Raw genomic sequence first — 53717 nt, 5'->3', positions numbered from 1 at the left:
GGACGAGTTCAAAGCCCGTGCTCGCGAGGGAGACGAGGACCCCGCTGACGTCCTCGACGACCTCGGAGTCACGCGTGCCTGCTGCCGGCGGATGATGGTGTCGCACAAGGACCTCGTGGACGTCGTATCTCCCTACCAATGATTCAACGGTACAACCGATACGAGAAGGCACGAATCCTCGGCGCACGAGCGCTGCAGGTCTCCTACGGTGCACCCGTTCTCGTCGATTCGGAACAGACCGAACCGATATTAATCGCCGCTGAGGAGTACGACGCAGGTGTACTTCCGTTCACCGTCAAACGAGAGGGTAAGTGACAACATGACTCGAATCACATCCGTAGCTCTGCGCCGCGTGCTCGACTCCCGTGGGAACCCGACGGTCGAAGCCGACGTGCTCACCGAATCCGGTGGGTTCGGTCGCGCTGCGGCCCCGAGCGGGGCCTCCACCGGCGAGTACGAGGCAATCGAACTGCCGCCGACCGAAGCAATCGCCGCCGCGCGGCGACACGCCGTTCCCCGACTCGTGGACGAGGTCCACGCGGGCAACCAGCGTGAGGTCGACGCGACGCTCCGCGCCGCAGACGGCTCCGAGAACTTCTCGGAAATCGGCGCGAACAGTGCGGTCGCCATCTCGATGGCGGCCGCCAAGGCCGGTGCCGACGTGCTCGGTGCACCCCTGTACCAGCACCTCGGCGGCGCGTTCCGCGGCGACAACTTCCCGACGCCGCTCGGGAACGTCATCGGTGGCGGTGAACACGCCAAAGAAGCGACGAACATTCAGGAGTTCCTCGCCGCGCCGGTCGGCGCGCCGAGCGTCTCCGAAGCCGTCTTCGCCAACGCGAAGGTCCACGCCCGCGCGTCCGAGATTCTCGACGAGCGCGGCGTGCCCGCCGCGAAGGGCGACGAGGGTGCGTGGGCACCGCCGGTATCCGACGCCGACGCGTTCGAAATCATGGGCGAAGCGGTATCCGACGTCGAGGACGAACTCGGCTTCGAGATTCGCTTCGGTCTCGACATCGCGGCCTCGGAGATGTTCGAAGATGGCGTCTACCACTACGGTGACGAGACGAAGACGACCGACGAGCAGATCGACTACGTCGCCGAGATGGTCGACGAGTACGACCTCGTCTACGTCGAAGACCCCCTCGACGAGAACGACTACGAGGGCTTCGCGGAACTCACAGAGCGCGTGGGCGACCGCACGCTCATCTGCGGTGACGACCTGTTCGTCACCAACGTCGACCGTCTGCAGGACGGCATCGACGTGGGCGCCGCGAACTCCATCCTCATCAAGCCGAACCAGATCGGGACGCTGACCGACGCGTTCGACGCTGTCGAACTGGCCTCCCGAAACGGAATGGACGCCGTCATCTCTCACCGCTCCGGTGAGACGGAAGACGCGACCATCGCACACCTCGCCGTCGCAACCGACGCGCCGTTCATCAAGACTGGCACGGTGCAGGGCGAGCGAACCGCCAAACTGAACGAACTCATCCGCATCGCGGACGACGCAGTATGAGCGACAACGAAAACGACGCGGTGGAGGTCGCCGACGAGGAACCCGAGACGGAGACCGAAGCGGTCGCCGAGACGGAACCCGCCGAGGCCGCCACCGAAGACGAGACAGCAGAGACCGCCGAGGCGGCCGACGAAGCCGCCGAAGCCGAAGAAGCAGAGCCGGAACCGGCCTTCGACGAGGACGTTATGCCCGACGAAGACGCCGACCTGCTCATCCCGGTCGAGGACTACCTGGCCGCCGGTGTCCACATCGGTACCCAGCAGAAGACCAAGGACATGGTCCGGTTCATCCACCGTGTCCGCGACGACGGGCTCTACGTGCTCGACGTCAGCCAGACGGACTCGCGAATCCGCACCGCCGCGGACTTCCTCGCGAACTACAGTCCGGAGCAGATTCTGGTCACGTCCTCCCGCCAGTACGGTCGCTTCCCGGCCGAGAAGTTCGCCGACGCCGTCGGCGCTCGCGCCCGCACGGGCCGCTTCATCCCGGGAACCCTGACGAACCCCGACTACGCCGGCTACATCGAACCCGACGTGGTCGTCGTCACCGACCCGATTGGTGACGCGCAGGCCGTCAAGGAGGCCATCACGGTCGGCATCCCGGTCATCGCGATGTGCGACTCCAACAACCAGACGTCGAACGTCGACCTCGTCGTCCCGACGAACAACAAGGGTCGACGCGCGCTGTCGGTCGTCTACTGGCTCCTCGCCAACGAGACGCTCGACCGCCGCGGCTCCGACACGGTCTACGCCCTCGAAGACTTCGAGGCCGAACTGTAGTTCGGGACGACATTTCGACTCGACTTTTCTGACGCCCGCCCGGTGAGCGGCGGCGCGTTCTCTCGGTTCGATAGCGGTACAGCGACGCCGACCCGAGAGCCGTGCGCATCGCGCCCGCCGCAAACGGTTTTGTGCGTCGTTCCCATAGCTAACCACATGAGTAAACTCCTCCACCAGCTCACCGTGAGCGAACTCGCTGACCGGGTAGACGCGGGCGACTCGTTCACCGTGGTCGACACGCGACCGCCCGAGAGCTTCGAGTCGTGGCATATCGAGGGCTCGGTTAACGTTCCCTTCCACCCCGCCGACGGACTCGGCGGCGACTGGGATTGGGATCGCGTCGACGACCTCGCCGAGGAAGGACCGGTCGTCGCCATCTGCGGGAAGGGGCTGTCCTCTACGTCGTTCGGGTTCGAACTCGCGGCGCGGGGCTACGACGAGGTTGAGGTCGTCAAAGGCGGCATGGAGGACTGGAGCAAGCTGTACGAGGTGGTCGAACTCGACACCGGCGACGACGACCTGTTCGTCGCGCAGGTCCAGCGGCGCGCGAAGGGCTGTCTCGGCTACGTCGTCGGCTCGCGGTCGGCCCGCGAGGCGGTCGTCGTGGACGCGACCCGGCAGGTCCACGAGTTCGAACTCGTCGCCGCCGACGCCGGCATGACGGTCTCGGGTGTGCTCGACACGCACGTCCACGCCGACCACGTCTCGGGCGGTCGGACCCTCGCCGACCGACTCGGCGTACCGTACTACCTCGGTTCGGAGGCGGCGGACCGCGACGTTGCATACGAGTTCACCGCGCTCGACGACGGCGAGACGCTGAGCGTCGGTGACTACGACATCGAGGCGATTCACGCGCCGGGCCACACCTCGGACATGACGAACTACCTCGTCGACGGTCGGCTCCTCCTCACCGGCGACACGCTGTTCGTCGAGTCGGTCGGCCGGACGGAGCTCCAGTTCGGCGACGCCGACGCGGCGACGGGCGCGGAACTCCTCTACGAGACGCTCCACGACACGCTGTTGTCGCTTCCCGACGAGACGCGCGTCCTCCCCGGGCACGTCTCAGTCGGGGCGGACGGGCGCTACGGCGTCGCCGCGCCGGGCAAACTCGTGAGCGCGACGCTCGGCGACCTGCGCGGGGAACTCGACTTGCTGTCGATGGACGAGTCGGCGTTCGTCGACCGGGTGGCCGGAGATACGCCCGAAAAGCCCGCGAACTACGAGCGCGTCATCGCCATCAACACCGGGCGGGCCTCGGTCGGCGACGAGGAGGAGGCGACTGAACTCGAACTCGGACCGAACAACTGCGCCGCCTGAGCCGACCGTCAGACCTCGACTCGCGATTCAGGGCGATTCGGGCCGATTCAGGGGAGTTCCACCACGCCCAGTCGCCCCTCGAACAGGTCGTGGTCGAACCACGCCATGTGGCGGTCGCTGTAGCGAATCTCGGGGCCGAGCGACAGCGAGTTCCGCGCCCGGTCGAGGTCGGTGACGCCGACGAGAAACGCGCACGGTCCCTCGCCGACCTCGTCGATGCGCGCTTCGAGCGCGCCGCCGCCGGGTTCGCACAGGGCGAGCGGCGTGCCGGGAAGGACGGCGAACTCGGAGAACGGCCCGTTGATGTCGACCGGCGAAGGGTAGCGGTGCCGCCGGGCGAACAGCGCCGCGGTCGCCTCGCGGTCGCGGGTGGCGACGACGACGGTGTGGAGTCCGCGGACGGCGGCGTTTCGTGCGGCTTTCGGGACGCGGTAGCTCCGCGGGGTGCGGTCGCGGATGAAGAAGGGGAGTCGCTGGTCTGCACCCTCGAAGCTCATGTCCCACTCGACGAGGCGGCCGTCCGGCCGAGCGCGAGAGGCCTCGTGCGGGCCATCGACGGGGAGGCCGGCGTCGATGGCGCTTTTGGCGGTGGCGGCGGCGTCGTCGGTCTCCAGACACCACGATGCGGGGCCGGCGTCGGCCGCGAGGTGGGCTGGCCAGAATCCGGCGTCCGCCGCGTCGGTTCCGAGCGTCGGCGCGATGAGTTCGAGGTACGACCCGTCGGGGAACGGGACGACGGCCATGTGAGTCGTTCCGGTCCCGTGTTCGCCGCCGTAGGTTGGGGTGAGGCCGACTTCGTTCGCGGCCGCTCGGAGTTCGTACAGCTCGGTACCACCGAACGCGACGTGGTCGATGGTTCGGTCCATACGCTCCCCACGTCAGACTCGGTATAGTGTTTAGGGGCGTTCTGTCTGGGAGTCTGAGGGTTCGTTTCCCCGACCGAAGCGTTTTGCGTCCGGCCCGCCACGATACCGTATGAACCTCTTTCGGAGCGTCAAAGCGGTCGCGGACGCTTCGGCGACCGGCTCCGGCACCATCGACTGGGACGCCGTCGCCGAGGCCGCGAAAGCCGCGACCGACCCCGGCTCGCTCGACCTCTCGGAGGCGGAGCGAGCGGGGTACGCCGCGGACGTTCGCGACGCGCGCGACCGCCTTTCGACCGTCGCCGAGGTGGAGTTCGACGTGCCCGAAGTCGTCGAAGTCCAGAACCGACACCACTGGATAGACGCGAACGTGGCGACGTTCCGACGGGTGATGGTCCCGTTCGAGGAACACGGCCCGGCGCTCCTTCCCGGTGTCACCCGCGCCGTCAACACCGGCTCGTTCGCCTTCGTCCTCTCGTTCCTCGGGAACAACGTCCTCGGGCAGTACGACCCGCTGCTCCTCGCCGAGGGCGACGACGACCACGGCCTGTACTTCGTCCACCCGAACATCCGCCGGGTCGCCGACAGCCTCGACGTGGACTACCCGCGGTTCCGCCGCTGGATCGCCTTCCACGAGGTGTCCCACGCCGCGGAGTTCGGCGCGGCCCCGTGGCTCTCGACGCACCTCGAATCGCGGATGCAACGCGGCGTCGACGCGCTCGTCGAAGGCGACATCGACCGCAACGCGTTCCGCGAACTCGACACGGCGATGACCGCCGTCGAGGGCTACGCGGAACTGCTGATGGACCGGGCGTTCGACGACGACTACGAGGACCTCCGCCGGAAGCTCGACGAGCGACGACAGGGCGGCGGTCCCGTCGCGAAGCTCGCGCGTCGGCTCCTCGGACTCGGCCTCAAGCGCCGGCAGTACGAACGCGGCGCTCGGTTCTTCGAGCACGTCGCCGACGAACGCGGCGTCGCGGCCGCTTCGCGAGTGTGGGACCATCCGGAGAACTTACCGACCGACGCCGAATTGGACGCGCCCGAGCGATGGATCGCGCGGGTGTCGCCCTGAAGAGACTGCAACTCCATCGGCACGCGTACCCGATGCCCGAGCCGTGCTCGGGTCGCGCACGTACCTTGGGTAGGTCGCCGTGTTGCATCAGAGGCCCAATTCCGGTGCCCCACAGCGCTATCCGGTGAATAACCAGGTCATTGCCCCTGCCCTGGTTACCGGCAAGAATCTGTCCTCAGAGGACAGCTATATACTCTGCGATTCGATGCCACACGTTTAATCTGAAATATGTGTTTGTGTTCGAATTTCACAACAGACGATACGTCTAGCGTCGGTTCACCGCGGTGAACTCCTTGGCCCAGCGGCCCAGATACCACGTGAGGACCCCGCCGACGGCCAGGCCGGCGAGGAGCGCGATTGCGCTCTGAACGAGTGTCGCTCCGGCTTGGACGGCGACGAGGCCGGCCGACACGCCGACCAACAGAACGAATCCGATTTTGATTCGGTTGTTGGCGAGCCGCGTCTCCTCGTCGCTCATGCTGGAACCGACCATCGTTCCTCCGAAATCGCGCCGTGGGGCGGTTTTCGCGGCCGCGCGCGGAATCTATCGTCCATAGCAGTCCATTGGGTTGGGAGGGTTTGAAACCGGTGTCTCACTGGAACCCGCGGTCGACGCCGTCGGACTCGATGAGGTCGTCGAGGTCCGTGGACAGCAGTTCGTCAGCGTCGGCGAACTCGTCTGCGAGGTCGTCGAGGCGGTCGGGCCGGGCGTCGAACTCGTAGTCCATCGGGCCGAACGCCGGGCTTTCGAGCGCCTCCATCACGTCGGTGAAGAAGTCGTCGGCGGTGGTCGGCGTGTCGGCGTGGACTTTCACGGTCTCTTCGAGTCGCCGCGCCATCGATTCAGCCTGCGACTCGTCTTCGGGCGGTTGCTGGACGGCGAACCGGCCGGCGTCGTTCTCGCCGTCGTCGCCGCGCCGGCGCGGGAACAGCGGGTCGAGGTCGTCGTCGATGCGACGGGCGACGCGAGCGCCGACGCCGCGGACCTCGTAGGGGTTCTTCGCGTACGTCTTCAGTTGGTAGACACCGGCGTTCGGGTGGGCGAGAAAGAGGTCCTCACCGAGGCTCCGTCGCCGGGTGCCCGCGACGGCCCGCCACGCGTCGGGGTCGCGGCCACGGCCGTCTTCGACGACCTCCGAGAGGATGTCCTGCCAATCTCTGACGCGCATGGGTGGGCGTACCATGCGAGAGAGAAAGAACGTGACGGTCGGGGAGAGTCACGCACGCGAACCGCCGCGGGGCTCACACCCCACCGACGGCTATTTGGCCGCGCCTCACCGACGGTTCGGACGTGAACCTTCGCGGTCCGCTCGTCGAGGTCGGCGAGCCGCGTGACGTCGAAACGAAGTACGGCGAGCGCTCGCTGGCGGAGGTGACGCTCCGCCCCGAGCGCGGGACCGGAGACCCCGTGACCGTCACCCTCTGGGGGAAGTGGACCCACGCCGCCGAACACGCCGAACCGGGGATGGACCTGCTCGTCACCGACGCCGAGGAGTCCGAGTACCGCGGCGAGACGACCTATTCGACCGGCTCGGAGTCGTTCGTCGTCGTCGAACCCGACTTCCTCGTCGACGTGACCGACATCCGCTCGTGGGTGCAGTGCTCGCGGATGTACTACCTGAACAAGCTCTCGGGTATCCCGCTGAACTACCCGGTGGTGAAAGGGACCATCGTCCACGACGTGTTCGGCGACCTGCTCCGCGGCCGCGACCTCGACTCGTCCATCGACGAGCGCATCGACGAGCGCGGCCTCGAACTCGGCTTGCTCGGCCGCGAGGTCGACGAGGTCGCGGACGAGGTCCGCCGCAACGCCGCCGCCATCGAGGGCTGGCTCTCGCAGGGCGTCCTCACCGACGAAGACGAGTGGCGCTCCGAGTACACGCTCATCTCGCCGACGTTCGGCATCAAGGGCCGCGCCGACGCCCTCCGCCGGGGGTCGCCCGTCGAACTCAAGACCGGCAAGAACCTCAACCGCGACCCGCGGTTTCAGGACAAGATTCAGGCCGCCTCCTACGCGCTCATCCTCGAAGAGCGGGGCGTCCCGGTCGACACGGGGACGCTCCTCTACACCAAGAACACGACGCTCGACCGCACCGAGGAGTCTGGCGACCTCTCGCCGGCGAAGGACTTCTCCATCGGCCGCGGCCTCCTCGAGTTCGTCGTCCGCACCCGCAACGAAATCGCGGCGATGGAACACGACGCGTCGGTGCCGACCGGCTACGAGGTGAACTCGAAGTGCGAGTACTGCTTCGAGAAGGACACCTGCATGGTCGTCTCCGGCAGACTCGACCAGGAGTCGAAAGCCGGCGCAATCGGGAACCCGGTCCCCGAGGACGAACGCGACTACTTCGACCGCTTCTACCGCGCCGTCGAAGAAGAGCGCCGGGCGGTCCACAACGAATACCGAAAGCTCTGGGACCAGAGCGCCGAGGAGCGCGCCGACGACGACCGGGCGCTCATCGGCCTCGAACCCATCGGCCAGACCGAGCGCCCCGACGGCACGTGGGAACTCCGGGCGAAGCAGACCGACGACGCGGTGTCGAAGCTCCGCGCCGGCGACGTGGCGCTCGCCAGCGACGGCCACCCCGTCGAGGGGCACGCCGAACTCGCGCGCATCGTCGAACTCGGCGACGAGGTGGTCGTCACGACCGACGAACCCGTCCCGCTCCGCCGCCTCGACGTGTACCCCTCCGAACTCACCGTCGACCGCCTGCTCACCGCGCTCCACGACGCGGTGCTCAAGGGGTCGCCCGCCCGGAAAGACGTGCTGTTCGGCCGCCGCGACCCCGGGTTCTCGGACCGGTCTGTCGGCCGCACGTTCATCGACAACAACGACGCGCAGGACGACGCGGTGCGCCTCGCGGTCGACGCCGACGACCTCGCGCTCATCCACGGGCCGCCGGGGACGGGCAAGACCTACACCATCGCCCGGACCATCCGCGCGCTCGTCGAGGACGGCAACCGCGTCTTGCTTTCGGCCTTTACGAACCGCGCGGTTGACAACGCCCTCGAAGCTCTGCGCGACCAGGGGTTCGAGGATATTGTTCGTGTCGGAACCGAATCGGGCGTCCGCGAGGACATGCAGGACATTCGGCTCTCGCGGAGCGGCGACCCGAACGCGCTCGCCGCCGCTCTCCACGACGCGCCGGTCGTCGCCGCGACCACCGCCTCCTGCGGGTCGCGCGTGATGCGCGAGCAGTCGTTCGACGCGGCGCTCGTCGACGAGGCGTCACAGATAACCGAACCGGGGACGCTCGCCGCCGTCAACCTCGCCGACCGGTTCGTCCTCGTCGGCGACCACAAACAGCTTCCGCCGGTCGTCCGCGCCGAAAACGACCTCCAGAAATCGCTGTTCCAGCGACTCATCGAGACGTATCCCGACGCCTCGGTCATGCTCGACCGGCAGTACCGCATGTCCCAACGGATTCAGGCCTTTGCCTCCAAGGAGTTCTACGACGGCGCGCTCCGCCCGGCCACGGGCGCTGTCGCGTCTCAGCACCTCCGCGACCTCGGCGTCGACACCGCGGACCTCCCCGCCGAACTCGCGGACCAAGTCGCCTTCGTCGACCCCGACGGCCGGCGCGTCGGCAACACGAATCCCATCGAAGCCGACCGCGTGGCCGAGGTCGTCGCCGCCTACGAGGCCGCCGGCGTCGATACCGACGACATTGGCGTCATCGCGCCGTTCCGGGCGCAGGTCGCAGAAATCTCCCGGAGAACCGACGCGACCGTCGACACGGTCGACCGGTTCCAGGGCTCCTCGAAGGAGGTCATCGTCGTCTCCTTCGTCGCCACCGGCGACTTGGACGGCCCGCTGTTCGAGGACCACCGCCGCATCAACGTCGCGCTGACGCGGGCGAAAAAGGCGCTGTGTCTCGTCGGCGACGCCGACGCGCTCGAATCCGACCCGTTCTACGACCGGATGCTCGCGTGGGCGCGGCGGTAGGACGCTCGCCCGCGACCCCGGTCTCTGCCCCGGCCCCGGCCTCGTACCCGGACCCCGTCAGTCCACGTCGATGCCGAGGTCCGCCTCGTCGTCGCCGATTTCGGCCTTGACGCGCTCGTGGAACTCCCGGAGCGCCGCGCTCTCGTCTTCGGCGAGGACCACGTCGCTCGCGGTCAGCGTGGCGAGGCCGAACGCCCGGGGCGTCGGCGACGAGACCTGGTGGCCGACCACGTCTACGTCGCCCGCCCGAATCGCCGCAACCGCGTCCTCGATGGCGGCGAGGTTCAGTTTGTCTTCGAGAAGCTCGCGGTAGGTCTCTTCCATCACGGCGAACTCGTCGAGGTCCTGCGCGAACGACAGCAGCATCTCCGAGGAGACCTGCTGTTGGGCGGCGGACTTCTCGTAGCCCTTGTAGCGCTTGAGAATCATGAGCGAGCGCGTCGCGTTGATTCGGAAGTAGCGTTTCAGGAGGTCGGTCCCGTCGAGGGCGGCCCGCAGGTCGTCCTCGACTTCCTCGGGCGTCAGGTCGCGGAGGACGCCCGCAAGGTCGACTTTGCGGTTGAGCGGCATCGAGAGCGAAAAGCCGTTGTCGGCGACCGCGACCTGCACGTTCGCGTTCGTCCGGCGGGCCGCGTGGTACGCGAGGAGCCGCGAGAGGCCGTCGTTGAACCGCCGGCCGTAGGTGCAGTGGACGTAGAAGTGCCGGCGGTAGGTGTCGCGGTCGAGTTCGGTCTCGACGACGAGTCTGTCGGGGGTCGCCACGCTCTCGGGACCGGCGTATCTGACCTGCTCGTCGAACATCCGCGTGACGGCGCGGACGCTGTTCTCGTCGAGCGGGAACTCCCGGAGCCACGACCTGACGGCGGGCGCGCCGCCGGCGTCGAGTCGGTCCACGAGGTCGGCCTGAAACGCGGCGAGTTCGCGGCCGAGGTCGTACGAAAGCGGCAGGCGTTCGGAGAACCACGAGGGAACCGTCGGGCGCTGTGTGGTGCGGTCGACGTACACCTTCGACCCGCGGCGGTAGCGGTACGCGAAGTGGTCGCCGCCGAGGACGAACACGTCGCCTTTCTCCAGCGTGTCGAGGTAGCCCTCGTCGAGCGTGCCGACCCACTGGTCGGCCCCGCGGACCAACACGTCGCAGGTAAAGGAGTCCGGAATCGTGCCGATGTTGGTCATGTAGATGACGCGGGCCATCCGACCGCGTTTGCCGATGAGGTGCTCGCCGACGGGGTACTCCTCGTAGTGGTGCTCGCCGTCCGGCGGGTCGTTGGTGTCGCGCCAGATTTTCGCGTAGACGTTCTTGTCTTCGAGGCCGTCGTAGTCGGCGGTGAGATAGCGGAACAGGCGCTCGAAGTCGTCGTCCGAGAAGTTCCGATACGGGTAGGCCCGCCGGAGCGTCTCGCGCAGTTCCGACTCGGGGCGAATCGCGTTGATGGCCATCCCGTACACCTGCTGGGCGGCCACGTCGAAGGCGTTCTCGGGGATGAACACCCGGTCGACGAAGCCCGACTCGGCCTTCGAGAGCATCACCGCGCACTCGACGAGTTCGTCCCTGTCGAGAGCGATGACGCGACCCTCGACCGTCTGGCCGAGCTGGTGGCCCGCGCGGCCGACCCGCTGGAGGAGCGCGGCGACGGATTTGGGAGAGCCGACCTGTACCACGAGGTCGATGTGGGGCATGTCGATGCCGAGTTCGAGGCTCGTGGAGGTGGTGACCACGCGCAGCTCGCCGGCCTTTAGCTTCGACTCTATCTCCTGTCTGCGCTCTTTCGAGAGGCTCCCGTGGTGACAACCCGAGTTCGATTCGTCGATGTCGTCGAATCCCTCGCGGAGGTTGTGGAGGACGCGCTCCGCGCCCGACCGCGTGTTGGTGAACACGAGCGTGTTCGTGTGCGAGGCGACGAGGTCGTGCAGGCGGTCGTAAAATCGGCTCTGGACCTCGCTTCGGGGCGTCCGAATCAGGTCGTCGGTCGGACACTCCAGTTGCACGTCGAAGTCGCGGACGAACCGCGTGTCGACGAGTTCGTAGTCGCGGGGCTCGCCGTTCTCGCCGTCCTCGCGGCCGACGAGGAACTCCGCGACCGTGTCGAGGGGCTCGACGGTGGCCGAACAGCCGATGCGCGTCGGCGACGACTCGGCCAGGTCCTCCAGTCGCTCTAACGACACCGACAGATGGGTGCCGCGTTTGTTCTCCGCGAGGCTGTGAATCTCGTCGACGACGACGTACTCGACGGTTCGGAGCTTCTCTTTGAACTTCGGCGAGTTGAGCAGAATTGCCAGCGTCTCGGGCGTCGTGTTGAGTATGTGCGGCGTCTCCGAGAGCATCTTCTGGCGGTCCGCCGAGGAGGTGTCGCCGTGGCGGATGGCGTGTCTGATATCCACCGTCTCCCCGCGGTCGGCGACGATGTCGGCGATACCCTCTAACGGCTCGGTCAGATTCCGGTGGATGTCGTTGGCGAGCGACTTCAGCGGCGAGACGTAGAGGCAGTACACCGAGTTGTCGAGGCCGTCAGGCGACTCGCGCTCCCGGCGGAACAGCTCGTTGATGATGGCCGTGAAGGAGGCGAGCGTCTTTCCCGACCCCGTCGGCGCGCAGATGAGGGCGTTGTCGCCGTCGTGGATGCGCGGGATGGCCCCGCGCTGGGGCGGAGTGAAAAAGCCGCCGTTGCCGGGGACGAACTCCCCGAACCGGTCGACCCACCACTCCTGGACGGCGGGCTCCAACAGGTCGAGTACGTCCTCGTCGGCGACCGTCACCGACTCGGGGTCGAACTCGTAGTCGCCGCCTCTCGACGCGAGAAGCGAGCGGCCGCGCCGGGTCATTACCTCGGGGTTAGCCTGCGCGGGTATGAGGGTTGTGCCCGCGGCCGAGCCAGCGGGCGCAAGGACTAACGCCGCCGCCGTGGTATCTCGGCGCATGCGCGTCACGTTCCTCGGCACCGGTAGTGCGATGCCCGTCACCGGCCGCGCCCAGACCGGGCTCCTCCTCGAATCGGACAGCAACGCCCTCCTCGTGGACTGCGGGTCGGGCGTCCTCGCCCGACTCGCGGAGACGGAGGTCGGCTACGAGGGCGTCTCGTCTGTCCTCCTCACGCACCACCACCTCGACCACGTGTCGGACCTGATGGCGCTCGTAAAGGCCCGGTGGCTCGCCGGACAGGACCGCCTCGAAATCGTCGGCCCGGAAGGGACCGAGGACCTCGTCGAGGGGCTGTTCGACGTTCACGACTACCTAAAGGGACGCCTCGACGTGCAGATTCGGGAGGTCGGGCCGACCGAGTTCGGCGTCGCCGGCTTCGACGTGATGGGGTTCGAGGTCCGCCACTCGATGCCGACGCTCGCCTACCGCTTCAGCAACGAGCGGGGCGAGGCCGACTTCGTCTTCTCGGGGGACACCGAGGCGTTCTCCGCCCTCGGCGACTTCGCCGACGGCGCGAGCGTCCTCGCGCACGACTGCTCGTTCCCCGACGACGTGGACGTGTCGAACCATCCGACGCCGTCGCAGGTTGGCGAGGCGCTCGCCGGCTGTGACATCGATTCGGTCTACCTGACGCACCTCTACCCGCACGCCGACCGCGTCACCGACGACCTCCGGGCGAGCGTGAGCGAACAGTTCGACGGCGAGGTCCGGGTCGCAAAAGACGGCTTGGTCGTCGAACTCTGAGTTCGAGTCCGATTACTCTCCGCGGATGACGGTCCCGGGCGACTCGCCGGCGACGAACGCCGACAGCCCCTCGGGGCCGAAGACGTGCGCCGGCGCGCCGAGCGCGAGCAGTTTTCTGACCTTCGCGGCCATCCCGCCGGTCACGTCGGTCGACTCCGACCCGCCGAGCGCGTCGGCCGCGTCCGCGAACGCCGTAATCTCGGGAATCACGTCGCCGTCGGCGTCGAGGACGCCGGGGACGGTCGAACAGAGTCCGACGCGGTCCGCGCCGAGTCCGGACGCGAGCGACACCACGAGGTCGTCGCCGCTGACGATAGTCGCGCCCTTGCCCGCGTGCGCGATGACATCACCGTGGAGGACCGGGACGAAGCCCTCGTCGAGCATCGTCTCGGTCGCCGCGAGGGGAAGCGATAGCGAGCCGTCGGCCTCGCGCGCGCCGACCGAAAGCGGGTGGACCGGCAGGGCCGAGACGCTGCGGTCGGCGAGGGCGTCGAGGACGGCGTCGTTGAGGCGCTTCATCGCGTCGTGGATGGCGCGGACCCCGCCGGCGTCGCGGGTTCCGGAGCCCGAGGAGACGCCGTGTTCGGCGGCGTGGTGGTGGCCGAAGCTCCCGCCGCCGTGGACGACGACGACGCGGCCCGACGCAGCGAGGGTCGCGACTGCGTCCGCCGCGGCCGCCAGCCCCGCCTCGTCCACCGTCTCCGGTTCGTCCTTGTCGGTGACGACGCTCCCACCGAGTTTGAGGACGACGAGGCTCACGCCGAGTCCTCCCCGTCTCCGTCGCGCTCGGCGTCCGCTTCGGGCGAGACCTCGACTCTGACGCCCTCGGTGGCGAGTTCGGCGCGGAAGGCGTCCTCGCAACCGGGGGTGAATCGGAGCGCGGTCTGGGTCTCGGGCGTCGGGTCGAGAGAGACGATACAGCCGCCGCCACCCGCGCCGGTCAGTTTCGCGCCGTACGCGCCGGCCTCGCGGGCGGCCCACACCATCGAGTCGAGCGAGCGCGAGGAGACGCCGAGGGCTTCGAGCAGGCCGTGGTTGAAGTTCATGAAGCGGCCGAGCTCCGAGAGGAGCTCCTCGGGCGGCTCGTCGGCGTCGGGGTCCGACTCGGCCAGCAGTTCCTCGCCCCGGCGGACGATGTCGCCGACGGTCGAGACCGTGTCGGCGGCGAAGTCGTACTCCTCGCGGAGCGCGCGGACGCCGGAGACGAGCGCACCGGTGTCGCCCGCACCGCCGTCGAAGCCGATGACGAACGGGAGCGGCGGCGCGTCGATGGTTCGGCAGTCGTCGCCCTCGACGCGGACGGCCCCGCCCATCGCGGAACAGAAGGTATCGGCGCGGGAGGCCTGTCCGTCCTGGACCTCGTGTTCGGCGCGGTAGGCGCGTTCTGCGATTTCGCGGGGTTCGAGTTCGACGCCGAGTTCGCGGGTCGCGGCGTCGATGCCGGCGACGACGACCGCCGCGGAGGAGCCGAGGCCGGCCCCGAGCGGGATATCGCTTTCGACGGTGATGTCGAAGCCGGCGTCGGGCGCGTCGGCGGCCTCGCGGGCCTGGTCGACCGCGGCGTCGATGTAGCCCATCGCGGCCTCCACGAGCGGTGCCGGAACGTCCACGTCGGGCCGGTCGCCGGTCGAGCCGCGGTACTCGACGGTGAAGCCGTTGAGACTCAGGTCCTCGGCGCGGACGCGGACGTGGTCGTCGTCGCGGGCGGCGACGGTGACGGTCGCCCGGCGCTCGACCGCGCAGGGGACCGCCGGTTCGCCGTAGACGACTGCGTGCTCCCCGAACAGGTACACCTTGCCGGGAGCGCTCGAAACGGTCATACCCCGGAGTTGCTACGGGATTCGCTTAAGGGTATCCGACCGCGGTCGAACCCGGCGGTGGTCGTCGGTGGGAACGGTCGCGGAAAAAGGTGTTCGGAGCCGCCGGCTCAGGCGTCGATTTCGACTTCGTCGCGCTCCTCGTCGTCGAGGTCGGCCAGTTCGTCGAGGTCGCCGCCGCCGCCGCGGATGTAGCGGACCGCCGCGGCGATGCCGACGAGGAGGACGAACCCGACGAGCAGCGCCATACCGGGGCCGCCGCTCGACTCGGATTCGTCGGTCTCGTCGGCGTCGAGTTCCGCGTCGTAGTCGTCGTACGATTCGTCCTCGGCTTCGAGTGCCGCCGCCTCGTCGCCGCCGCGCTTGGAGAGGAGCGGCGCGCTGTTGGTCGGGCTGAACTCGAAGCCGTCGTGCAGGTGGACCTCGAAGAGGGTGAAGTCGGCCATACCCATCAGTACGCTCACAAGATGGATATGCCTTGTGGCGACGGGACGACGCGGGTCGCCGTGAGACGCGAGGACCTCGACCCGCGGTGACTCCCGGTGGGGTGTGCTTGATTCGCTGTGTTCTTGTTTCGCCGCTCGTCAACGTCTCGTATGGACGACGACCGACGCGCCTTCCTCGAAGACCTGCTCACCACACCCAGTCCGTCCGGCTACGAAGTCGCCGGCCAGCGCGTGTGGGTGGACTACGTCTCGCAGTTCGCCGACGACGTGACGGTCGACGACTACGGCAACGCCGTCGCGGTCCACGAAGGCACCGGCGAGGGCCCCGAAATCGCCTTCACCGGCCACGCGGACCAAATCGGCTACATCGTCCGCGACATCGACGACGACGGCTTCGTCCGCATCGGTCCCATCGGCGGCGCGGACCGCACCGTCTCGAAGGGCCAGCACGTGACGGTCCACGGCGACGACGGCGACGTGGCCGGCGTCATCGGCCAGACCGCCATCCACCTCCGCGACGTGGGAAGCGAGGAGTACGACGACCTCGAAGAGCAGTTCGTCGACATCGGCGCGACGAGCAAGGGCGACGCGAAAGACCACGTCGAGGTCGGCGACCCAGTGACGGTCGAAGCGCGGGTCCGCGACCTCGCGGGCGACCGCGTCGCCGCCAACGGGATGGACAACCGCGTCGGCACGTGGTCGGCCGCGGAGGGCCTCCGCGCCGCCGTCGAGGCCGACGTGGACGCGACGGTGTACGCCGTCAGCACGGTTCAGGAGGAAGTCGGCGTGCAGGGCGCGAAGATGGTCGGCTACGACCTCGACCCCGACGCGATGGTCGCCGTCGACGTGACCCACGCGACGGACAACCCCGACGTGCCCGGCAAGCGCAAGGGCCCGGTCGAACTCGGCGAGGGGCCGGTCGTCTCCCGCGGGAGCGCGAACCACCCCACCGTCGTCTCACTCGCCCGCGACGCGGCCAAAGACGCCGACATCGGCGTGCAGTTACAGGCCGCCGGCATCCGCACGGGCACCGACGCCGACGCCTTCTACACGAGTCGCTCCGGCATCCCGTCGCTCAACATCGGCATCCCGAACCGCTACATGCACACGCCCGTCGAAGTGGTCTCCACGAGCGACCTCGACGACGTGGCCGAACTGCTCGGGTCGATGGCCGCGCTCGCGGGCGACGTGGACTCGTTCGGCGTCGAACTGTAGACGGGCGCACGTCGGCCCCGCGCGCTGTGCGTAGTTGTCGCACACGTCTCCGGGCGAAAGAAAACCGTTAAAAGTCGCCACACGGTGTTTCCACGTATGGCTGGAACTATCGAAGTACTCGTTCCCGGCGGGAAGGCGAACCCCGGTCCGCCGCTCGGCCCGGAACTCGGCCCGACCCCTGTCGACGTCCAGGACGTCGTCAACGACATCAACGACCAGACGGCTGCCTTCGACGGCATGGAAGTCCCCGTCACCGTCGAGTACGACGACGACGGCTCGTTCAGCATCGAAGTCGGCGTCCCGCCGACGGCGGCGCTCATCAAGGACGAAGTCGGATTCGACACCGGCAGCGGCGAACCCCAGGAGAACTTCGTCGCCGACATGTCCATCGAACAGCTGAAGAAGGTCGCAGAGCAGAAATCCTCTGACCTGCTCTCGTACGACCTCAAGAACGCCTCGAAGGAAGTCGCCGGGACGTGTGCGTCCCTCGGCGTCACCATCGAGGGCGAAGACGCCCGCACGTTCAAGCAGCGCATCGACGGCGGCGACTTCGACGACCACTTCGACGACGAGTAATCGTCTCGGAACCGTCTCGGCGGTTCGAACCGCCCTTTCCGTCGGGCCGAGTCGACTCGGCCCGCTTTCTTCTCTCCACAGACCCGACTCGGCCCGGAGCGGCCCGACCGTCGATGACCTCGCATCGCCCGCGTGCTCGCCAGCCCGCATGTGTGGCTGTGGCACGCGAAACCCCCGAATTCGGGGGTTTCGGCTCCCGTAGTTCGACGGACTTAAGTTGAGCCTACTCGTCCTGCCGGACGAGGCAGGCAGTAGCCTGTTTCACTGACCCGTAGGAGCAATCCTGCGTACTACGGAGGTGAATAATGGCAGACACAATAGTTGACGCAGTCTCTCGCGCACTCGACGAGGCACCTGGGCGGAACTTCCGCGAAACGGTTGACCTCGCCGTGAACTTGCGAGACTTAGATCTTAACGACCCGTCGAAGCGTGTCGACGAGAGCATCGTGCTCCCGTCTGGCACCGGCCAGGACACCCAGATTGTGGTGTTCGCGACCGGTGAAACCGCGCTCCGCGCAGAGGATGCCGCCGACGAAGTTCTCGGGCCCGATGAGCTCGAAGACTTCGGCGACGACACCGATGCGGCGAAAGACCTTGCCGACGAGACCGACTTCTTCGTTGCCGAGGCTGGACTGATGCAGGACATCGGTCGCTACCTCGGTACCGTGCTCGGTCCCCGTGGTAAGATGCCGACCCCGCTTCAGCCCGACGACGACGTCGTCGAGACGGTGAACCGGATGAAGAACACGGTGCAGCTCCGCTCGCGCGACCGTCGCACGTTCCACACGCGCGTCGGCGCAGACGACATGACGCCCGACGAAATCGCGGAGAACATCGACGTCATCGTCCGTCGTCTCGAAGCGACGCTCGAAAAGGGCCCGCTCAACATCGACTCCGTCTACGTGAAGACGACGATGGGGCCGTCCGTGGAGGTGCCCGAATGAGCGAGTCCGAGGTGCGGCAGACCGAGGTCATTCCGCAGTGGAAGCGTGAAGAGGTCGACGAGCTCGTCGACTTCATCGAATCCTACGAATCCGTCGGCGTCGTCGGCGTCGCGGGCATCCCGAGCCGCCAGCTCCAGGCCATGCGCCGCGAGCTTCACGGCTCGGCCGCGGTGCGCATGAGCCGCAACACGCTCGTGAACCGCGCGCTCGACGAAGTCGATGACGGCTTCGAGGACCTCAAGGAGTACATCGCCGGGCAGGTCGCCCTCATCGGCACGAACGACAACCCGTTCGCCCTGTTCAAGGAGCTCGAGGCGTCGAAGACGCCCGCGCCCATCAACGCCGGTGAAGTCGCCCCGAACGACATCGTCATCCCCGAGGGTGACACCGGTGTCGACCCGGGTCCGTTCGTCGGCGAACTCCAGCAGGTCGGGGCGTCCGCCCGCATCATGGACGGCTCGATCAAGGTGACCGAAGACTCCAACGTCCTCTCTGAGGGCGAGGAAGTCTCCGAGGAACTCGCAAACGTCCTGGCGGAGCTCGGCATCGAACCCAAGGAGGTCGGTCTCGACCTCCGCGGCGTCTTCTCCGAAGGCGTCCTGTTCGAGCCCGACGAACTCGCCATCGACGTGGACGAGTACCGCGCCGACATCCAGTCGGCCGTCTCCGCCGCGACGAACCTCTCTGTCAACGCGGTCTACCCGACCGCCCAGACCGCGCCGACGCTCATCGCCAAGGCGACGAGCGAGGCCAAGGCAGTCGGTCTGTTCGCCAACATCGAGAGCCCGGACTTCATGCCCGAGCTCATCTCGAAGGCGGACGCCCAGCTTCGGGCGCTCGCGGCGAACATCGACGACGAAGAGGCGCTCCCCGAGGAACTCCGCGGCGTGTCCGCGGCTGACACGGGTGCCGCCGAGGAAGAAGAATCGACTGACGAAGAAGCAGCGGACGCCGACGAGGCAGACGCCGACGCCGACGAAGACGCCGCCGAAGACGACGGCGACGACGAAGACGCTGGCGACGCCCTCGGCTCCCTGTTCTAACAACACACAAGGTACACAACAATGGAATACGTCTACGCTGCGCTCATCCTGAACGAGTCGGACGAAGAGGTCAACGAAGAGAACATCACCGCGGTCCTCGAGGCCGCCGGTGTCGATGTCGAGGAGTCCCGCGTCAAGGCGCTCGTCGCCGCGCTCGAGGACGTCGACATCGAAGAGGCCATCGAGACGGCCGCCGCTGCCCCCGCGCCCGCCGCGGGCGGTTCCGCCGGTGGCGAGGTCGAGGCCGCTGACGACGACGACGAGGAAGACGCCGAAGAAGAGGCCGCTGACGAAGGCGGCGACGACGACGACGACGACGAAGAAGCCGACGGCGAGGGCCTCGGCGCGCTCTTCGGCTAACTCCCGCGAGACTCAGCCGCATCCGCGGCGACGCTCGCTTCGAAACTCCGATTTCTTTCGACGCAACTCACCAGCGGCAGTTCTGGTCGCGTGTTCGCCGACTCGGACGCGGGCCACGGCGCAGTCGGTGTCGGCGTCGGCGTCAACCGCGTAGCTTCATATCGAAAGCCGAAGCCACTCCGGCGCGATGTTCCTCACCGGCGGGGCAGTCGCCTCCCTGTTCGCTCGAGCGGCGGCGCTCGCGTCGCCCGTCGCGACCGACCCGACGACCGCCGCCCTCCTCGGCGTGGTCGTCGGCGTCTGCCTCGGGACCTGCTCGGGCCTCATTCCCGGCCTTCACGCGAACGCGTTCGCGCTGCTCCTCGCCGGCGTCGCGTCCGAGTTCCCCGGGCCGCCGGTCGCCGTCGCGGCCGCCGTCCTCGCCGCGTCGACCGTCCACACCTTCCTCGACGTGGTGCCGGCGCTGACGCTCGGCGTACCCGACGCCGCGCTCGCGCCGGGCGCACTCCCGGCGCACAAACTCGTCCTCGGCGGGAGGGGGCGCGAGGCGCTTCGGCTGTCGGCGCTCGGAAGCGGCGCGGCGCTCTGTCTGGCGGTGCCGGTCGCGGTGCCGCTCACCGAGGTACTGGTCGAGGGCTATCCCGTCGTCCGGGACCACCTGTGGGTGGTGCTCGCCGCCGTCGCCGCCGCGCTCGTCTGGACCGAACCGAGTCGGCGGGCCAAACTGGCGGCCTGCGTGACCATCGTCGCCTCGACCGGGCTGGGCCTCGCGGTCCTCGACCGGCCGTTCGGGGGGCCGCTTCCGGTCGGTGGCGTCTTGGCCCCGCTCTTGGCCGGCCTGTTCGGCGTCCCGGTCCTCTTGGCGGCGCGACGCGGCGCGGGCGTTCCACCGCAGGACGATGCCGCACTCGCAACGTCGCCGCTGGCAGTCGCGCGGAGCGTCGCCGCGGGAACCGGCGGGGGCGCGTTCGTCGGCTACCTCACGGGCGTTTCCGCCGGCGTCGCCGGGACGCTCGCGCTGGCCGCGCTCCCCGGCCGCGACCCCGACGAATCGACGCGGGCCTACGTCACGGCGACGAGCGCCGCCACGACGGCGACGACGGTGTTCGCGCTGTTCGCACTCGCCGGGTTGGGGACGCCCAGAACGGGCGCACTCGTCGCGCTCACGGAGGCGGAACTCCCGACCGGACTCGGTCTCGCGGTGCCGGTGACGGTCGTCTCGGGGCTCTGCGGGGCGGTGTTGGTGCCGGTCGTCGGCGACCGGGCGCTCGCAGTCGTCGGGAGACTCGACCAGCGCCGACTCGTCACCGCCGTCTGCGCCCTCCTCGTCGCGCTCTCGTGGGCGTTCGCCGGAGTCGGCGGCGTCGTCGTCCTCGCCGTCGCCGGGGCTGTCGGCCATCTCCCCGTTCGGTTCGGCTGTCGGCGCGTCCACCTGATGTGCGTCCTCATGGGGCCGCTGATAATCGGATGAGTCGTGTCCACGCGGGGCACGGATTTCCCCCAGCAGAACCCGGAAAGACAACGGTTAAAAGTCGCGCGCCGGTTTATGAGCGTATGAGCGAGTCCGAACAGCGACACGCGCACCAGTGTGTGTCCTGTGGCATCAACATCGCCGGCATGAGCGCGGCGACGTTCAAGTGCCCCGACTGTGGCCAGGAGATTTCGCGTTGTTCCAAGTGCCGCAAGCAGAGCAACCTCTACGAGTGCCCCGACTGCGGATTCATGGGTCCATAATCATGGGAAAAGTAGCTGCTAAAATCAAGGTCATGCCGAACAGCCCCGAGCTCGACCTCGACAACCTCGAGGACGCGCTCGAAGACTCCCTGCCCGAGGGTGCGAAAATCAAGGGCTTCGAACGCGACGACGTCGCGTTCGGACTCGTCGCCCTCCTGCCGACGGTCATCGTCCCCGACGACGCCGGTGGCACCGAGGCCGTCGAAGAGGCGTTCATCGAAGTCGAAGGCGTCGAGAGCGTCTCCGTCGAGAACGTCGGCCGTATCTGAACTGACGACCGACCTTTTTCGAAGTCCCGTCCCCGGAGCGACCGCGTTCGACCGCCGTCAGCGGCGCTCCATGAAGTAGACGCCGAGGACGACGCCGAACGTGAGCCCGAGCATCACGCCGATGGCCAGGGAGTCGCCGATGACGCCCGCGACGCCGCCGAGAAGGAAGCCGATGGCCAGCCCGATACCGAACTGCTCGGCGCTGTGGCTCGACCCCTCGTGGTCGTCGGAATCGACCATCACACGGTCGGTCGGTTCGGCGTAGCTCTGTCGCTGTACGGACTCCGCGCTCAGGGTGACTGACTCCTGGGACATACCTCATTATTCATCGTGCTATTCAATAACCCTTACTCGCGTTCTCAACTTTCGACAACGGCCGGTGCGCGAGGGCGCTCGAGAGCGCGTGAAGACGAGTCGAAGCGGACTTCGACGCCTCAGAACGCCGCGTCGAACGCCCGCTGCAGGTCGGTCTTCATGTCGTCGATGTGCTCGATGCCGACGGAGACGCGGACGAGGCCGTCGGTGAGACCCGCTTCGAGTCGCTCCTCGCGGGGGATGGCCGCGTGGGTCATCGCCGCGGGCTGTTCGATGAGGCTCTCGACGCCACCGAGGCTCTCGGCGAGCGTGAACACTTCGGTCTCCTCGACGACGGTCGAGGCCTGTTCGAGCGAGCCGTCGAGTTCGAACGAGAGCATCCCACCGAAGTCGTCCATCTGCTCGGCCGCGAGGTCGTGCTGCGGGTGCGAGTCGAGACCGGGGTAGAACACCTCGGAGACCGCCTCGTGGTCGTCGAGCCACGCGGCGAGTTCGCGGGCGTTGTCGCAGTGGCGGTCCATTCGAACCGGGAGCGTCTTCGTCCCGCGGAGGACGAGGAAGCAGTCGAACGGCGATGGCGTCGCGCCGACGGAGTTCTGGTAGAACGCTATCTCCTCGTCTAACTCCGCGTCGTCGGTGACGAGCGCGCCGCCGACGACGTCGGAGTGACCCCCGAGGTACTTCGTCAACGAGTGCGAGACGATGTCCGCGCCGTGGTCGAGCGGGCGCTGGAGATACGGCGTGGCGAAGGTGTTGTCGACGGCGCACAGCGCGTCGACCTCGTGGGCGATGTCAGCGAGCGCCTCGATGTCGTTGACGCGCATGAGCGGGTTCGTCGGCGTCTCGACCCACACGAGTTCGGTCCCGTCGCGGACGGTGTCGCGGACGGCGTCGTGGTCGGTGGTGTCGACGAAGTCGAACTCGAGGTCGTACTTCTCGTAGACCTGCGTGAAGATGCGGTGGGTGCCGCCGTAGACGTCGTTGCCGGCGACGACGTGGTCGCCCGCTTCGAGGAGGTTGAGAACGGTGTTTATCGCGCCCATCCCCGAGGAGAAGGCGCGGCCGTGCGAGCCGTGTTCGAGCGCCGCGAGGTTCGATTCGAGGTCGGTTCGTGTCGGGTTCCCCGTGCGGGAGTACTCGTATCCGCGGTGGTCACCCGGCCCGTCTTGGGCGTACGTCGAGTTCGCGTAGATGGGCGTCATGAGCGCCCCCGTCTCCTCGTCGGGCTCCTGTCCCGCGTGGATGGCGCGCGTCTCGATGCGTCGCTCGTCTTCGGACATACGAGAAGCGCCGCGCCGACTCGGGTTAAGTCCGTCCCTCCCGCGCGACCACGCGGGGGACACACACGCGCGGTTCGTAACGTGCAATTTATAATGGCGACGCAAGTATTCGTTCTCACGACTATGCCGAGCTCCAACGGTCCGATGAAGGGGACGCGAGGAAAGCTCTCGAACAAGCCGCGCGAGCGCGGCACTTCGCCGCCGCAGCGCGCTATCGCGGAATTCGAGGAGGGCCAGAAGGTCCACCTCAACATCGACCCGAGCGTTCGCGAGGGTCGTTTCCACCCGCGCTTCAACGGTCTCACCGGTGAAGTCACCGGGAAGCAGGGCCGCGCGTTCAAGGTCCAGATCAACGACGGCGGCAAAGAGAAGACGGTCATCGTCCGTCCCGCTCACCTGCGCGCCCAGCAGTAAGCGATGACCATCTTCAAAGAAAAGCTCGACGAGGAGTATCTGACGACCTCCGAGGTCAAGGAACTGCTCGCCGAGGTTGAGGCGGAACGCGCCGCCGACGAAGAGCGCGAGATGCGCTACGAACTGGCCCGTGCGATAGAACACGTCAACCGGTTCGCCCACCTCGACCCCGAGGAATCTCGCGAACTCGTCGAGGAGCTCGCCGAGCTCGAGAAGGTCGACGGTCCGACCGCCATCAAAATCGCGGACCTCCTCCCGCAGTCGCGCGACGAACTTCGCGCGGTGTTCGCCCAGCAGCGCTACGCGCTCTCGGGCGACGAACTCGACGAAATCCTCAACGTCGTCGCGAAGTACGTCTGACCGCGTGACAGCGCGGCCAACTATTTAAATATCGGCTCGCCGTAACTACTGGCATGACACGTACGGAGAGCGGTGACGCCGACGCCACGACCGAGTACGTCGTCGTACTCGACGTACTCCGCCACGGGCGTCAAGGAGACGACCGACGGCGCTTCGACGCGGCACCCATCGCGTACGCGCTCGGAGAGTCCGATTTCCGTCTCCTCGAGTTGACCCTCGTCGAAGACGCCGACGTGAGCATCGGCGACCGGCTCGTCGTCTCACCGGTCGCCGACCGCGAGCTGATTCAGTCCGTCGAAGAACTCTCGTACGGCGACCTCTCGAACACGGCGACGGCCGAAGTCGACTACGTCGTCGAGGACATCGTCGAGGCCGACGAACGGCGGTTCGTGGACTTCTACAACGACGCACAGCCCATCACACTGCGGCTCCACCAGCTCAACTTGCTTCCCGGCATCGGGAAGAAGCTCCGCGACAAGATTCTCGAATCGCGTAAGCGGCAGGGACCGTTCGAGTCGTTCGAAGACCTCGAAGAACGAGTCTCCGGGCTTCACCGCCCGAAGGAGGTCATCGTCGAGCGCATCCTCGACGAACTCCGCGACAACGACGTGAAGTACAAGACGTTCGTCGGACGCGACGGGCGGTAGCGGAACGGGACTTTTACCCGCTCCCGCACGATACCTCTCCCAATGACGAGCGACGGCAGCGAACAGGTCCGCGGGGCCGGCGCGCGCGACCCGGACGCCCTCATCCGGCGGGCGGGCGCTCGCGGGAACCCGGACCACGACCAGCACTTCCTCGTCGACGACCGCGTCGTCGACCGCATCCCGACGTACCTCCCCGAGGACGCGGACCGCTCGCACGTCCTCGAAATCGGCGGCGGACCGGGCGTCCTCACGGACCGACTGCTCGGCGTCGCCGACCGCGTGACCGTCGTCGAACAGGACCGGACGTTCGCCGAGCACCTGCGCCGCGAGTTCGCCGACGAGGTCGAAGCGGGACGGCTCACCGTCGTCGAGGGCGACGCGCTCGAGGTCGACCTGCCCGAGTTCACCGCGTGCGTCTCGAACCTCCCGTACGGCATCTCCTCGGAGATTTCGTTCCGGTTGCTCCCCCGCGGGAAGCCGCTGGTGTTGATGTTCCAAAAGGAGTTCGGCGAGCGGATGGCCGCCGAGTCGGGCACCTCGGAGTACGGCCGCCTCTCGGTGAGCACCCAGCACTACGGCGACGTCGAGGTCTGCGAGCACGTCCCCCGCGAGGCGTTCGACCCCAAGCCGGCGGTCCAGAGCGTCGTCGTCCGCATCACGCCGCGCGACCCGGAGTACGAGGTCGAAGACGAGGCGTTCTTCCTCGACTTCGTGAAGGCGCTGTTCACCCAGCGACGGAAGACCATCAGAAACGGCATCCGAAACACGGCGCACATCTCCGGGCTGTCGGACCCCGAAGCGGTCGTCGAGGCGGCCGACGAGGACGTGCTCCGAAAGCGCGCCGGCAACATGGCTCCCGCGGAGTTCGCCGAACTCGCGGAACTCGCCGCGTCGGTCGGCCGGTAACCTAACTCCATGATACGCCCCGCGCTCGCCGTGACCCTCTCTCGTCTCGCTTCCACCGGCACGCCCCTCCAGAGCGACACGGTTCTCGACATCGCGTCGCTGTTCCCGACGTTCGAACTCCGCGTCGCCGCGAGCCTCCTCGTGACCGTCGCCGTCGTCGCCGTCTGGCGGCTCGGCGCGCGGCTCCACGACAAGGAGGTCGACGCCGTCTCGATGCCAGTGTGGCACCTCTCGGTGACGGTGCTCCGACTCGTCGTCGTCGCCGGCGGCGGGGCGTTCGTCTTCGCGGTCTGGTCGCTGTCGGGCGACATCGGCACGATTTCGACGCAGTACGACCTCAACAGGCAGACGTTCGTCCGCATCGCGCTGTCGGCGGCGTTCGTCGTCGGCGCGTACGTCCTCACGAGCGTCCTCGGTCGGTTCATCGGCGAGATTGCGAGCACGCGCCCGGAGATTTCCGACCACCAGCGCGAAATCATCTACCGCATCGCGCAGGTGACGACCTACCTCGCCACGCTCGCGGTCATTCTCGGTATCTGGCGGGCCGACCTCGGCGGCTTCCTCGTCGGCGCTGGCTTCCTCGGTATCGTGGTCGGGATGGCCGCGAGACAGACTCTCGGCGCGCTCATCGCGGGCTTCGTCATCATGTTCTCCCGGCCGTTCGAAATCGGCGACTGGGTCGAAGTCGGCGACCACGAGGGCATCGTCACCGAAATCACGGTCGTGAACACGCGCATCCAGACGTTCGACGGCGAGTTCGTGATGATTCCGAACGACGTGGTGAGTTCAGAGAGCCTCGTCAACCGGAGCCGAAAGGGTCGACTCCGCCTCGACGTCGAGGTCGGCGTCGACTACGAGACCGACATCGACCACGCCGCGGACGTGGCGCAGGCGGCGGTGGAGGACCTCGACGAGGTGCTCTCGGTGCCGAAGCCGCAGGTCGTCGCCAAGCGGTTCGACGACTCCGCGGTCGTCCTCGGGGTTCGCCCGTGGATAGACCGCCCGAGCGCCCGCCGGTGGTGGCGCGCCCGCACGGCGACCATCTCGGCCGTCCGCGAGGCGTTCGCGGAGGAAGATATCACCATCCCGTTCCCGCAGCGCGCGCTGTCCGAGCGCGACCCCTCGGGGCCGATTCCCCTCACCGATACGCGGCCCGAAGCGAGCCCCGAAGCCGACGGCGGCGTCGAGGGCGACGATGGCGGCGCCTCGACTGGTTCCAAGGAGGCCGACGAATGACCGACCTCGCCGAGCGCCGCGGGATGAACACCTCGGTCTATCAGCCCGCGGAGGACTCTGGACTGCTCGCGCAGGCCGCGGTCGGGCGCGTCTCGGGACGCGTCCTCGAAGTCGGCACCGGCTCGGGCTGGGTCGCAGAACAACTCGCGACGAAGACCGACGCCGACGTGGTCGCGAGCGACCTCAACCCCCACGCCTGCCGGCAGGCGGCCGAGCGGGCCGCAGCCATCCGCGCCGAGGGCGGCCGCGGCTTCGAGGTCGTTCGCGGGAGCCTCGTCGAACCGTTCCGCGACGACGTCTTCGACGCGGTGGCGTTCAACCCGCCGTACCTTCCCGAGGATCTCGAAGCCGCGCGCGACGACTGGATGGAAGTCGCGCTCACCGGCGGCGAGGACGGCCGCGAAATCATCGACCCATTCCTCGACACGGTCGGCCGGGTCCTCAAGCCCGGCGGGACCGTCTTCCTCCTCGTGAGTAGCTTCACCGGCTACGACGAGGTGCTCGCCCGCGCCGAGGCGAACGGCTTCGGCCACGAGGTCGTCGTCCAGGAGTCGTACCCCTACGAGACGCTCACGGTGCTCGCGTTGGAATAACCAATGCGCATATGTTGATACAGGAAATATTATAGTCCGTCATTTCTTAGCCAGGAGTGATGACTGAACTCGTCTCGACGACACCGGGACTGTATCCCCTCCCGGATTGGGCGAAACAGGAGCTTTCCGACCTCAAGGGCCACCAGAAACACGACCTCATCTCCGGTAACGAGGGCGCGGATATCGTGAGCGCGTACGACCGCGCTCGCGAGGAAGTCGTCTCCGAACAGACTGACGCCGGCCTCGACCGCGTCGTCGAGGGGCAACTCCGCTGGGACGACATGCTCGCACACCCGCTTACGGTCCACGAGAACGTCGAGACCGGCGGTATCGTCCGCTACTACGACAACAACAACTTCTACCGCGACCCGCAGGTCCGCGGCGAACTCACCTTCTCCGGCGACGTCGCGGCCGAACTCGACGCCACCGCCGACCTCCTCGGCGACGAGTCGCTGCAGGCGGTCCTCCCCGGCCCGTACTCGCTTTCGGACCTCGCGACCGACGAGCACTACGGCGACGAGGCCGACTTCCTCGACGCTGTGAGCGAGTTCCTCGCCGGCGAGGTAGACGCCTTCCCGGAACACGAGACGCTGTTCCTCCTCGAACCCTCGCTCGTGTTCTCGCCGCCGGGCGAAGACGTCGACGACCGCGTCCCCGAGGCCATCTCCGCCGTCTCCGACGCGACCGACGCCGACGTAGTCGTCCACACCTACTGGGGCGCGCTCGACGAGAAGGTCTACGCGCACCTCATGGACGCCGACGTGGACGCCATTGGCTTCGACTTCGTCGCCGGCGACCGCGACCAGACGCTCTACAACATCAACGAGTACGGTACGAAAGACGACATCGCCCTGGGTCTCGTCGACGGCCAGAACACGCTGGTCGAAGACCCCGAGACGGTCCGCGAGCGCGTCGAGTGGACCCTCGACCAGGTCCAGAGCCAGACGTTCGACACCGCCTACGTGACCTCCAACACCGAACTGTTCTACCTGCCCGAGAACCGCGCGACGGAGAAACTCGCCGCCCTCGCGGCCGCCACCGAGGACGAACTGGAGGTGGAAGCATGAGCCGCGACGCCGAGAACCGCGAGCAGTTCCGCCCCGAGGCCCACGACAACGAGCACTTCCTGCTCACCACCGTCGTCGGCTCCTACCCGAAGCCCAAGTGGCTCAACCGCGCCAACGACCTCGCGGAGGACCCCGACTCCAAGTTCACCCAAGAGCACCTCCACGAGGCCCACGACGACGCCTGCCGCGTCATCACCAACGAGCACGAGCGCTCCGGCCTCGACACCGTCGTCGACGGCGAGATGCGCCGCGAGGAGATGGTCGAGTACTTCGCCCACCGCATCCCCGGCTACGAGTTCAACGGCCCGGTGAAGGTGTGGGGTCACAACTACTTCGACAAGCCCTCTGTCGTCGGCGAGGTCGAGTACGACGAGCCGTGGCTGGTCGACGAGTTCGAGTTCACGAGCGACGTGGCCTCCAAGCCCGTCAAGGTGCCCATCACGGGCCCGTACACGCTGGCTAGCTGGTCGTTCAACGAGCACTACGACTCCGAGGCCGACCTCGCGTACGCGCTGGCCGACCTCGTCAACGAGGAGATCGAACAACTCGTCGAGGCGGGCGCGACCTACATCCAGATCGACGAGCCCGCGCTGGCGACGACGCCGGACGACCACGCCATCGTCGGCGAGTGTCTCGAACGCATCGTCGCGGGCGTCCCCGACGAGGTCCGTATCGGCCTCCACGTCTGTTACGGCGACTACTCCCGTATCTACCCCGAACTCAACGACTACCCCATCGACGAGTTCGACGTGGAACTCTGCAACGGCGGTTACGAGCAGATAGACGTGTTCACCGACCCCGAGTTCGAGCCGGACCTCGCGCTCGGCGTCGTCGACGTTCACACCGCCGAAGTCGAGACTGTCGAGGAGATTAAGGAGAACATCAAGCAGGGTCTGAAGGTCGTCCCGCCGGAGAAACTCACCGTCTCCCCCGACTGCGGCGTGAAGCTCCTCCCCCGCGAGGTCGCCTACCAGAAGATGGAGAACATGGTCAAAGCCGCCCGCGAGGTCGAAGCCGAACTTGACGCTGGCGAAATCGACCTCGACGCGCCCGTCCCGCAGGCCGACTGAGCGGCTGAGTGTCCGAGCGACCGAACAACTCACGGCTCGTCTTTTTTGTCCGTATCGAACTCCAGAGTCGCAGAGTCCCATCGCGTTCTCGCCGTCGTGAGTGTCTCCCCGTTCTGTACGTGAAATAAATGTTAACATACATCATAGCGTATCGCTCGGTATGGGCACCGAATCAGTCGCACCGGAACGGACGAACGTCGAACTGTGCCGCCGATACATCGAGGAGTTCGTCAACGAGGGGGACGCGGCGGCGGCAGAGGAGTTGGTCCACGAGGACGTCGTCACTCACCAGTTGGGCGTCGACGTCGACAGAGTGGGAAGAGACGCGCTGGTCGACCAGATACTCGGCTTCCGCGGGGCGGTCCCCGACTGGCACCTCGCTGTCGAAGACGCGGTCGGCGAGGGCGACCGGGTGATGATGCGGCTCACGGCGCGGGGAACGCCGCAGGAGCCGTGGGGTAACCTCGTCCCGACCGGGAAGTCGTTCGAGCAACCGGCGTTCTTCGTCTTCCGGCTCGAAGACGGCCGCATCGCCGAGCAGTGGAACCTGGTGAACCTAATGGGAATCGCGCGCCAACTCGGGTTGCTTCCGCCGGGGCCGCGGGTCGTCGCCAAACTGGCGGCCCGGCGGATTCGGTCGCGCCTCGGCGGCGGGCGACGACGACGCGCCTGACAACCCGCCAGTACTGGTCGCGCGAATTAGACGCGCTCGGTCTCGAACGAGCGTTCCCGAGTCGCGTCGTCTCCAACGTCGGCACCACCGAACCCGCGGTTGCCCTCACTCCCGATTCGCCACCCACCGTCGGCACCGCGGACTAACGGAAGCTCCGTCCCAACGGCGTCTGAAATCTCTTCGGGTGGCACGTCGCACGCCGCGGCGATGCGTTCGAACCGCGAGCCGCCGGTCAGGGCCTCGGGAACCGGCACCCAGACCGTCGCGGTCCGGTCGTCGGGCGTCGCGAGCGCGAGGTCGAGCCGCACGCCGTCCCGGCGAGAGAATCGGGCGAGGCCGCTCGCTCCGCGCCGCCGCTCGGGGACTACGTTCGTGACGACGCCCGAATCGACGTGGTCGAGCGCGCGCAGGCCGGCAACCCGGAGTTCGACGTCGCGGATGTCGGTCGGCCCGAGGACGACCGGACGCACGAGCGTCGAGAGCGTCGCCGCCAGTCGCGCGGTCGTCCACGCCGCCACCGCGGTCGCGCCGAGCATCGCCACCGCGCCGACGACGAACAGCGCCGCGAGCGCGAGGAGTACGAGTTCAACTTCGACCATATGACACGTTTCGCCGGGCGACGAGAAAACCGTTGTTCGCCGCGCGGTGGACGGTCAGGTCGCGGTGACGGTCGTCGCCGACCGTGGATGTCCAATGATAGTATCCCGCACACAGTACCCCCGAGGGGCCCGCTCGGGAGGTAGAGCGCGGACGAGAGGGGAGACGTGGCCGTCGCTCCTCTCGGCAGAAAACGTGAGAACCGCGAGACGAGACTTACTCGTAGAGCCAGGTCTCGTCGATGCGCTCGTAGTCGACGAGTTCGTCCTCGTCGAAGAAGAGCGCGATTTCGCGCTCGTTCGCGCCCTCGTCCTCGTGGTCGGAGCCGTGGATGACGTTCCGGCCGAGGTCGAGACCGTAGTCGCCGCGGATGGTGCCGGGAGCGGACTCTGCGGGGTCCGTCTCGCCCATCATGCCGCGAACCTGTCGCGTCGCGTCCTGTCCTTCCCAGACCATCGCGAAGACGGGACCGGACGTGATGAAGTCGACGAGACCCTCGAAGAAGGGCTTGCCCTCGTGCTCACCGTAGTGGTCGTGAGCGAGCTCCTCGTCGATCTGCATGAACTTGCCGGCGACCATCTTCAGACCGCGGTCCTCGAAGCGGGAGACGATGTCTCCGATGAGGCCGCGCTGGACGCCGTCGGGCTTGACCATCACGAAGGTGCGCTCTGCGTCGGACATCAGTTGTCCTCCGACTTGCCGCTCGCGCGGCGGCCGGCCTCCGTCCACTCGAGGTCGCGGGCCTCGCGGCCGAGGAAGTAGTTCTTCTCGGCCTTCGAGTCCTTGAAGTGGAGGATGGTGCCGTCGGTCTTGACGTACATCGTGCCCGTGCCGGGCTCGATTTCCTCACCACTGTAGTCGCACGTGCGCTTTTCGACCATTGTTACTGCCCTCCGATGGAGTCGGCGTCACGCTGAGTCTCGCGGAGCTGGAGGATGTCGCCCTCGCGGACGGGACCCAGCACGTTTCGCGTGATGATACGGCCCTGGTTGGAGCCTTCGCGGATGCGGCACTTGACCTGCATGGCCTCGCCGTGCATCCCAGTCTTTCCAACGACTTCGATGACTTCGGCAGGCGTCGAGTCGCTGGCTTGTTCGTCCGCGCTCATGGTCGGTTATCGAAGGTCCTCGACCTTAGTCGCGATGTCCTCGACATCGTCGGACGCGTCGCCGGCGTCGACGATGGCGGCCGCGGCACTGCCGACTTCGAGGCCGGCGGCGTGGCCGATGTCGTCCTGCGTCTCGACGAAGATGAACGGAATGCCCTTCTCGTCGGCGAGTTCGGGCAGGTGCATGACGATCTCCTCGGGGGAGACGTCTTCCGCGATGAGGACGAGCTGGGCGTTGCCCCGCTCGATGGACTTGGTCGTTTCGTTGGTTCCTTTCTTCACGATACCAGTATCTCGGGCGACCTCGAGCGCCTCGACGGCGCTGTCAGCGAGGTCGGCCGGTACGTCGAAGTCTACGTAGACAGCCATTGTTGTTCACCTATATCCTGCTCGCGGGCTCGACTCCCTCGCCGGTATCACACCGGTCGGTCGGTCGCGACCGGTCAACGATTTCCCTACGGCGAGGAGGTTCATCAACCCCGGACAGGCTGTAACCACTCTTTGCTTCGGCCCCCATAAAAGCGCTTTCAAAATCGTACCGCCGTGCGACGCGTCCGCACGACCCGCGAACACCCGATTTCTCGCCGACCGAAGCGCCCCGGATTCTCGTGTCAATTGCTCACACGAAACGCCCGTGGCGGGGTGTGACACCCCACCGAAACCGCTGGCTGAACCGACTGGGGACGAGCGCGCTCGCACCCGACCGAAGGATGTGAATAGTCGCGCCGGCGTATCGCCCCCATGACCGAACTCGGCGACGACCCCGACGTCGAGGCGCTCGCCGCCGCCCGCCGCGCGGAGGCACTGGCGACGAACCAGCGACGCCTCCTCGTCCTCGCCGGCGACCGGGACGCCGGCATCGACGCCGCCTTCGACGCGGTCCGCGGGGCCGACGTCCCCGACGACGAGGTGACGTTCGTCACCGCCCGCGAGGGCTTTCGCTTCCACCGCGTCGAACCGAAGCGCGCCTCGTCGCTGCTCGGGACGACCCGGACGCTCGTCGTCCTCGACGCCCACGAGGACTTCTCGGCGAACGCGCTCGGCCGCGTCGCCGGCGCGGTCGACGGCGGCGGCCTGCTCGTCCTGCTCACGCCACCCCTCGACGAGTGGCCCGCCCGCCGCGATTCCTTCGACGAGCGGTTGGCGGTCCCGCCGTTCTCCGTCGCGGACGTGACCGGGCGCTTCCGCGGCCGACTCGTCTCGACGCTCCGGGACCACCCCGGCGTCGCCCTCGTCGCCCTCGATTCGGGGACCGTCGAGCGCGACGGCGCGTACCGACAGGGAATCAGTTTCGACGCCGCCCCGCCGCGGATACCGAGAGAGAAGAACCGACGGTTCCCGCGGCGCGCCTACGAGAACTGTCTCACCGCCGACCAGTCCGCCGCGCTCGAAGCGCTCGAAGCGCTGGCCGACCCTGGAAACGCCATCGTCGTGGAGGCCGACCGCGGCCGCGGGAAGTCGAGCGCGGCGGGCCTCGCCGCCGGGAGTCTCGCCGCGGAGGGCGCGGACGTGGTCGTGACCGCGCCCGGAAAGCGAAACGCCGCCGAGGTGTTCGCCCGCGCGGAGCGACTTCTCTCCGAACTCGGCGCGCTCCGAGGCGGCGGCGCGGACGACTTCGACCTCGCGGCCGAGAGCGGCGGTCGCGTCCGCTACGTCCCGCCCACGGAAGCCAGCGCGGCGGCGGCCGACGCCGACGCGCTCGTCGTGGACGAGGCGGCCGCCCTGCCCGTCAGGCTCCTCGAATCGTTCCTCGCCGCGCCCGCGGTCGCCTTCTGTACGACCGTCCGGGGCTACGAGGGCGCGGGCCGCGGCTTCGCCGTCCGCTTCCGCGACCGCCTCGACGACGCGGACCGCGAGGTGACCGACGCGCGCCTCGACGACCCGATTCGCTACGCCGCCGGCGACCCCGTCGAGTCGTGGACGTTCCGCGCGCTCCTCCTCGACGCTCGGCCGCCGGTCGACCAGCTCGTCGCTGACGCGACGCCCGATACCGTCTCCTACCGGACGCTTTCGCCCGACGACCTGCTGGCTGACGAACACCTGCTCCGCGAAGCGTTCGGCCTGCTCGTCCTCGCGCACTACCGGACCGAACCGGACGACCTCGCCCGACTTCTCGACGCTCCGAACCTGACGCTCCGGGCGCTCACCCACGAGGGGCGAGTCGTCTCGGTCGCGCTCCTCGCCCGCGAGGGCGGCCTCGACGCCGACACCCGCCGGCACATGTACGACGGCGGCCGCATCCGCGGGAACATGCTCCCCGACGTGTTCACGAGCCAACTCCGGGACGAAGCGGCCGGCGTCCCCGTCGGCTACCGCGTGATGCGCATCGCCACCCACCACGCGGTCCGGTCGTCCGGGCTCGGCTCGCGGCTCCTCTCGGAGATACGCGACGAGTTCGCGGGCGACGCGGACTACCTCGGCGTCGGCTTCGGCGCGACGCCCGAACTCCTCTCGTTCTGGCGCGACAACGGTTACGGGACGGTCCACCTCTCGACCACCAGAAACGACACCAGCGGCGAGTACTCGGCGCTCATGATGCACCCCCTGTCGCCCGCCGGCCGCGACCTCCGCGACCGCCACGCGGCGTGGTTCCTCGGCCGCGTCGGCGACGTGCTCGGCGACGCCCTCTCGGACCTCGACGCCGACGTGGCACGGGCGGCCCTCGCCGCCGTCGACACCGCGTTCTCACCGGACCTCTCCGAGTACGAGTGGCGCGTCGTCGTGGGCGCGTCCTACGGCCCGGGGCTCTACACGACCGCGCCCGGCGCGTTCCGTCGCCTCGGCCTCGCGCACCTCACGACCCCCGAGCGGGCCTCGCTCACGCCTCGGGAGGAGCGACTGCTGGTCCGCAAGGTCCTCCAGACCCGGCCGTGGAACGCCGTCGCCGACGAACTCGACTTCCACTCGACCGCGGGAGCCATGCGCGCGCTCGGCGACGCCTACGAACCGCTCGTGGACGAGTACGGCACCGACGCGGCCCGCGAGGAACGCGAACGATTCCGGTGAGCGCGAGGCGCGCGGCGGGCGGAGAGACGGCTGGGCCGCGACTCGCCGACACACCGATAGTCGTCGCGGCCGACGCTCTCCGTATGGCCGACTGTAGCGAACCCGACTGCGAGAACGTCGCGGCGGTCAGGCTCTACGTCCCGTGGGACGCCGACAGAGACGTCTGTACGGCCCACGCGAGGGCGCTCGTTCAGCAGGACGGCGTCGTCGCCGAACCCCTCGACGGGGCCGAAGACGACTGGGCGTAGCACGGTCGGTCGCGAGCGGGGCAGTCGCACCCCGACGCGTCGCTGGCCGGAGAAGACAGCGCGCAGAAATTCAGGGTCGGAGTGGGGCCGGTCTGCGCTCACCGGAGCGAGACGGCCATCATCACTTCGTCGACGTAGTCGCCGTCTATCTTGTAGTGGGCGTCGCGGACGGCTTCGGTCTCCCAGCCGTGGCCTTCGAGGAACGCGATTGCCTCCTCGTTGGTCGCCGGAACGCTGTTGTAGAGCTTCTCGAAGCCGCGCTCCCGAGCCCAGTCGACGCCGCGGTCGAGGAGCTTGCTCCCGATGCCGTGACCGCGGAACTCCGGCCGCGTGCCGACCGTCAGGACGGCGGTGTGGCTCAGCTTCTCCGCCTCGGGCAGGTCGAGGTGAACCCAGCCGGCGAGTTCGTCGCCGACGGTGGCGACGAACACCATCCGAGAACTGACCTCGTTGTGTCGGAGGACGACCTCCTCGTGGTCGAGTAGGTCGGCGACCGTCTCGGCCTCGATGTACCGGCCCTCGTCGGCGACCTCGTGAATGGCGTCGACGAGGCTCTCCAAGTCGACGTTCTGGGCCATCCGAATCGTCACGTCGAGGTCGCCGAGTTCGACCGTCTCCTCCTCGCCGGGCGCGTAGGCCACCTCTACGTAGTTGCCGACCTTTCGGATGTAGCCGTCCCGTCGCAGAACGGTCAGGTGCGCCCCCAGCGCCGCCGGTTCGAAGTTGAGCGCCCGCCGAACCTCGTCCTCGCGGACGGTCCCGTGCCGCTCGATGTACTCGTAGATGTCCTTGCGGTCTTTGTGTCCGAAGTTGAGACTGTCAGTTACTTCCATGGTACACAATCACACTCATGATTTATAATTGTTGTTCGTGCCGGACCCGACGACAGTCGGTGGAGCCGACGGGTGAATCGGGGTCCGTGCGCCGACCTCAGCGCCTCTCGGGGACACAGGTCAGCAGTTGGGCGGTGTCGAGCACGTCGTGGGTCCGCAGCAGGACTTCGGCTGCCTCGCGGACCGTGAAGTCCGCGTCGAGGTCGACCCCGTAGCACCGGGCGTACATGTCGAGCCAGTCGTTCATCGCCCGGTGGAGGAGCTCGAACTCCTCGCCGGTGAAGGAGACCTGCCGGTCGCCCGTCCGCGCGCTGACGTAGAGCGAGACCGCCGGGCCGACGCCGTCGCGGGCGCATTCGAGCGCGCGTTGGTCCGCGGCCGACGGCGGCGGCGGGTCGAACGACTCCCGCGCTTCTCGCGCCTCGGCGGCGAGGGCTCTGGCGCGCTCCCCGAACCGGACGTCTTCGGGGTGTCGCTCCTCGGCACCGCGACCGTCGGCGACGGCGCGGGACTTCGATTGAGCCACGTCGCGACTCATCGTCTCACCCCCGTCACCCCCACTTGAACTCGACGCCCTTGTCGCCGCGTGGGTGGGTCCACTCGGTGTCGGCGACGACGGCGCAGGTGCCGCACTCGACGCAGGGCTGGGTGTCGAGGCTGACGACGCGCTCCTCCGAGCCGTTGGTTCGGACGACTTCCTCACGGTAACAGCCGCCGCCGAAGTCGACCGCCGAGACGGGACAGGCCGCCACCGCAGCCCCGCTGGCCTCGTAGGACTCGTCGCGGAGCGTGATGTGCGGGTTGCCGATGTCGGTGTCGTAGGTCAACCCGCCGATGCGGGCTTCGAGGTCCGGCGGCGTCACCGAGCTCTGGTCACGGACCCGCGTCCCCAACTCCTCGGCGATGACCGTCGGGAGCGTGACGTAGGGCGTCCGCGTGTCCGGCATCAGCGCCGACAGCGTCGGGACGTTGTAGAGGCGTTCGAGCCGCCCCGAGAGCGCGCGGATGCCGGCGCGCCCGACCGCCGAGGTGAGCACGGTGTCGACCACGTCGGTCACGCCGTCGTCCTCGGCGACGCCGCGGAGCAGTTCGTAGCCGCGGGGCCGGAGCTTCTTCATCACGCCCTCGCTCCGGAGCTTGCGGGCGTAGCGAGTCCCCGCTTTTTCGGGCTCGTTGCGCGATTTAGCCTGCGCGTACGACTCCGCGGCGAGCGCCCCGGCGGTGACGGCGTGGTTCATGCCCTTGATTATCGGCCCCTGCGCCTGCATCTGGCCGGCCGCGTCGCCGACGAGGAGCAGGCGGCCGAAGTGCGGTTCGCGCAGGGCGACCTTCTTCGAGTCGGGTACGAGTTTCGCACTGTACTCCAGTTCCGTGTAGTCGTCGCCGAGCCACTGCGCGAGAAGCGGGTGAGTCAGGAGGGCGTCGAGGAGCTGGTGCGGTTCGGCCTCCTCCGCGACGAGGCTGTCGAGATGGAACACCGTCCCGAGCGACAGCGTGTCGCGGTTCGTGTAGAGGAAGCCGCCGCCCCGGACGCCCTCGAAGAGGTCGCCAGAAAACAGGTGTGCCGCGCCCTCGTCGTCCGCCACGTCGAACCGGTCGGCGATGGCGTCTTCCGGCATGTCGACGACGGCCTTGACGCCCTGGAACCACTCGTCGGGCTCGTCCCAGTCCATCAGGCCCGCGTCGCGGGCGAGTTCGGAGTTCACCCCGTCGGCCGCGACGATGATGTCGGCGGTTATCGGGTCGAGTTCGTCCAGCGTGACGCCGACGATGCGGCCCTCCTCGCGGAGCAGGCCGTTGACGTGGACGCCCGTCAGGAGGCCGCCGCCCGTCTCGCGGGTCCGTTCGTGGACGCGGTCTTCGAGCCACGAGTCCATCTTTCGCCGGAGGACGGAGTCGGACCACTCGGTGTCGTGCTCGTGGAGGTCCGTGAGGTCGAACGACTCGACCTTGTCGCCGGCGATGTTGTGGATGCGGTACTTCGTGATGGGCCGCTCGGCGGCCGCCTCTCGGAACCCCGGAAAGAGGTCGTCGATAGTGTACGGCGCGGACTCCTCGGCGTAGATGAGCCCGCCCGAGACGTTCTTCGACCCGGCCTCGACGCCGCGTTCGAGGACGAGCGTCTCGATGCCGTAGTTGGCGAACGTCGCGGCCGCCGCCGCGCCGCCGGGTCCGGCCCCGACGACGAGCGCTTCGTAGTGTTCGTAGTCGCTCATCGTGACTCACCTCGGTCGTCCGCTACCGAACCGCTGTCGGGCGTTTCGCCCGACGTAGCCGATGTCGTGTTCCCTCCGTCGCTCGCCACCGCCGCCTCGAACCGGCCCTCCTTGAGCGCCGTCGTCAGCCGCGGCAGCACCTCGAAGAGGTCGCCCTCGATGAAGTAGTCCGAGAAGTCGCGGATGCGGGCGTCGGGGTCGGTGTTGACCGCGACGATGGTGTCGGACTCGTCCATGCCGACCTTGTGCTGGATCGCGCCGGAGATGCCCGCCGCGACGTAGAGCTTCGGCGCGACGACCTGTCCGGTCTCGCCGATCTGTCTGTCCTCGTGGGTGTACTGCTCGACGTGGCCGTCGAAGTTGAACGACCCCGTGACGATGCCGCGGGTGACGCCAACCTCGGCGTCCTCGAACTGGTCGGCGAGGTCCAAGGCGAGTTCGATGCCCTTCGTCGGGTCGTCGCCGATGCCGCGGCCGACCGCGACGACGACGTCGTGGCCGGTCAGGTCGATACCCTCGTCGAGCTGGTCGAAGTCGGTGACGGTGACGCGGAACCAGTCGTCGTCGAGCGGGGCGTCGTGTTCGACCACGAGGCCCTCGCGCTCGGCGTCGGGTTCGGGCAGGTCGAAGCTCCCCGGGATGACCGACGCGCCCTGCGGGTGAAACTCCCGCGTCGGGTTGTCGATACAGAGAATCGTCGAGTACTCGAAGCCGGAGAAGTCCGGGCGCTTCATGTGCAGGACGCGCTGGAACTCCTTTTTCTCGCCGGCGACGCCGGTCTTGACCGGGTTCGAGATGACCTCCTCCGTGATGTAGAGCCCCGAGCAGTCGCTGGCGAGGCCGGAGTCGAGTTCGGCCTGCACGAGCGCCGAGAGGTCCCGACCGTTGTTCGTCGCCGGGAACAGCACGTACCGCGGCTTGTCGTAGTCGCGCCACGGCTCGTCGCGGCCGCCTTCGACCTCGAAGTTATCGTGGGTGGCCCCCGCGCGGGCCATGTCGCAGAATATCTCGGTGTACGGCTTGTGCTGGAAGCGTTCGAGCCGGGCGTCCTCGCGGACGACGACCACGTCCGCGCCGTAGGCGATGACGTCCTCGACGTGCTTCGACACGTCGGAGCCGATGAGGACCGCGACGACCCGCTCGTCGGTCGTGTAGTCGTCGTTGTAGGTGTCCATCAGCTCGCGGGCCTTCCCGAGCATCTCCTTGGACACGTCCACGAGTTCGCCCGCCTGCGTCTCGCAGTAGACCCACATGTCGCGGTAGGTCCCCCCGTGGAGCGACCGGACGTGCCGCTTGTCCCGGGTCGGATGGTCGAGGTCCGGGTGGCGCTCCTCGGGCGTCCGGTCATCCACCTCGATTTCCGTGTCCTCCTCGTCGCTTCCCTTCACGGAGTCGATGCGGCTTCTGATGAGCCGCTTCACCGGGTCGCGGTCCTCGCCGGCTTCCTCGCGTTCGAGGAGGGATTCGAGGTCCGAGACCTCCTCGACGCTCTGGAGGGCGTTTCCGACCTCCGCGGTGCTCATCGACGCGAGGTCCATCTCGTCGGCGTCGGCCGGTTCTTCGTCGTCCTCGGAGAACTTCTCGATGCGGCTCTCGATGAGGGCGATGGCCGGCGCGCGGTTCTGTCCGCGGTGTTCCACCTGTAGCATCTCCTCTAACTCGCCGAGGTCGTCGATGTCCTTGATGGCCGGGCCGAGCTCCGAAATCTCGTAGTCGCCGGGGTCGAAGTCGGTCACGTTCAGTCACCCCCCGCGGCCGCGGCGTCGCCGGCGTCGTCGCCGACCGCCGACTGCATCGCGCCCAGTACGTCCTGCATGGCTCCCGTATCCTCCGGGTCGACCATCGTCGCCTCCCGCTCCGCCGGGGCCTTCGGAATCGGGTCGACCGACGAGACGATGGTCGGCGAGCCGTCGAGGCCGATGTAGTCCGGGTCGACGTTGATGTCGGCGTGGTCCCGCACCGTCAGGTGCTCCTCGTAGTTCTCGGCGCGCGCTCGAGTCTCCTCGCGCAGGTCCTTCAGCGTCAGGCGTTCGCCCGCCGTCCGATACGACGGCTCGAACTCGGGGTCCGCGACGACGAACGCCGGAAGCTCCGTCTCGACGGTCTCTATCTCCTCGATATCGCCTTCGACCAGCCGCTTGGCGCGCAGCGTCCCCTCCGCTTCGTCGATGTCGAGGGAGATGACGTGCGTGACGAGGGGCATGTCGAGACACCAGTTCGTCTGCGGGCCGGTGTGGCCCGTCTCCCCGTCTGCGGTCTTGAACCCGGCGAACACCACGTCCGGCTCGCCGAGCGTCTCGATGCCCGCGCTGAGCGTGATGGCCGTCGCCCACGTGTCGGCGGCCGCCATCTCGCGGTCCGAGACGAGATGGAGGTCGTCGGCGTACACCGTCTCCATCGCCTCGCGTAACACCTCCTTGTACCCCGGCGGCCCCATGCTCATTACGCTCACTCGCCCGCCGTGTCGAATCCGCGTCTGGAGCGCCGCCTCCAGCGCGAAGCGGTCGTTCGGATTCATCACTGTGGGCGTCTTCCCCCGTTCGAGGTGCCCGTCCTCGTCGAACGATACCTGGCCCTCCCGGAAGTCGGGCACGCCTTTTGTAAGTACCACCATGTGCATTGAGAACACTCTCCAGTTAATGCTAGCTCATATTCATAATAATCTTTTGTACTAGGTGACCGGAATGTCCGCGCCGCGTATCGACGTCGCTGTCGGCGGTGTCGCCCGCAAAAAATCGGGGTTTCTTCCCTCAGATGCGTCCCGCTCGCCCGGGGTCGACGTCGATGGCGTCGACCGGACAGACGTCGACACAGAGCATGCAGTCGATGCACTGGTCTTCGTGGGTCGGTTCGGCCTTGATGTCGGACTCCGGGTGCCCCGGCGTGTCGACCCACGTGAACACGTCCACGGGGCAGTCTTCCAGACACGCTCCGTCGGCGAGACAGATGTCGAAGTCCACCGCGACGTGCGTGCCGTGGATGCCGTGTTTCTCCGGCGGGTCGACCGGTCCCCAGACGGCCACGCCGTTTTCCTCTCCGACCTTCTCCCTGTTTGTCTCGAACTGCGGGTCGATAGCCATGACTCTTAGTGACATATTTCGGTAGAGGCAATAAACTATCCCCCGAACGGGCGGAACCCGGGCGACGTGGCGCGCGAGTTAGAACCCGGTCACACCCGCCGTCCTTCCGCCGCGGCCTCGACGCGCCCACTCGGTGGGGTGAATAGCCCCCGGCCCGAACCACCCCGGTATGGACGTGTTCCTCTGGGTCGCGCTCGCCCTCTTGGTCCTCGGCGTCGTCGGGAGCGTGCTTCCGCTCCTCCCCGGCGCGCTCCTCTCCGTGCTCGGCGTGGTCGTCTACTGGGTATCGACCGGCTTTTCGGACCCCGGGCCCATCGCGTTCGTCGGTCTCACCCTCGTCGGCCTCGTCGCGCTCGTCACCGACTACGCGGGCGGGATGGTCGCCGCGCGGTTCGGCGGCGCGTCGACCCGAACGTCGATTGTCGCCGGAGTCGCCGGCTTCCTGCTCATGTTCCTCATCGGCCCGCTCGGCATCTTCGTCGGCGTCGCTGGCACGGTCTTCGCCCTCGAATATCTCGAACACCAAGACGCGGAAGAGAGCGGTCGGCGAGCCCTCGTCGCCACGGTCGGCGTCCTCGCCACAGCGGCGGTGCAGGCGCTGTTGACCTTCTCGATGCTCGTCGGCTTCGTCCTCGTCGTGGTGCTCTAACGCCGGCCGACTTCGCTTCGCTCCCGAGTTACCGCTCGTCTCGACGCCGAATCAGTCCCGTCTCCGCGTCGGCGACGACCCGAGCGGGCGCGCCGTCGGCGTCCACGCGCAGCGGCATGACGTACAAGTCGAACGTCCGGTCGGTCGGCAGCGCGTCCAACCCGCGGAGGTTCTCGACGACGAGCAGTCCCGCCCCGAGAATCGCATGGTGCGCCGGGACGCCGTCGCCGCCGGTCGGGTCCGGGCTGAGCGCGTCGATGCCGACAGAGAGCCCCCGTTCTGCGCAGCCCCGAGCCGTCTCGGGCGCGAGCGCCGGGTGGTCGGGCATACGCTCCGTACCCCACTCGTCCTCCCAGCCGGTTCGGAACACGAGGAAGTCCACGCGCGGTTCGAGGTGTTCCGGAATCGCGTCCGGCCCGATTCGACCGCGGGGGCCCGCGTCTCGGCAGTCGGCGACCCGAGCGGTGAACCGGAGTTCCTCGACCGGGAAGTCGTCGAGGGTCGCGCCGTCCGGTTCGGTGTGTGCGGGCGCGTCGACGTGCGTTCCGGCGTGAGTCCCGAGTTCGAGCCGCGAGACGCGGTAGCCGTCGGCCTCGAAGTCGGCGTGCGACTCGACTGCGACGGGCGGGTCGCCGGGGTACGTCGGCATCCCGGTCTCGACGCGTCGGGTGAGGTCGAGGAGGGTCATACCGCCCCTTAGGCGGGGGTGGGTAAAACGAGTGTTCGTGTCGAGAGCGACTGTCCGTCGCTCAGTTCACTTGTGCGCGAAGTAGACGACAGTCTCGTCGTCGCCGCGGTCGTCCACGCGGACGAAGCCGACGCGCTCGAACTGGACGAGTTCGTCCGCCGGCACGTCGCCGAAGTCGGGTTCAGCGACGCCCGTCACGTCGCCGTCCATGGTGCGCATGCGGACCGGGACGCCGTCGGTCGGTGCCCAGTGAATCACGGCCACGTCACCCTCGCGGACCACGTCGAGGTCGTCGCCGGTGGCGACGAGCGAGTCGCCCTCGCGGCGGACCGCACCGAAGCCCTTCAGCCAGACGCGCTCGCCCTCGGCGGGCACGTCGCCCGATTCGAGGAGGACGCTGTCGCCGACGGGGATGTCGCGGGTGCCGCGCTCCTCGAAGCTCGGGTGGAGCGGCGGGTGGGCGCTGTCGGAGCCGCCCTCGACGGCGAACTCCGTCCCATCGCGGACGAGGAAGTAGCGGTCCGTGTCGTCGTCGACGAGGTCGCGGTTGTTCGCGTAGACCGTCGACATCGAGAGGTCGACGTTCGAGGTGGAGGTGCCGAGGCCGACCATCGCGTCTACGATAGCCTGTCCGCGGATGCCGCGGCGGCGGAGGCTCTTGATGGTCGGCACGCGCGGGTCGTCCCAGCCTTCGACTTCGCCCGAGTCGATGAGTTCCTTGATGCTCGACGTCGACATCTTCACGTCGTAGGCGTCGACCTGCACGTGGCCCCAGTGGACGACCTCGGGGTAGTCCCAGCCGAAGTAGTCGTAGACGAACTGCTGGCGCTTCGCGGAGTCCTGCAGGTCGATGCCGCGGATGATGTGGGTGACGCCCGTGAGGTGGTCGTCGACGCCGGACTGGAAGTCGAGCATCGGCCACGCGCGGTAGTCAGCCGCCTCCTCGCGGGGGTGCGGTGTGTCTATCATGCGGAAGGCGACCCAGTCGCGCAGCGCGGGGTTCTTGTGTTCGATGTCGGTCTTGACGCGGAGGACCATCTCGCCCGAACTGTACTCGCCTTCGACCATGTCCTCGAACTCCTCGCGGGTCGTCTCAGGGTCCTTGTCGCGGTGCGGACACGGCTTCCCGTCGTTCTTCAGGTTCGAGAACTCCTCGCCCGAACACGAACAGGTGTACGCGCCGCCCATCTCGATGAGTTCGCGGGCGTAGTCGTAGTACGTCTTCACCCGGTCGGAGGCGCGAATCACGTCGTCGGGCTCGAACCCGAGGTAGTCGATGTCGTCGAGGATGGCGTCGTAGGCCGTCAGGTCCGGCCGCTTCGTCTCCGGGTCGGTGTCGTCGAACCGGACGATGAAGGAGCCGTCGTACATCTCCTTGTACGTCCCGATGACCGCGGGCATGCGGGCGTGGCCGAGGTGCCACGGACCGTTGGGGTTCGGCGCGGCGCGCATGCGGACCTCGTCGTACGCCTCGACGTTGGGGAGGTCGGGGAGGAGCGAGTCGTCCGCGTCCTCCTCGGCTTCCATCTCGGCGAGTTCCTCGGGCGCGAGGTCTTCGAGTCGGTCGCGCTTTTCGCCCGCAGACAGCCGGTTGACCTCGGCGACGACGGGGCCGATGAGCCCCGGAATCTCGCCGCCGTGCTGTCGGAAGTCGGGGTTCTCGCCCATCAGCGGGCCCATAATCGCGCCCACGTCGGCGTCGCTGTCGTGTTTGACCGCGTTGAGAAGCGCGTGCTTTTCGGCCTCTCGCTCGATGCGCTCTCGAAGCTCGTCGTCCATTACCGTTGGCTTCCGCGGCGCGCCTAAAAACAGGCCCGGATTGCGGGGAAGGGACCTCGCGCGGGCAGGGGTACGTGGGATGTTAGCACTCCAGATCAGATATGCGTTACGGCGGCGGGGCTCGGGAGACGGACGGACCGAAGAGAAATCCTCGTGGCCGCGGTTCGCGGGCGCGTCGCGCTCTCAGTAGCCGCGGGTGATGAGGTAGTCCGCGATGTCGCAGAGCAGCTCGCGGGCCTCGTTGTCCGGAAGGACGTCGAGCCGCGACTTGGCCTGTTCGGTGAGGTCTTCGGCCATCTCGCGGGCGTAGTCGATGCTGCCCGCTTCGTTCAGCTCGGTGACGGCGGCCTCGACGGCCTCCTCGGTGAGCTCCTCGGCCGTCTCGGCGTCGACGAGGTCGTCTACGTCGATACCTTGCTGGCGCGCGTGGAGGGAGATGATGGTCTCTTTGTTCTCCACGAGGTCGGAGCCGCGCTGTTTGCCGAGCTGCTCCGACGGCACGGTCAGGTCGAGCACGTCGTCCTGAATCTGGAACGCGCTGCCGGACTCGATGCCGTACTGGTAGAGCGCCTCCACGACGTCGTCGTCTGCGCCCATGACGACCGCCGGAACGGCGGCCGCGGTCCCGTAGAGGACTGCCGTCTTCAGTTCGACCATCTGGAGGTACTCGTCGGGGAGCACCTCGGTGCGGCGCTCGAACTCGATGTCGAGCGCCTGCCCCTCGCAGATCTGCGTGCAGGTGGTCGCGAGTCGGCGGACGGCTTCGAGGCCGTCGGCCGGGTCAGCGCCGGTCTTCGTCAGGAGTTCGAACGCCTTGGCGTACAGCGTGTCGCCGGCGAGGATGGCGGTCGAGTTGTCGTACTCCTTGTGGACCGCCGGGACGCCGCGACGGAGGTCGTCGTCGTCCATGATGTCGTCGTGGATGAGCGTGAACGACTGGATGACCTCGATGCTCACGGCCGCGACCATCACGTCGATGGCGTCGCCCGCGAGCGTCGGGAACGCCCGGTAGTCCTCGGACATCGGTTCGACGTCCGCGAGCGACTCCGCGGTCAGGAGTGAGACGGTCGGCCGGAGACGCTTGCCGCCGGCTTTCAGGAGGTACCGGGAGGCCTCGTAGAGCCGTTCGGGCTCGGCCATCGGTACGTCCTCGTCGAGCGCGTCGTTGACGAGTTCGCGCCGCTCGCGAATCGCCTCGAGCACCCGCTTTTCCGTCGCGTCGGGAGTCATCACTCCACCAGCTGAATCATGTTGCCGTTCCGCGTGACGTGGACGTCGCGACCGAGGGCGTAGCCCTGACTCTCCGCGAGGTCCACGTACGGAGCGAAGCCTTTCAGGTTCTGGTGAGCCGGGATGACGTGCTGGGGCTGGAGCGCCTGCAGCATCTCGTAGTGCCCCTCCTCGCGGAGGTGGCCCGAGACGTGAATCTCGTCGTAGATGCGCGCGCCCTGCATGCGCAGGAGGCGCTCGGACTGGTAGCGCTGGCCCTCGTTCGTCGGCTCCGGGATGACCCGCGCCGAGAAGATGACCTTGTCGCCGTCCTCAATCTCGTACGGCGTCTCGCCGCGGCCCATGCGGGTGAGCATCGCGCGGGGCTCGCCCTGGTGGCCCGTGACGATGGGCAGGTAGTTCTCCTTGCCCTCCTTCATGATTCGCTTGAAGGTGCGGTCGACGGACTTGCGGTGGCCGTACATCCCGAGGTCGTCGGGGAGGTCGACGAAGCCGAGGCGCTCGGCGGTGCCGGAGTACTTCTCCATCGAGCGACCGAGGAGGACCGGCTGGCGGCCGATGTCCTTGGCGAACTCGACGAGCGAGGAGACCCGGGAGATGTGCGACGAGAACGTCGTCGCCACGATGCCGCCGTCGTAGTCCTCGACGGAGGTCATCACGTCTTTGAGGTGGCGGCGCGCGACGGACTCGGAGGGCGTGCGGCCCTTCCGGCCGGCGTTCGTACAGTCTTCGATGTACGCGAGCACGCCGTTGCCCTCGCGACCGATTTCGCGGAAGCGCTTCATGTCGATGGGGTCTTCGAGGACCGGCGAGTGGTCCATGCGCTTGTCGAGACCGTAGACGACGGCACCCTCGGGCGTGTGGACGACCGGGTTGATGGCGTCGATGATGGAGTGAGTGACGTGGACGAATTCGAGTTCCACGTTGCCGGAGTCGCCGATGGACATCGTCTCGCCGGCTTCCATCTTGACGAGGTCGTTGTTGACGTTGAACTTGTTCTCGCCTTCGATCTGCTGTTTCACCAGTTCGATGGTGAAGGGCGTCGCGACGACGGGGGCGTCGTAGCGGTGGGCGAGCTTGGAGATGGCACCGATGTGGTCGAGGTGACCGTGCGTGGGGACGATGGCCTGCACGTCTCCTTCGAGGTCGCTCATGACCCGGTCGTCCGGGATAGCGCCCATGTCGATGAGGTCGAGGCTGTGCATCTTTTCGGTCTCGACGTTGTCGTGGATGAGGACCTGCGACAGGTTGAGACCCATGTCGAAGACGACGACGTCGTCTCCGGCACGGACAGCCGTCATCTGACGGCCGACTTCTTCGTATCCGCCTATGGTTGCGATTTCGATTTCCATGGTTTGTGTCTCGATATTCCGAGCATCGAAAGCCACGATGTGGCGAAGGTGCTCACGGAAAGACGGGTGTCTGGGGGCCACCGGCCCCGGCGTCTTGCAGCTCGTCGGTCGAATGACCCCGCGTACGAGACGGCCCGAACCGGTCGAACTGGGCGCGCCCGCACTTACCCGCGGGTTTCTGGTACTGAGTTCTACTCACGGGGGTACTAAAAACTACGTGGGTTCACCGCGCCCGCACGCCCGGGATCGTGAGAGGAAGTCTCACGTGAGCCGGGTTTTTCCTCCGTTCGACGACGATTTCGACCCGGACGATCGGATTCGAGGGCCATCTCGCACTGTCGGTCCGGCACATTTAAGATAACTACGAGACGGGTTTGATGCATGAGCGGCCGACCCCTCGACGTCCTCGAAGCGTCACTCGACGAGCCGGTGACGGTTCTCCTCAAGGACGGAAACGCGTACTTCGGCGTCCTCGCTGGTTACGACCAGCACATGAACGTCGTACTCGAAGAAGCGCTGGACGAAGACACCGTGCCCGGGGATATCGAACTCGAGCAAGTCCAAGACACAACCATTATACGCGGCGATAACGTCGTCACCATCAAAGCATGACGGGTGCAGGAACCCCTAGCCAAGGAAAGAAGAACAAGACGACGCACGTCAAGTGCCGTCGCTGCGGCGAGAAGTCCTACCACGTGAAGAAGAAGGTCTGCTCGTCTTGCGGCTTCGGTAAGTCGAAGAAGCGTCGGAGCTACGCCTGGCAGTCGAAGTCCGGCGACAACTAACGACTCTCGACGGTCTCAGACCGTCTCTGTCTTCTCTCTCGCCGTCTGCGGCGAGAACGAACCCGCGTTCCTGACTCCCGGTTTGTCCCCGCGCCCGTGACACTCGCTAGCACCGAGTACGGCGTCGCTCCCCGCCCGTCCCACCCGAGTTCCTTCCTCGTGTTTTCCGGTTTCCCGAACTGTCACTTCATCTCGTCACCGCTCTCGGCTGGGTTGGTTTACCTCCGTTTTCAGCCCTCGCCGTCCATGCAGCGCATCTCCCGCTCTCGTCGAATTCCCGCCCCACCGAGCGGTCACCACCGCGTCCGAGATATGCACCCATGTGTATATTTGCCGGTTCCTGAACCCGTCGTTACTGCATAAGGACGGGTTTTTTACCCCCTCGACTCTCTACCATCTTCCATGGTAACTGGGCGGGACGACTCCCACCACCACATCGGCGGACCGACCGAGAAGTGCGGTGTCGTCGGCGTCGCACTCGGCGGTCGAGACGCCGCACGGCCCCTGTACTACTCGCTGTACGCCCTCCAGCACCGGGGCCAAGAGTCCGCAGGCATCGTCACCCACGACGGGTTCCAACAGCACAGTCACGTCCAGATGGGCCTCGTCGGCGACGCGTTCGGTGCCGACGACCTCGACGGCCTGAAGGGCGAGGCGGGCATCGGCCACGTCCGCTACCCCACCGCCGGCGACGTGTCGAAGTCGTGCGCCCAGCCGTTCGCCGTCTCGTTCAAGTCGGGGTCGCTCGGGCTCGCGCACAACGGTAACCTCGTCAACGCCAACGAACTCCGCGACGAACTGGAGAACTTCGGTCACGCCTTCACCTCGACGGGCGACACCGAGGTCATCGCCCACGACCTCGCGCGCAATCTCCTCGAAGAGGACCTCGTCCGCGCCGTCAAGCGGACTATGGAGCGCATTCACGGCTCGTACGCGCTCACCATCATGCACGACGAGACGGTCCTCGGCGTGCGTGACCCCGAAGGAAATCGTCCGCTCTGTATCGGCAAACTCGACGACGGCTACGTGCTCGCCTCCGAGTCGGCAGCCATCGACACGCTCGACGGCGAACTCGTCCGCGACGTGAAACCGGGCGAACTCGTCGTCCTCAACCCCGACGGAAGCGGCTTCGACTCGTATCAACTGGTCGAACGCGACAACACGGCCCACTGCTTTTTCGAACACATCTACTTCGCCCGCCCGGACTCCGTGATGAACGACACGCTCGTCTACGAGGTCCGCCGCGGGCTCGGCCGGAAGCTCTGGGAGGAAAACGGCGTCGACACCGACGTGGTCATGCCCGTTCCCGACTCGGGCCGCGCGTTCGCCTCCGGCTACGCGGAGGCCGCCCAAGAGGACGACGCGACCGTCGAGTTCGCCGAGGGACTGATGAAGAATCGCTACGTCGGCCGGACGTTCATCATGCCGACTCAGGACGAGCGCGAGCGCGCCGTCCGCCTCAAGCTCAACCCCATCAAGAGCACCGTCGAGGGCAAGTCCGTGACGCTCATCGACGACAGCATCGTCCGCGGGACGACCTCGAACCAGCTCGTCCAACTGCTGTACGACGCCGGTGCGACCGAGGTCCACATGCGCATCGGCGCGCCGCCCATCGTCGCGCCCTGTTACATGGGCATCAACATGGCCACCCGCGAGGAACTCATCGCCTCGGACAAGTCCGTCGAGGAGGTCCGCGACACCATCGACGCCGACAGTCTCGGCTACCTCTCTATCGACGCCGTCGCCGAAGTGCTCGAAAAGTCCCGCGCCGACCTCTGTCTCGGCTGTGTCACCGGCGAGTACCCGTACGACATCGACGGCGAGGAGACCGACCGCGACGTGAGTCGCCCCGTCGTCGGTGCCGAAGTGCCGCTGAGCGACTGAGTTCCGGTTCCGGACCCCGCCGGTTCCGCTCCCGTTCGTCCCCCCACGCCCAACCTGTCGCTCCGTCTGACAGTCAGCGGGAGCCTCGATAGCATAATCAACGGGGTCTTTCTTGTCTCTCGCACCCGTTGTTCGAACCGTACTCCGACTCGCCGAGGACCGGGTTGCGAGCGGAGTACGGAGTGCGAATCGACGGGGTGGTGGAGCGCCGCGGGAGGGCCCGCACATCCCGTCTCTGTGACCTGCCGGTCGCACCACGTACTACCGCCCGTCCGAATCGGCGGCCCTCGGGTCGCGCGCCCCGCCGCGGGCGTCGGACGGGTACTCCCTTTGAACGCCCGAGCGACGGCGCTCGCCGTCCCCGCTCAGTAGACGACGTAGAGGAGGACGTAGACGACGTTTCCGAGGACGAACGAGACGAGCCACAGCGAGGCCGCGACGCGGCCGAACCGGGCGTGTTCCGTCCCGAAGACCTCGGTTATCGGTCGCGTCAGCGCCAACAGCAGAGCGTAGTAGACGACGGGGACACAGACGACGGCCAAGAGGATGTGAACCGCCAGCGTCGGGAGGTAGACGAACTGGTAGACCACGTCGGGGCCGGGGAACTCCGCGGTTCCCTGGACGACGACCTTGTAGAGATAGAGGACGAGAAACGTCGCAAAGAGGAGGAACGAGGCGAGCATCATACGCCGGTGGCGCTCGATTTCGCCGCGGCGGACGAACCGGACGCCGGCGAGGATGGTGACGATGGCGACGGTGCTGATGACCGCGTTCACGTGCGGGATCGCGTTCAGCACGGCCTCGGGAACAGTCGGAATCGCGGCGCGAGGAATCGCGCCGAGCGCCGCCCCGAAGACGAGCGCGAGCGACAGCACCGAGAGAATCGCAGTCAGTCCGCGGACGTGGTCGCGTGCTCGGAACTCCATAGGCGTATCCCGGTGCTGCGAGGCCAAAATCGTTCTGTCGCCCGCCCGCGGCACGGCGCCTGCAAACGCCCGACATTGCCGAGTCGAAAGGAAAGTCATTTAAATTACCGCGGGGTAAACGAGAGTGCAGCAAGACACAGCGAGCGTGGGTAGCCAAGCCAGGCCAACGGCGCAGCGTTGAGGGCGCTGTCCTGTAGAGGTCCGCCGGTTCAAATCCGGTCCCACGCATCGCAAGATGCAGGTGACGTCCCTACACGGACATCACCCACGCACAATCCTTCCACAAAACTACATCCCTGAGAGATTCCTCTCTGGGTTTCTCTGCCCTGCTCCTCGCTGAGGAACACCTCTCTGAACGTCTCGTTATTCACCGGCCAGCGACCGTGCCGCCGCCGACTTCGACCATCGACCGCCGTCCCGTGCCGCGAGTTTAAAAGGGTCGAACGAGTAACACGCGGCATGGCCAAGTACTCGACGAACCGGGGCGGTGGCGGCGGCGACGGCGACAGTTGCGAACTCTGCGGTCGCAGCACCGCGAAGCTCCGGCGCGCGAACGTGGCCGGCGCGGACCTGTTGGTCTGTCCGGACTGCGCGCCGCACGGCGAGAACCGCCACGCGGACCGAAAAAGCGAGTCGACCGACGCCTCGCGCGACGGCTCCGAGCGGAACCGCAAGAAGCGCGCCGCCCAGCGCACCGCCAAGATGTACGACAGCGCGAAGGGAGACTCCAAACACTGGGAGGAAAAGGGGACGAACTACGAGAAAGACCGGCTCCCCTACCTCGTCTCCGGTTACGGCGGCGTCGTCGAGTCCGCCCGGCAGGACGCCGGCCTCCAACTCTCCGACCTCGCCGACGAACTCGAACTCGACGAGAAGCAACTGCTCGCCATCGAACAGGGCCGGGCCACGCGGGCGAACATCGGCGGCTCGGCCATCCGCGCGCTCGAAGAGCGCCTCGGCGTGACCCTCGTCGACGAGTAGCACGATTTTTCTCGGTCGGGCGTCTCGACGCGCATATGTCCGACTCACTCGCACCCGAGTCCCCGACGGTCCGGGCGTTCGACGCGACGGTGACGCGCGTCGACGGTCGGTCGGTCGTCCTCGACGAGACGTACTTCTACCCCGAAGGCGGCGGTCAGCCCGCCGACCGCGGTGTTCTCGGCGGCGTCGCCGTCGAACACGTCCGAAGCGAAGCCGACGGAACGATCGTCCACGACCTCGCGGCCGACCCCGACTTCGGCGTCGGCGACGAGGTGACCGGCGTCGTCGACGACGACTTCCGGACGTACTGTATGCGGGCGCACACCGCGAGTCACGTCCTCTACGGCGCGGGTCGCCGCATCTTCGACGACCTCGGCTACGGCGGCTTCGACATCTCCGCGGAGAAGGTCCGCGTCGATTTCGAGACCTCGACCGAGGTCGACGACGACGCGCTCGTCGAACTGGAGCGTCTCGTCAATCGAGCGGTGTGGGACAGCCGCGAGGTGTCGTGGGAGGAGATTCCCGTCTCGGAGGCCCGCGAGCGCGAGGAAATCGCGTTCAACGTCAAGACCGAGGAGGGCGTCTTTGCCGAGTCCGAAACCGTCCGGGTCGTCTCCATCGACGGCTGGGACTGGGCGGCCTGCGGCGGGACGCACGTCTCGAACACCGTCGAAATCGGGTCGGTCGAGGTGCTCGGTCGGTCGAACCCCGGCGAGGGACTCACCCGCGTCGAGTTCGCGGTCGGTGCCTCCGCTATCGACCGCCGTGCCGCAGTTCGAACGTCCGCCTACGAGGCCGCCCGAGCGCTCGGAACGAACCTCGACGGTCTCGGAGAGTCAGCCGCCACTGTCGCGGCCGCGCGCGAAGAACTGGAATCCGAACTCGCCGACCTGAAGTCCGAGGTACTGCGCTCCCGACTTGCGGACTTCGAGACGGTCGAACGCGACGGACTGACGTGGCGGGTCGGTGCGGTCTCCGGCTTCGACGCGAACGAGGTCGGCGACGCGGCCAAGGAGGCCCGCGACGGTGCGGACGTGGTCGTCGCCGTCGGCGAGTCCGACGCGCCGTTCGTCGTCGTCGCTAGCGCCGGCGACGCGGCCGCCGGCGACGTCGTCGCCGAGGTGACAGGCGAGTTCGGCGGCGGCGGCGGCGGCGGGCCGACCTTCGCGCAGGGCGGCGGTCTCGGCGCGCCGGCCGACGAGGTGCTGGCGTACTTACGCGACTGAGTTGACTCTGACCACCGATACTGTGGCGTGCTGACGCCCGACGGACGACCGGCGGTTCAATCATCTTTTTCAATGATGGTCCGTACTCATCACCATGGAAACCGTAGGGTCTGCCACGGGTCTGACCGACGAGCAACGGGCCATCCGCGACGTGGTCCACGAGTTCGCCGTCGAGGAGATTCGCCCGACCGCGCGCGAGGCCGACGAGACGGAGACGTTCCCGGAGGACGTGTGGGACGGCCTCGCCGAACTCGACCTGACCGGTCTGACCGTCCCCGAGGAGTACGGTGGGTTCGGCGCCGACCGCGCCACCTACGCCGTCGTCAACGAGGAGGTCGCCTACGGCCAACTCGCCGTTGCGACCGCGCTCTCCGTGCACTGTCTCGCGACCGAGTGCATCGCCGAGTTCGCTACCGAGGAGCAGAAGGAAACGTGGCTCCCCGAGATGGCTCGCGGCCGGCCGGTCGGCATGTTCGGACTCTCCGAACCGGACGCCGGGTCGAACCCCGCGGAGATGTCGACGGTCGCCCGACGAGAGGGCGACGAGTACGTCATCAACGGCAAAAAGCAGTGGATAACGAACGGCCAGCGCGGCGGCGTCTGCATCCTCTTCGCCAAGACCGACCCCGACGACCCGTCGTCGGTCACGCAGTTCCTCGTCCCGAAGGAGGCCGGCTACGAGGTCGGCAAGAAAGAGGAGAAACTCGGCCTCCGCGCCTCCGACACGACGGCGCTCCTCTTCGACGACGTTCGCATCCCTGCGGAAAACCGACTCACCGAGGAGGGCAAGGGACTCTCCGCCGCCTTCCGCATCCTGACCGGCGGCCGAATCGGCATCGCCTCGCAGGCCGTGGGGCTCGCGCAGGCCGCGCTCGACGACGCCATCGACTACGCGAACGAGCGCGAGCAGTTCGACAACCCCATCTCGAAGATTCAGGCGATTCGCCACAAAATCGCCGACATGGGCACGCAGGTCCACGCCTCGCGGATGCTCGTCCGCG

General features: G+C 67.5%; 59 protein-coding genes and 1 tRNA gene (2 of these 60 running past the window's edge). 35 read left to right on the top strand and 25 right to left on the bottom strand.

Annotation, left to right across the window (positions count from 1 at the left end):
• The 5 genes from BN984_RS05400 to BN984_RS05380 all read left to right on the top strand — a co-directional run.
• Positions 1–142: the 3' portion of a DNA-directed RNA polymerase subunit N gene (locus BN984_RS05400; RefSeq protein WP_004061330.1), read on the top strand. Its footprint begins 53 nt before the window's first position; the window shows 142 of its 195 coding nt (coding positions 54–195); the start codon falls outside the window, past its left edge; it ends in the stop codon at positions 140–142.
• A complete protein-coding gene (locus tag BN984_RS05395; protein WP_008094957.1) occupies positions 139–315 on the top strand; it encodes a DNA-directed RNA polymerase subunit K in 177 nt (58 codons plus the stop codon). The genes BN984_RS05400 and BN984_RS05395 overlap by 4 nt, the downstream gene beginning before the upstream one ends.
• A gap of 4 nt (positions 316–319) precedes the next feature.
• Complete coding sequence (gene eno, locus BN984_RS05390; RefSeq protein WP_008094958.1) at positions 320–1519, top strand: phosphopyruvate hydratase; 1200 nt, start codon at positions 320–322, stop codon at positions 1517–1519.
• A complete protein-coding gene (gene rpsB / locus BN984_RS05385; RefSeq protein WP_004974538.1) occupies positions 1516–2298 on the top strand; it encodes a 30S ribosomal protein S2 in 783 nt (260 codons plus the stop codon). Before eno ends, rpsB begins: the two co-directional genes overlap by 4 nt.
• A gap of 156 nt (positions 2299–2454) precedes the next feature.
• Positions 2455–3615: an MBL fold metallo-hydrolase gene (locus BN984_RS05380; RefSeq protein WP_049967836.1), complete on the top strand. Its 1161-nt coding sequence runs from the start codon at positions 2455–2457 to the stop codon at positions 3613–3615.
• Between the two features lie 47 nt (positions 3616–3662).
• Here the strand turns inward: BN984_RS05380 and BN984_RS05375 are convergent, their stop codons facing one another.
• On the bottom strand, positions 3663–4481 hold the full coding sequence (locus tag BN984_RS05375; protein ID WP_008094960.1) for a VOC family protein: 819 nt from the start codon (positions 4479–4481) through the stop codon (positions 3663–3665).
• A 109-nt stretch (positions 4482–4590) separates the two neighbouring features.
• Between BN984_RS05375 and BN984_RS05370 the strand changes: the two genes are divergently transcribed.
• On the top strand, positions 4591–5553 hold the full coding sequence (locus BN984_RS05370) for a zinc-dependent metalloprotease (RefSeq protein WP_008094961.1): 963 nt from the start codon (positions 4591–4593) through the stop codon (positions 5551–5553).
• Between the two features lie 265 nt (positions 5554–5818).
• Here BN984_RS05370 and BN984_RS05365 read toward each other — a convergent pair whose 3' ends face one another.
• The gene (locus BN984_RS05365; RefSeq protein ID WP_008094962.1) at positions 5819–6046 is read right to left on the bottom strand and encodes a hypothetical protein; all 228 of its coding nucleotides are present in this window, start codon (positions 6044–6046) and stop codon (positions 5819–5821) included.
• 100 nt (positions 6047–6146) lie between these two features.
• Positions 6147–6722, bottom strand: a complete 576-nt coding sequence (locus BN984_RS05360; RefSeq protein ID WP_049967835.1) for a hypothetical protein — start codon at positions 6720–6722, stop codon at positions 6147–6149.
• A gap of 122 nt (positions 6723–6844) precedes the next feature.
• Between BN984_RS05360 and BN984_RS05355 the strand changes: the two genes are divergently transcribed.
• Positions 6845–9499 (top strand): AAA domain-containing protein, encoded by a 2655-nt coding sequence (locus tag BN984_RS05355; protein ID WP_049967834.1) that lies wholly within the window; start codon positions 6845–6847, stop codon positions 9497–9499.
• A 57-nt stretch (positions 9500–9556) separates the two neighbouring features.
• Here the strand turns inward: BN984_RS05355 and BN984_RS05350 are convergent, their stop codons facing one another.
• Positions 9557–12322 carry an ATP-dependent helicase gene (locus BN984_RS05350; protein WP_049967833.1) on the bottom strand — a complete coding sequence of 922 codons (2766 nt, stop codon included), beginning with the start codon at positions 12320–12322 and terminating at the stop codon, positions 9557–9559.
• Between the two features lie 94 nt (positions 12323–12416).
• On the opposite strand from BN984_RS05350, the gene BN984_RS05345 reads away from it, so the two are divergent.
• Complete coding sequence (locus tag BN984_RS05345; RefSeq protein ID WP_008094966.1) at positions 12417–13163, top strand: MBL fold metallo-hydrolase; 747 nt, start codon at positions 12417–12419, stop codon at positions 13161–13163.
• A gap of 12 nt (positions 13164–13175) precedes the next feature.
• On the opposite strand, the gene BN984_RS05340 is transcribed toward BN984_RS05345, so the two are convergent.
• The 3 genes from BN984_RS05340 to BN984_RS05330 form a co-directional block, all read right to left on the bottom strand.
• A complete protein-coding gene (locus BN984_RS05340; RefSeq protein ID WP_049967832.1) occupies positions 13176–13922 on the bottom strand; it encodes an isopentenyl phosphate kinase in 747 nt (248 codons plus the stop codon).
• Positions 13919–14983 carry a mevalonate kinase gene (mvk, locus tag BN984_RS05335; RefSeq protein ID WP_049967831.1) on the bottom strand — a complete coding sequence of 355 codons (1065 nt, stop codon included), beginning with the start codon at positions 14981–14983 and terminating at the stop codon, positions 13919–13921. The genes BN984_RS05340 and mvk overlap by 4 nt, the downstream gene beginning before the upstream one ends.
• 107 nt (positions 14984–15090) lie before the next feature.
• Complete coding sequence (locus BN984_RS05330) at positions 15091–15426, bottom strand: hypothetical protein (protein ID WP_049913569.1); 336 nt, start codon at positions 15424–15426, stop codon at positions 15091–15093.
• 150 nt (positions 15427–15576) lie between these two features.
• Between BN984_RS05330 and BN984_RS05325 the strand changes: the two genes are divergently transcribed.
• The 8 genes from BN984_RS05325 (at position 15577) to BN984_RS05290 (ending at position 21567) form a co-directional block, all read left to right on the top strand.
• On the top strand, positions 15577–16641 hold the full coding sequence (locus BN984_RS05325) for a zinc-binding metallopeptidase family protein (RefSeq protein ID WP_008094975.1): 1065 nt from the start codon (positions 15577–15579) through the stop codon (positions 16639–16641).
• Positions 16642–16737: 96 nt separating this feature from the next.
• The gene (locus BN984_RS05320) at positions 16738–17217 is read left to right on the top strand and encodes a 50S ribosomal protein L11 (RefSeq protein ID WP_008094977.1); all 480 of its coding nucleotides are present in this window, start codon (positions 16738–16740) and stop codon (positions 17215–17217) included.
• A gap of 305 nt (positions 17218–17522) precedes the next feature.
• Positions 17523–18161 (top strand): 50S ribosomal protein L1, encoded by a 639-nt coding sequence (locus BN984_RS05315; RefSeq protein ID WP_008094979.1) that lies wholly within the window; start codon positions 17523–17525, stop codon positions 18159–18161.
• Complete coding sequence (locus tag BN984_RS05310) at positions 18158–19204, top strand: 50S ribosomal protein L10 (RefSeq protein WP_049967830.1); 1047 nt, start codon at positions 18158–18160, stop codon at positions 19202–19204. The genes BN984_RS05315 and BN984_RS05310 overlap by 4 nt, the downstream gene beginning before the upstream one ends.
• A 21-nt stretch (positions 19205–19225) precedes the next feature.
• On the top strand, positions 19226–19564 hold the full coding sequence (gene rpl12p / locus BN984_RS05305; protein WP_004974573.1) for a 50S ribosomal protein P1: 339 nt from the start codon (positions 19226–19228) through the stop codon (positions 19562–19564).
• Positions 19565–19751: 187 nt separating this feature from the next.
• The gene (locus tag BN984_RS05300; protein WP_049967829.1) at positions 19752–21035 is read left to right on the top strand and encodes a tripartite tricarboxylate transporter permease; all 1284 of its coding nucleotides are present in this window, start codon (positions 19752–19754) and stop codon (positions 21033–21035) included.
• An 83-nt stretch (positions 21036–21118) separates the two neighbouring features.
• Positions 21119–21298 carry an HVO_2753 family zinc finger protein gene (locus tag BN984_RS05295; RefSeq protein ID WP_004042997.1) on the top strand — a complete coding sequence of 60 codons (180 nt, stop codon included), beginning with the start codon at positions 21119–21121 and terminating at the stop codon, positions 21296–21298.
• Between the two features lie 2 nt (positions 21299–21300).
• Positions 21301–21567 (top strand): elongation factor 1-beta, encoded by a 267-nt coding sequence (locus tag BN984_RS05290; protein ID WP_004969379.1) that lies wholly within the window; start codon positions 21301–21303, stop codon positions 21565–21567.
• 57 nt (positions 21568–21624) lie between these two features.
• On the opposite strand, the gene BN984_RS05285 is transcribed toward BN984_RS05290, so the two are convergent.
• On the bottom strand, positions 21625–21882 hold the full coding sequence (locus BN984_RS05285) for a hypothetical protein (RefSeq protein ID WP_004974577.1): 258 nt from the start codon (positions 21880–21882) through the stop codon (positions 21625–21627).
• Between the two features lie 119 nt (positions 21883–22001).
• Positions 22002–23162 carry a cystathionine gamma-synthase gene (locus BN984_RS05280; RefSeq protein ID WP_008094991.1) on the bottom strand — a complete coding sequence of 387 codons (1161 nt, stop codon included), beginning with the start codon at positions 23160–23162 and terminating at the stop codon, positions 22002–22004.
• 123 nt (positions 23163–23285) lie between these two features.
• On the opposite strand from BN984_RS05280, the gene BN984_RS05275 reads away from it, so the two are divergent.
• The 9 genes from BN984_RS05275 to BN984_RS05235 all read left to right on the top strand — a co-directional run bounded on the left by BN984_RS05275 (position 23286) and on the right by BN984_RS05235 (position 30128).
• Positions 23286–23576, top strand: a complete 291-nt coding sequence (locus tag BN984_RS05275) for a 50S ribosomal protein L21e (RefSeq protein ID WP_004061361.1) — start codon at positions 23286–23288, stop codon at positions 23574–23576.
• 3 nt (positions 23577–23579) lie between these two features.
• Entirely contained in the window at positions 23580–23936 is a 357-nt protein-coding gene (locus BN984_RS05270; protein ID WP_004042989.1) for an RNA polymerase Rpb4 family protein, read from the top strand.
• A gap of 53 nt (positions 23937–23989) precedes the next feature.
• On the top strand, positions 23990–24583 hold the full coding sequence (locus BN984_RS05265; protein WP_004974581.1) for a DUF655 domain-containing protein: 594 nt from the start codon (positions 23990–23992) through the stop codon (positions 24581–24583).
• A 42-nt stretch (positions 24584–24625) separates the two neighbouring features.
• A complete protein-coding gene (locus BN984_RS05260) occupies positions 24626–25489 on the top strand; it encodes a 16S ribosomal RNA methyltransferase A (RefSeq protein WP_008094997.1) in 864 nt (287 codons plus the stop codon).
• A gap of 9 nt (positions 25490–25498) precedes the next feature.
• Positions 25499–26725 carry a mechanosensitive ion channel family protein gene (locus BN984_RS05255; RefSeq protein WP_049967828.1) on the top strand — a complete coding sequence of 409 codons (1227 nt, stop codon included), beginning with the start codon at positions 25499–25501 and terminating at the stop codon, positions 26723–26725.
• Complete coding sequence (locus BN984_RS05250) at positions 26722–27318, top strand: HemK2/MTQ2 family protein methyltransferase (RefSeq protein WP_049967827.1); 597 nt, start codon at positions 26722–26724, stop codon at positions 27316–27318. The genes BN984_RS05255 and BN984_RS05250 overlap by 4 nt, the downstream gene beginning before the upstream one ends.
• A 59-nt stretch (positions 27319–27377) precedes the next feature.
• Positions 27378–28385: a 5-methyltetrahydropteroyltriglutamate--homocysteine methyltransferase gene (locus BN984_RS05245; RefSeq protein ID WP_049967826.1), complete on the top strand. Its 1008-nt coding sequence runs from the start codon at positions 27378–27380 to the stop codon at positions 28383–28385.
• Positions 28382–29455 carry a methionine synthase gene (locus BN984_RS05240; protein ID WP_049967825.1) on the top strand — a complete coding sequence of 358 codons (1074 nt, stop codon included), beginning with the start codon at positions 28382–28384 and terminating at the stop codon, positions 29453–29455. Before BN984_RS05245 ends, BN984_RS05240 begins: the two co-directional genes overlap by 4 nt.
• A gap of 160 nt (positions 29456–29615) precedes the next feature.
• The gene (locus tag BN984_RS05235; protein WP_008095008.1) at positions 29616–30128 is read left to right on the top strand and encodes an ester cyclase; all 513 of its coding nucleotides are present in this window, start codon (positions 29616–29618) and stop codon (positions 30126–30128) included.
• Positions 30129–30154: 26 nt separating this feature from the next.
• On the opposite strand, the gene BN984_RS05230 is transcribed toward BN984_RS05235, so the two are convergent.
• The 5 genes from BN984_RS05230 to rpl7ae form a co-directional block, all read right to left on the bottom strand.
• Positions 30155–30727, bottom strand: coding sequence for a hypothetical protein (locus BN984_RS05230; protein WP_008095010.1), 573 nt, complete (start codon positions 30725–30727; stop codon positions 30155–30157).
• A gap of 214 nt (positions 30728–30941) precedes the next feature.
• Positions 30942–31406, bottom strand: coding sequence for a nucleoside-diphosphate kinase (gene ndk, locus BN984_RS05225; protein WP_008095011.1), 465 nt, complete (start codon positions 31404–31406; stop codon positions 30942–30944).
• A complete protein-coding gene (locus tag BN984_RS05220) occupies positions 31406–31606 on the bottom strand; it encodes a 50S ribosomal protein L24e (RefSeq protein WP_004974594.1) in 201 nt (66 codons plus the stop codon). Before BN984_RS05220 ends, ndk begins: the two co-directional genes overlap by 1 nt.
• 2 nt (positions 31607–31608) lie before the next feature.
• On the bottom strand, positions 31609–31833 hold the full coding sequence (locus tag BN984_RS05215) for a 30S ribosomal protein S28e (RefSeq protein WP_004042966.1): 225 nt from the start codon (positions 31831–31833) through the stop codon (positions 31609–31611).
• A gap of 6 nt (positions 31834–31839) precedes the next feature.
• On the bottom strand, positions 31840–32202 hold the full coding sequence (gene rpl7ae / locus BN984_RS05210) for a 50S ribosomal protein L7Ae (protein ID WP_004042964.1): 363 nt from the start codon (positions 32200–32202) through the stop codon (positions 31840–31842).
• A 372-nt stretch (positions 32203–32574) separates the two neighbouring features.
• Between rpl7ae and tmcA the strand changes: the two genes are divergently transcribed.
• The gene (gene tmcA, locus BN984_RS05205; protein ID WP_049967824.1) at positions 32575–34839 is read left to right on the top strand and encodes a tRNA(Met) cytidine acetyltransferase TmcA; all 2265 of its coding nucleotides are present in this window, start codon (positions 32575–32577) and stop codon (positions 34837–34839) included.
• Positions 34840–34922: 83 nt separating this feature from the next.
• The gene (locus BN984_RS19660; RefSeq protein ID WP_008095019.1) at positions 34923–35087 is read left to right on the top strand and encodes a hypothetical protein; all 165 of its coding nucleotides are present in this window, start codon (positions 34923–34925) and stop codon (positions 35085–35087) included.
• 98 nt (positions 35088–35185) lie between these two features.
• On the opposite strand, the gene BN984_RS05200 is transcribed toward BN984_RS19660, so the two are convergent.
• From BN984_RS05200 to BN984_RS05175, 6 genes are all read right to left on the bottom strand, one after another.
• Complete coding sequence (locus tag BN984_RS05200; protein WP_049967823.1) at positions 35186–35920, bottom strand: GNAT family N-acetyltransferase; 735 nt, start codon at positions 35918–35920, stop codon at positions 35186–35188.
• A 97-nt stretch (positions 35921–36017) separates the two neighbouring features.
• The gene (locus tag BN984_RS05195; RefSeq protein WP_008095023.1) at positions 36018–36458 is read right to left on the bottom strand and encodes a hypothetical protein; all 441 of its coding nucleotides are present in this window, start codon (positions 36456–36458) and stop codon (positions 36018–36020) included.
• Between the two features lie 13 nt (positions 36459–36471).
• Entirely contained in the window at positions 36472–38136 is a 1665-nt protein-coding gene (locus BN984_RS05190) for an FAD-dependent monooxygenase (protein WP_008095024.1), read from the bottom strand.
• Positions 38133–39872, bottom strand: coding sequence for an electron transfer flavoprotein subunit alpha/FixB family protein (locus BN984_RS05185; RefSeq protein WP_049967822.1), 1740 nt, complete (start codon positions 39870–39872; stop codon positions 38133–38135). The genes BN984_RS05190 and BN984_RS05185 overlap by 4 nt, the downstream gene beginning before the upstream one ends.
• A 2-nt stretch (positions 39873–39874) precedes the next feature.
• Complete coding sequence (locus BN984_RS05180; protein WP_049913602.1) at positions 39875–40756, bottom strand: electron transfer flavoprotein subunit beta/FixA family protein; 882 nt, start codon at positions 40754–40756, stop codon at positions 39875–39877.
• A 130-nt stretch (positions 40757–40886) separates the two neighbouring features.
• Positions 40887–41216, bottom strand: coding sequence for a 4Fe-4S dicluster domain-containing protein (locus tag BN984_RS05175; protein ID WP_004974610.1), 330 nt, complete (start codon positions 41214–41216; stop codon positions 40887–40889).
• Between the two features lie 169 nt (positions 41217–41385).
• Here BN984_RS05175 and BN984_RS05170 point away from each other — a divergent pair, with 169 nt between their 5' ends.
• Positions 41386–41865, top strand: a complete 480-nt coding sequence (locus BN984_RS05170; protein WP_004974612.1) for a DUF456 domain-containing protein — start codon at positions 41386–41388, stop codon at positions 41863–41865.
• A gap of 28 nt (positions 41866–41893) precedes the next feature.
• On the opposite strand, the gene BN984_RS05165 is transcribed toward BN984_RS05170, so the two are convergent.
• From BN984_RS05165 to BN984_RS05150, 4 genes are all read right to left on the bottom strand, one after another.
• Positions 41894–42553, bottom strand: a complete 660-nt coding sequence (locus BN984_RS05165; protein WP_008095027.1) for a cyclase family protein — start codon at positions 42551–42553, stop codon at positions 41894–41896.
• Between the two features lie 66 nt (positions 42554–42619).
• Positions 42620–44332, bottom strand: coding sequence for a glutamate--tRNA ligase (locus tag BN984_RS05160; RefSeq protein ID WP_049967821.1), 1713 nt, complete (start codon positions 44330–44332; stop codon positions 42620–42622).
• A gap of 183 nt (positions 44333–44515) precedes the next feature.
• The gene (gene idsA3 / locus BN984_RS05155) at positions 44516–45562 is read right to left on the bottom strand and encodes a geranylfarnesyl diphosphate synthase (RefSeq protein ID WP_008095029.1); all 1047 of its coding nucleotides are present in this window, start codon (positions 45560–45562) and stop codon (positions 44516–44518) included.
• Positions 45562–46914 carry a ribonuclease J gene (locus BN984_RS05150; RefSeq protein ID WP_008095031.1) on the bottom strand — a complete coding sequence of 451 codons (1353 nt, stop codon included), beginning with the start codon at positions 46912–46914 and terminating at the stop codon, positions 45562–45564. Before BN984_RS05150 ends, idsA3 begins: the two co-directional genes overlap by 1 nt.
• Positions 46915–47295: 381 nt before the next feature.
• Here BN984_RS05150 and BN984_RS05145 point away from each other — a divergent pair, with 381 nt between their 5' ends.
• From BN984_RS05145 to purF, 3 genes are all read left to right on the top strand, one after another.
• On the top strand, positions 47296–47526 hold the full coding sequence (locus BN984_RS05145) for an LSM domain-containing protein (RefSeq protein WP_004042938.1): 231 nt from the start codon (positions 47296–47298) through the stop codon (positions 47524–47526).
• Positions 47523–47699 carry a 50S ribosomal protein L37e gene (locus tag BN984_RS19030; RefSeq protein ID WP_004042936.1) on the top strand — a complete coding sequence of 59 codons (177 nt, stop codon included), beginning with the start codon at positions 47523–47525 and terminating at the stop codon, positions 47697–47699. Before BN984_RS05145 ends, BN984_RS19030 begins: the two co-directional genes overlap by 4 nt.
• Positions 47700–48101: 402 nt before the next feature.
• Positions 48102–49583 (top strand): amidophosphoribosyltransferase, encoded by a 1482-nt coding sequence (gene purF / locus BN984_RS05140; RefSeq protein ID WP_008095037.1) that lies wholly within the window; start codon positions 48102–48104, stop codon positions 49581–49583.
• A gap of 365 nt (positions 49584–49948) precedes the next feature.
• On the opposite strand, the gene BN984_RS05135 is transcribed toward purF, so the two are convergent.
• Positions 49949–50509 carry a DUF420 domain-containing protein gene (locus tag BN984_RS05135; protein WP_049967820.1) on the bottom strand — a complete coding sequence of 187 codons (561 nt, stop codon included), beginning with the start codon at positions 50507–50509 and terminating at the stop codon, positions 49949–49951.
• Positions 50510–50652: 143 nt separating this feature from the next.
• Between BN984_RS05135 and BN984_RS05130 the strand changes: the two genes are divergently transcribed.
• The 4 genes from BN984_RS05130 to BN984_RS05115 all read left to right on the top strand — a co-directional run.
• A tRNA-Leu gene (locus BN984_RS05130) sits at positions 50653–50737 on the top strand.
• Positions 50738–50968: 231 nt separating this feature from the next.
• Positions 50969–51490 carry a helix-turn-helix domain-containing protein gene (locus BN984_RS05125; protein WP_049967819.1) on the top strand — a complete coding sequence of 174 codons (522 nt, stop codon included), beginning with the start codon at positions 50969–50971 and terminating at the stop codon, positions 51488–51490.
• A gap of 35 nt (positions 51491–51525) precedes the next feature.
• A complete protein-coding gene (locus tag BN984_RS05120) occupies positions 51526–52716 on the top strand; it encodes a serine-tRNA(Ala) deacylase AlaX (protein WP_049967818.1) in 1191 nt (396 codons plus the stop codon).
• Between the two features lie 94 nt (positions 52717–52810).
• Positions 52811–53717, top strand: the 5' portion of a protein-coding gene (locus tag BN984_RS05115) for an acyl-CoA dehydrogenase family protein (protein ID WP_008095045.1). Its footprint extends 239 nt past the window's final position; only the first 907 of its 1146 coding nucleotides appear in the window; its start codon is at positions 52811–52813; the stop codon falls past the right edge of the window.

Source organism: Haloferax prahovense, assembly GCF_000723845.1.
GTDB lineage: Archaea > Halobacteriota > Halobacteria > Halobacteriales > Haloferacaceae > Haloferax > Haloferax prahovense.
This window is presented reverse-complemented; position numbering and strand designations above follow the sequence as displayed.

Bases quoted from the DNA above. Each gene is read 5' to 3' on its own strand.
- BN984_RS19660 (WP_008095019.1), top strand. From the start codon at position 34,923: ATGGCCGACTGTAGCGAACCCGACTGCGAGAACGTCGCGGCGGTCAGG.
- BN984_RS05255 (WP_049967828.1), top strand. From the start codon at position 25,499: ATGATACGCCCCGCGCTCGCCGTGACCCTCTCTCGTCTCGCTTCCACC.
- BN984_RS05135 (WP_049967820.1), bottom strand. From the start codon at position 50,509: ATGGAGTTCCGAGCACGCGACCACGTCCGCGGACTGACTGCGATTCTC.
- BN984_RS05270 (WP_004042989.1), top strand. From the start codon at position 23,580: ATGACCATCTTCAAAGAAAAGCTCGACGAGGAGTATCTGACGACCTCC.
- purF (WP_008095037.1), top strand. From the start codon at position 48,102: ATGGTAACTGGGCGGGACGACTCCCACCACCACATCGGCGGACCGACC.
- BN984_RS05240 (WP_049967825.1), top strand. From the start codon at position 28,382: ATGAGCCGCGACGCCGAGAACCGCGAGCAGTTCCGCCCCGAGGCCCAC.
- BN984_RS05300 (WP_049967829.1), top strand. From the start codon at position 19,752: ATGTTCCTCACCGGCGGGGCAGTCGCCTCCCTGTTCGCTCGAGCGGCG.
- BN984_RS05235 (WP_008095008.1), top strand. From the start codon at position 29,616: ATGGGCACCGAATCAGTCGCACCGGAACGGACGAACGTCGAACTGTGC.
- BN984_RS05160 (WP_049967821.1), bottom strand. From the start codon at position 44,332: ATGGACGACGAGCTTCGAGAGCGCATCGAGCGAGAGGCCGAAAAGCAC.
- BN984_RS05145 (WP_004042938.1), top strand. From the start codon at position 47,296: ATGAGCGGCCGACCCCTCGACGTCCTCGAAGCGTCACTCGACGAGCCG.
- BN984_RS05125 (WP_049967819.1), top strand. From the start codon at position 50,969: ATGGCCAAGTACTCGACGAACCGGGGCGGTGGCGGCGGCGACGGCGAC.
- BN984_RS05260 (WP_008094997.1), top strand. From the start codon at position 24,626: ATGACGAGCGACGGCAGCGAACAGGTCCGCGGGGCCGGCGCGCGCGAC.
- BN984_RS05250 (WP_049967827.1), top strand. From the start codon at position 26,722: ATGACCGACCTCGCCGAGCGCCGCGGGATGAACACCTCGGTCTATCAG.
- BN984_RS05175 (WP_004974610.1), bottom strand. From the start codon at position 41,216: ATGGCTATCGACCCGCAGTTCGAGACAAACAGGGAGAAGGTCGGAGAG.
- BN984_RS05330 (WP_049913569.1), bottom strand. From the start codon at position 15,426: ATGGCCGACTTCACCCTCTTCGAGGTCCACCTGCACGACGGCTTCGAG.
- BN984_RS05310 (WP_049967830.1), top strand. From the start codon at position 18,158: ATGAGCGAGTCCGAGGTGCGGCAGACCGAGGTCATTCCGCAGTGGAAG.
- BN984_RS05180 (WP_049913602.1), bottom strand. From the start codon at position 40,756: ATGCACATGGTGGTACTTACAAAAGGCGTGCCCGACTTCCGGGAGGGC.
- BN984_RS05365 (WP_008094962.1), bottom strand. From the start codon at position 6,046: ATGGTCGGTTCCAGCATGAGCGACGAGGAGACGCGGCTCGCCAACAAC.
- BN984_RS05245 (WP_049967826.1), top strand. From the start codon at position 27,378: ATGACTGAACTCGTCTCGACGACACCGGGACTGTATCCCCTCCCGGAT.
- BN984_RS05285 (WP_004974577.1), bottom strand. From the start codon at position 21,882: ATGTCCCAGGAGTCAGTCACCCTGAGCGCGGAGTCCGTACAGCGACAG.
- BN984_RS05195 (WP_008095023.1), bottom strand. From the start codon at position 36,458: ATGAGTCGCGACGTGGCTCAATCGAAGTCCCGCGCCGTCGCCGACGGT.
- BN984_RS05370 (WP_008094961.1), top strand. From the start codon at position 4,591: ATGAACCTCTTTCGGAGCGTCAAAGCGGTCGCGGACGCTTCGGCGACC.
- BN984_RS05170 (WP_004974612.1), top strand. From the start codon at position 41,386: ATGGACGTGTTCCTCTGGGTCGCGCTCGCCCTCTTGGTCCTCGGCGTC.
- rpl12p (WP_004974573.1), top strand. From the start codon at position 19,226: ATGGAATACGTCTACGCTGCGCTCATCCTGAACGAGTCGGACGAAGAG.
- tmcA (WP_049967824.1), top strand. From the start codon at position 32,575: ATGACCGAACTCGGCGACGACCCCGACGTCGAGGCGCTCGCCGCCGCC.
- BN984_RS05320 (WP_008094977.1), top strand. From the start codon at position 16,738: ATGGCTGGAACTATCGAAGTACTCGTTCCCGGCGGGAAGGCGAACCCC.
- BN984_RS05230 (WP_008095010.1), bottom strand. From the start codon at position 30,727: ATGGTCGAAGTTGAACTCGTACTCCTCGCGCTCGCGGCGCTGTTCGTC.
- BN984_RS05280 (WP_008094991.1), bottom strand. From the start codon at position 23,162: ATGTCCGAAGACGAGCGACGCATCGAGACGCGCGCCATCCACGCGGGA.
- BN984_RS05190 (WP_008095024.1), bottom strand. From the start codon at position 38,136: ATGAGCGACTACGAACACTACGAAGCGCTCGTCGTCGGGGCCGGACCC.
- BN984_RS05345 (WP_008094966.1), top strand. From the start codon at position 12,417: ATGCGCGTCACGTTCCTCGGCACCGGTAGTGCGATGCCCGTCACCGGC.
- BN984_RS05150 (WP_008095031.1), bottom strand. From the start codon at position 46,914: ATGGAAATCGAAATCGCAACCATAGGCGGATACGAAGAAGTCGGCCGT.
- BN984_RS05315 (WP_008094979.1), top strand. From the start codon at position 17,523: ATGGCAGACACAATAGTTGACGCAGTCTCTCGCGCACTCGACGAGGCA.
- BN984_RS05290 (WP_004969379.1), top strand. From the start codon at position 21,301: ATGGGAAAAGTAGCTGCTAAAATCAAGGTCATGCCGAACAGCCCCGAG.
- BN984_RS05375 (WP_008094960.1), bottom strand. From the start codon at position 4,481: ATGGACCGAACCATCGACCACGTCGCGTTCGGTGGTACCGAGCTGTAC.
- BN984_RS05325 (WP_008094975.1), top strand. From the start codon at position 15,577: ATGGACGACGACCGACGCGCCTTCCTCGAAGACCTGCTCACCACACCC.
- BN984_RS05275 (WP_004061361.1), top strand. From the start codon at position 23,286: ATGCCGAGCTCCAACGGTCCGATGAAGGGGACGCGAGGAAAGCTCTCG.
- BN984_RS19030 (WP_004042936.1), top strand. From the start codon at position 47,523: ATGACGGGTGCAGGAACCCCTAGCCAAGGAAAGAAGAACAAGACGACG.
- rpsB (WP_004974538.1), top strand. From the start codon at position 1,516: ATGAGCGACAACGAAAACGACGCGGTGGAGGTCGCCGACGAGGAACCC.
- BN984_RS05120 (WP_049967818.1), top strand. From the start codon at position 51,526: ATGTCCGACTCACTCGCACCCGAGTCCCCGACGGTCCGGGCGTTCGAC.
- rpl7ae (WP_004042964.1), bottom strand. From the start codon at position 32,202: ATGGCTGTCTACGTAGACTTCGACGTACCGGCCGACCTCGCTGACAGC.
- mvk (WP_049967831.1), bottom strand. From the start codon at position 14,983: ATGACCGTTTCGAGCGCTCCCGGCAAGGTGTACCTGTTCGGGGAGCAC.
- ndk (WP_008095011.1), bottom strand. From the start codon at position 31,406: ATGTCCGACGCAGAGCGCACCTTCGTGATGGTCAAGCCCGACGGCGTC.
- BN984_RS05220 (WP_004974594.1), bottom strand. From the start codon at position 31,606: ATGGTCGAAAAGCGCACGTGCGACTACAGTGGTGAGGAAATCGAGCCC.
- BN984_RS05395 (WP_008094957.1), top strand. From the start codon at position 139: ATGATTCAACGGTACAACCGATACGAGAAGGCACGAATCCTCGGCGCA.
- BN984_RS05165 (WP_008095027.1), bottom strand. From the start codon at position 42,553: ATGACCCTCCTCGACCTCACCCGACGCGTCGAGACCGGGATGCCGACG.
- idsA3 (WP_008095029.1), bottom strand. From the start codon at position 45,562: ATGACTCCCGACGCGACGGAAAAGCGGGTGCTCGAGGCGATTCGCGAG.
- BN984_RS05360 (WP_049967835.1), bottom strand. From the start codon at position 6,722: ATGCGCGTCAGAGATTGGCAGGACATCCTCTCGGAGGTCGTCGAAGAC.
- BN984_RS05295 (WP_004042997.1), top strand. From the start codon at position 21,119: ATGAGCGAGTCCGAACAGCGACACGCGCACCAGTGTGTGTCCTGTGGC.
- BN984_RS05265 (WP_004974581.1), top strand. From the start codon at position 23,990: ATGACACGTACGGAGAGCGGTGACGCCGACGCCACGACCGAGTACGTC.
- BN984_RS05215 (WP_004042966.1), bottom strand. From the start codon at position 31,833: ATGAGCGCGGACGAACAAGCCAGCGACTCGACGCCTGCCGAAGTCATC.
- BN984_RS05350 (WP_049967833.1), bottom strand. From the start codon at position 12,322: ATGACCCGGCGCGGCCGCTCGCTTCTCGCGTCGAGAGGCGGCGACTAC.
- BN984_RS05380 (WP_049967836.1), top strand. From the start codon at position 2,455: ATGAGTAAACTCCTCCACCAGCTCACCGTGAGCGAACTCGCTGACCGG.
- eno (WP_008094958.1), top strand. From the start codon at position 320: ATGACTCGAATCACATCCGTAGCTCTGCGCCGCGTGCTCGACTCCCGT.
- BN984_RS05200 (WP_049967823.1), bottom strand. From the start codon at position 35,920: ATGGAAGTAACTGACAGTCTCAACTTCGGACACAAAGACCGCAAGGAC.